This is a genomic window from Gordonia phosphorivorans, from assembly GCF_042432625.1.
Classification (GTDB): domain Bacteria; phylum Actinomycetota; class Actinomycetes; order Mycobacteriales; family Mycobacteriaceae; genus Gordonia; species Gordonia phosphorivorans.
Window position 1 is genome coordinate 1 of record NZ_JBHLWV010000027.1, and the last position, 57,671, is coordinate 57,671.

Consider the following 57,671-nt stretch of genomic DNA (forward strand, 5'->3'; position numbering starts at 1 on the left):
TCAACGGCTGGAACGACCGCAAACACCCCTTCGTCTGGACCAAGACCGCCGAGGACATTCTGAAGAAAGCTCAACCGAAAACTAATTAATGACACGAGACACTAGAGCTCGATGGGCTTCTCAGGAGGCCGGCCCCGGACCTCGGGAGAAGCGAGCACATGCATTTCGCCGAACAAGGGACCGGCGACGGTTGCAGCCACCGTGATTCAGGCGCGTTTGAGATTCGGGATACCCAAACCCCGCGCTGCTCGGCCCCATCATGCTTCTCGACCTTGCGTCCGGACGCGCCGAGTCTAGACACTGTACGGTCGCGCAAACCGGGTCCGCGCGAGCATTCATTCGTTTGACCGATGGCGACCGGCGCGCCCAAGTACCTATGGTGAGCGATGCTGCCATCTGCCGCCGGGCAACGAGGGTCCGGTCAGGCTCCGAGGACCCTCCCGTACAGCTGGAATCCTTAACGTCAGCGAGGCCCCGATGTGATGTGGCAGACTGCCGACAGTGAAGGACCGTATGACCGCATACAAGAAGGGCGCAGAGTAAGTGGCTGCCAAAGACGACGAGGGCAAGTCGAGCTGGAAGGAGGTGCCTCCCGGCGACAAGGAGTCCGGAACCCCCGACGATGCGTTCGACGATTTCACCTTCTGGGTCCCCAGCGACGGCCTAGAGAAGGAAATTTTCGAGGACGCCCGCGATGCGGGACGTAAGGGCCTCCCAAATGTCGAGGGCCCCAATCCTCTCGATGAGCCCGATGCCCTAACGCGGCTCCGGAGTGTCGTGACTGATCTGTGCTACGGGAGAACGAAGGTCGCCGTTAATATCTTTACGCCTTCCCGGCGGAAAATTGCGGAGTACTCGGAGACGGTAGTGCTCGGCGCGGCGAGTTCGGCGAATGACCGCCGCGCTGCGGCACAGCTGAAGGCAATTCGCGTTTCCCTCGCTGGATTAGAGGCGGAAGTCGAACGACTCGAAGACGCCCTCAACGCACGGTTGCAGCTGCTAGAGACTCACTTCGACCGGCTTGCCAGCCACTACACCCACGAGTTAAAGCAGCATCACCCCTTCCCCGATATTCTGGAGTTGAGGTGGAATCCCGAAAAGTTCCAGTTGGAGGACGACATGTTTGATTTTGGCCAGGACACAGCCCGGAAGGACCTGCGCCGGGCTCGAGAGAAGGATCAGTGATAAGCCGGCGAAATCTACGGCGGGCGCCTCTGGCCGTCGCCATCGGCCTCGCGATCACCACGATAGCCGCCTGCGGGAGTGACAATGAGCCTCCTGAGAACGGCACCGTCGTGCTCGCGGATGCCTCGGCCAGTGCAGAGCAATCCGAGATGAAGAATAAGGCGGCCGAGGAGTTCGCGAGCGCTGTCGGTCGGCTTACGGCGCCTGGCAAGGTCACACTGATGGCCTTCAACACGCAGGTCGGTTCCTCGCCGTGCGAGCCGGTGGTGGCCAGCCTTCCGTGGGATCCCAACTCAACCACGGTTGATGACAAGAAAAAGGAGCTTGTCGCCCAGGCACCTGCGGCAGTGGCCCCGTACTTCGAGTGTGTCGAGACCCATACGAGCGTTCAAGGCACCGACATCATCGGTGGCATCGCCGAGGCCGCCGACGTGCTGCGCAGTACGCCCGGCGACAAGGCAATCAGCCTGGTGACCGACGGGTGCAACAACAGCTACGGCGCGAACACTTGTGCGATCGAGGTCACCGACCCGGCCTGGCGGTCCGCGCGAATCGAAGCCCTGCCGACCGAAATGAAACCCGACCTGACCGGAGTCACGCTGACGATTACCGGCCTAGGCCGCGGCGCGGATATCAACAGTGCACAAGTTCAAGGCCTGAAGGCCTTCTTCAGAGAGTACGCAGAGGCAACCCATGCAACCTACGCAGGATAAGACCGCAGCGCAGTCCGCTGGGGGAGTGACCGAGCGCCCTTTGGGAGAGCTGGTGGCAGCAACCGCCGCACTAGTGAGTGTTGATAATCAGAACAACCCAGTGATCGACGAGACGACCGCCGCACAGGCGGTCGGCATCGCGCAGAAGATCGGGCAGATCGACGGCGGCCAGCCGGGCTGCGATGTTCATTCGACACAACACGTCCTGCCGAGCGAAAAATTCATGGCGGCGGCTGTCAAGGCGGAGTTCCCGGAGATCGGGCGACGGGTCGACATGGCAATTAGCGAATCCCGCAGCGGGGTTGCGCTCTCCAGAGAGACCGCGAAAACAAAGGGCAGTTCGTTCCGCGACTCGGTCCGGAGCGTCCTGTCGCGCCATCGCCTGTTAATCCTGGCGGTCATTGTCGTTGGCTTCATCGAGTGGATGATCGGTACGGGGTGGACGCAGCGTGTCTTCGACCTCACTTCCGATCAAGCGCACATCTTCGCACTGGCCCTGCCGGTCCTCTTCGCCCTTGTCGGCCTGGCTGTCGCACAGGGAGTGATGGCAAGCGCAGAAAACCGCGCGCCTCGGATCATCAAGTCCGCAACGGCGCTGCTAGTTCTTCTGATTCTGATTGTGATCGTGTGTGCTGGCCTCATCATCTCCGAAACCGTTGTTAAAGGCAGCAACAGTGGCGGGGGAATCTCCGGAGGTGGGATTTCTGGTGGAGTGGCGACCTCTGACGGTTCCGGTGATACCGGGTACCATCTCGTAAAGCTTGGGGTTTACGTATCCCTCCTATTGATGGTCACCGCACTCGTCATGCTTCTTCACCTCTTGGACCTGTGGCGCGAACGCAAGAAGGAAGTCGCTGCCAACGCACTGGCTGCGATGTCGGCAACGACACCGGCCCAGATCGCTGCCGCCAATATGCAGTACCTCGAGTCGTTCCTCGACGTATACGACTCCCTTATCGCCACTCGTGAGGCCATCGTCACCAGCTACATTGCGGGCGTGCGCGCCGCCCTCAAGCCTGACCTTGGCGACGTTTGGTCTGGCGAACACCTTCTGGATCCGTTGGCGGAACCCAAATGGGTCGAGGAGCTCAAAGCAGAAATCGCCACGCTACGTGCAACTGCGTAGTCGGCCGATCCACTCCAGCGAAAAGGCGATGCGGCCCGCCCGTGTCGCTTTTTCGTCTCTCCGGGTTGTGCTGGCTCGACCCGAGTGCCGACGGTAAGTCCGATCAGACAGATCAGATCCCAACTGTAGGCGGCGGATCGTCGAACGAACAGTTGATGAGGTCGCACTCGGGTCCGAGGCGAACACCGAAGGCTTCCTCCACCCCGTCCCGGATGTGCGCAGCGAATGCCATGACGTCGGAAGTCGTGGCACCGCCGCGATTGGTAACTGCCAGCGTGTGGCGACTCGAGAGCTGGACACGCCCGTTGCCCCAGTCCGCTCCGTAGCCGCGGGGGAACCCCGCGTTCTCGATCAGCCACGCAGCGGGAAGCTTGGTCCCCGCAACATCGGGGTACTTGGGGCATTCGCTCGCCCGCGCCGGGACCTCATGGAGCACCGGGTTCACAAAAAACGAGCCGACGCTCCAGGTGTCGTGGTCCGCCGGATTGAGCACCATCGCCCGCTCGGTGCGCATCGCGACGACGGCCTCACGAAGAGCTGCGACGCTGACTGTGTCTCCAACTTCGACGTCCAACCTCTGGGCGAGCCCTGCGTAAGCGATCGGCTGCGACTCTCCGGTGCGAGGCAGCTCGAATCCCACTGACAGCACTACGTACCGCGGGTTTCGCTTGAACAACGACTTCCGGTGGCTTCCGAACCCACAATCGTTGAGTGGAATCTCGAGAACGACGCCGTCGTGCCGATCGTAGGCGGTCACATGGGTCAGGAAGGTTGAGACCAGAGCTCCGTACGCACCGACGTTCTGGACCGGGGTCGCCCCAGTCGATCCGGGGATCCCAGACAGCGGCTCAAGCCCCCCGAGTCCGCTCTCGATAGTCGCGACCACGACTGAGTCCCAGAGTGCGCCGGCGTCCGCGAGAACCCGCCCGCCATCGATAACGACTCCGGACGTCCGAACCTGAACGGCCGCTCCTCGGAAACCAGCATCGCCAACAACAAGATTCGAGCCATCGCCCATGATGAGGACCGGCACCTTCTTGGCGTCGAAGTGCTTGACGACCTCGACCAGTTCTGCAGTCTCTCGTACCGCTACGAACTCGTCGGCGGGACCTCCGACGCGCATCGTGGTCAACTCGGCGAAGGTAGTAGTCACGGCGTCATTATACAAGCGGCCCGACATGGACGATCCGTCACCAACCGAAACCCACCGGTCCGGCGCCGGTCACCCTCGGGCCTACCAGCCGCTCACAGATCAATTCGATCGGGTTATTGATAAATTGGACGTTCTCAATGCGCCTGATCCGCAGTTCTTCGGCTATCGCAACTCTATTAAAGTAAGCGTACGAGCCGACGATGACAAGTTCATCGGTGTCCATCTGGCCGTCGATATGAGTTGCCAAAAACAGTTGGATGTTTCGCCGATGAAACGGTTCGAACAATTCGGAATCCAATACTTTGGCAAGGTTCGCCGTTTCATATTTCTTGGTCAACTGTTCTTTACGCGAGACCGTCTGTATATCTACCGTTGAAGCCAGGTCTTCGACCTGCTTTTCAGTGAGTTGTTGCGCAGAATAGGCCGCCAGCACGAGCTTCCCAAAGTAGTAAGCGCTACCTTCGTCGCCGAGCAGGTGCCCTCGACCACCGACCTGCCGACGTATCGAGCCGCGGTGCACCTCGACGAGAACGGAACCCGTTCCCATCACGGCTATCACACCACTCTTCATGTCGAGAGCGTGAACTACCCCCTGAATGTCAGTAAATATCGCCACTGACGAGAAGTGAGTGCGGAACAGGCCGTGTAAGACCTGCCTGTTCCCTAGCTTCCCCATACCGGCGCCGAAGAAATACAGCGGAACCTTGGTAGTTATGTACGATTCCAGGAACTGTTTGCTGTCGCCGAAGAACGCTTCGCAGAAGTTGACTGGATGGTAGCTCTTGGTGTCGAAAAACACCCTCGAATTATCGAGGTAGACAAACGCCCAAGACGTCTTCGTTCCGCCCGAATCAGCGATGACACACGCCAGCTTTTTGCCGGTCATGATGTCCGTGCAGAGGCGATGTTCACGACATCTCCATGGGAGGGTCGGTCACCGGAACGTCGAGCAAGACCTCGGCCGCATCCACCAAGAGGCGCCGCGCCGAGCGCATCGCCGACAGCGTCTCTTGGAGGAGGTACTCGGCCGTGAGGGGCCGATCACCCCAACCCGCTCCGAAACCGACGGCGTCGACGTCGAGTCCGTGGGCCAAGTACAGCCGACGCACGCCGTCGAACGCCTGGAAGGGCACGAACACCTGGGTGGTGACGATCAACGCCCGCTGCCCCAGCTGGGGCTCAGACACTCTGGCCCAGAGCGCGAAGGTGTCTGAGGTGTCAGGCCGGAACGGCGGCCGACTCGTGTGCGCCGACAGCACCTGCCCACGCGGACCGCCGCCGTCGCGCAAATCGGCTACACGCTCATGGGTGTAGGCCAGCGGGGTCTCCCCGGGCTCACCGAATGCTTCCCGCCATTCCTCGCACAGGACATCTGTCGCCACGCACCCGCAGACCAGGATCGGAGCCGCCGATATCAGTGAGAACTCGCGCTCCGCCGCCCCAATCATCAGGTCGAACTCATCGCTTGCACCGCGGGCGTAGTACTCCACCGCAGGCGCCTCGGGTGGTTCGGCGATGAGGAAGCGGGGGCTGCCGAGGAAATACAGTCGGCCAAGTTCGTAGTTCCTGCCAATTTGGCTGGCGTATTTGGCACGCAGCTGGGGTGACGAATAGCCGCCACCGAGGATCAGCGTCTCGTCGTACTCCGGGTATCTGGGGGCGGCCTCATTGACCAGGCCCAGCTGAGCGGCGAGCCGGAAAATCCGCTCCCGGCGGTCATCGGAGAAGTCGGCAGCGACGGCCTGATGGCGCTCGCGATACCCCGTCGCGCCGCGGCCGCGGAAATCGAAATGCTCGGCGGCGATCTGCTCCACCGCGATCGTCCGCCGGAGGACGTCGACCTGATCCGCCGTAAGCCTTCCGTCTTCGGCCGTTCCGCGCAGCAGGTCCGGAATCCAAGCAGGCAGCGCTTCACCGGAATGCAGCCAATCGTCGTCGGGCGGCGGCGACGGCATTGATCCGCTCGGCGGCAGGTGCTCACCGAACTCGACGAGCAGCTCGCGCATCGGTTCGCTGAACAGCCAGCCGGAGACGAAGCCGAATGCGTGTCGGGAACGTTCTCGGGGATCGTCGCTGACCGGCAGGGCACTGCCCAGCAATTCACTCAGCATGAAGCGCTCGCGTCGCTAGATTCGCCAACGTCAAACTGCACTGCAGTGTCTCCTGGTTTCCACGCCGTTACCCCGTACGTACGCTACCAGCCGGCCCCATTCCCCCGGGCCCAGTCCATCAGCGATGGCGGCGCACTGTGCAGCCCTGAGCAGCTCCGGTAGCGTCTGGTCTGTTCCCTCCCGTACAGCCGTGACGATCCTGCTCGACAGGTAACCCGCTCCACGATCGTCAACCCCGCCGATACCGGCGACGACTGACGTCGCGCCGCCCAGCATCAGAGCGACAGACAGCGCCAGCGGCTCACTGTCTTCGCCGATCTCCCCGGAGTGGCATGTCGCCAGCAGGACCGACCGAGGCCATTTCAGGGAGAACGCCTGCGCGACAGTCAACTCCTTCGCCAACTGAATCTTCTGCCGGAGGCCACTGCCCGCGCAGTGCGCCGCAACATGCAGGAATCCCGTGCTTTCGGCGTGCTCTGCAAGGAGCTCCGCCAGATCTGTCGATCCTGCGGCGCGGCTTTTCCAGCCTCTCTCGTCAAGCAGGACATGAACCTGCTCCCCCGGCCCCGGCCGGTACTCCCAGCTCGCCAACTCGGCCGTCAGATCCAAAGGCGAGCCGACCGCACGACCATTGCGGACGACGTCTCCGGCAAGGTAGGCCATGTTCGGCCCCGACACCGCCTCGATTACCTCATCGGACAAGTTCGGGAGACTCGGTACCAGCGCGATCGTGTACCGCTCCGCGAGGAACTGGTCGCCTAACTGCAACGCCGGCCATGGGACCTGGTCATGCTTCTGATGCGGTGAGATCAACAGCATCGACGCATCCCCTTCACCGAGGTCAGCCGGCAGCAAAGCTTTCGGCAGGCCCTGCAGCCATTCGGCGGCCAACTGGTCCTTGCCTTGCTCCGCGTTGAAGGACCCGTAAGGTCCGGTGAAGGTGAACTTCCCTGTCGGGGAGATGTGCGTCTTGAACCACGACTCGTCGGACGGGTTAACGGTTCTCGCCAACCAGACGAAGTCCAGCGCCTCCGCACCGTGCAACCGGTCGCGGATGTCATCGGGCTCGGCCTGCATCTCTCCAGTCATGTCGATAGACAGGGGCCCGAGCCTTTGCAGCACCCTGGTCTCGTTGCGGCTGATATTCAGTTGAGCGTTGCGTATCTTCTCGAGCGCGGCCTCCTGGTCGGCACGAACCGATTCGCTGAACTCGGATTCGAGGTTCCCATTCCAGAGGATTTCCTCCTGCTCGGCGATCTGGGTGAGGTAAGTGCGAACCACCCGCGGTAGGTCAACGGCCGGATCTCGCAGGAGAAGCCCGAGAGTCGACTGTTTCACAATTGTGGCCAGTCGGAATCCCGCTTCACTGGCGATGGCCGGATTCCGGGCACACATGAAAGCGACGTCGCCGAGACACGCCCTCAGAACGAGCGCCAGTGAACTGCCGCTCCGCGCCAAAATCCGCCACCTGGTCATGATCCGCTCGACGGCGGCAATCGCGTCCAGTGCGCGCTCCACCACCTTAGTGGCCACCGGACCATCGAGTCGGTTGGTCACATCCATCGCGCAGAGCGTGGCGTTCAGTTGGTGGATGACATATTCGGCCGAGTCAGTTCGGCCTGCGCTCAGCGCATCTGGCACATGCACTGTCAGGGCATACACGAGATCATCCGCGGAGCTGCGACCACACAGATACTCAGCCAACGCCCGCGCGAACAGCACCTTGCCCCGCCACCAGTGCTGACTGATCGCAAGCAATTCCGGACGCTCCGCGGGGTCGGAACCATCGAGGTATGCGGCGATATCCTCGACAGACCCACTACCGCACAGTGCGGCAATCCTCTCGTACTCGAAGTTCCACCGGTAGTACTCCAGGCTCGTACCCGGGATCAGGTCCTCCTCGATGCGGTCGTGCAAAGAGTCCGACCACCGAGTTCCGGGCGAGTCTCCGATCCGGGACGACCTGATCCAGCCGAGAACGATCTTCACCCGCAACTCCAGGTAGTCGACCTCGCCCGCGACGCCACCGCTCTCGTCGAAGTGGCCGATCAAGCCCAACGCAAACTCCAACAGGTGCGCTGCCGTCGGAGCTTCCAATTTGTGTGCATCCCGCCTCTGCCGAAGCCAGCCGAGGTCCAATTCCTTCGTTCTCGCCAGGTGCCCGACCACATCGTCCTCGTCGAACCATTTGCGACGAGAATCACCCATCTGATCGGTGAAGAGTGCGATCGATGCCGCGTGGGCCAGATTCTGCACTCGGTTCGGTGTCGCGTACGGATCGGCCGCTTCACTCGCCCGGGCCAAGTGCGCGGACGCGGCCTGCCGGAGCGGTTCCCGATCGACGACGGGCCGCGCTTTGCGGCTATGGTTAATCCGGATCGCTGTTTCCGCTTTGTGCGCCGTGATGAGCATGTCGTAGCGACTGAGGCAGTTGCGCACGAGACGCGCGCGAGCCCTATCTGGTCTGGTCACTCCGGTCTCGTCACTGCGGCGCTCGCTTCAGAGCGGCCAGCACCCTCTCACGTCGACCAGGCTCGCTCTTCGCGAAGCGGTCGATGTTCAGCCAGCGCGCTCTCCATGTCAGATAGCCCGCGGTACCCCGCAGTTCGGCGATTCCGGTCAGGTACTCCGGCATGATGACACTCCCGATGACGTTGGCATCGTCGCCCCGGCGGTCCAGCCATGCCGCGAGGCTGTCGACATCGTTAAGGTCACACTCCTCGCCCACCTCGGTCGGCGCGAGCAGGGTGTCCAGGGTGCGGTCGGGAAACAACAACAGGAAGTTCAGCCGAAGCTGGACCAACGATCGGAGGTGGCTGTCCTTCAACGACCGAGAGACCTCGGGAGACGGATGCTCCTGCTCGATCTGCCTATAGGCGTCGATGAAACCGCTGACGAGATCTGCGATGAAACCATCCCAGGTGTCAGCGTCACCCAGCGGCGGCAAGCCATAGTCGGCGAGGCGCGGACACATGGGAAGCAGCAGCAGGTACGCCCGGGCGGTCATGATCGACGGCAACTGCTTCACCGTGGGCCCGAGAAGGTGCTTCTCGTCTTTGGTGGGCTTGAGTTTGCCGGTTCCGACGAGGTCGTCGGCCAGCCTCATCGCACGCTCACCGCTCGTAATCCCCACCTGCAGTCGCTGAGCGAGCCGGATGAGCACGTCCTCCTGGTCGTCGTCGACGACGTCGCCGTTCTCAATCAACTCGGACCATCGGCACAGCATGTGCTCCGGTTCACGGCAAGCCGTGCCGGTCCACGCGAGATAGTGCTGTTCGGTGATCTCGTTCAAGACGTGTTTCAGATCCGGGAAATGCGGCGAATCGCTCCACACCCCGGAGTCGATCTCGCCGGTGCGCTGTGTGAGCTTCTCGTCGAGCCTGTCGTGGGCCGTCCATGCATCGAGGTACCCCTCCTCCGTGTCGAGCTTGGAATGCGCCAACGCCTGGCTGCGCAGGGCTCCCAGTGACCGCATGCTGAACACCGACCACGGCAGGCTCTCCGCGAGGTGTGCTAGTTCGCCGATCTGCTGAACCGACGTCAACGAGGACTCCTGCTGCTCCGGCTCGAGCTTGGTGTAAGCCCGGAGGACTCGGTCGATAGCCACCCGGGCAGCCTCGTAGATCGCCCAGCCGAGCAGCCGCAGTTCGACGACAATCTCGTCCGGCGGAACCAGCAGAGCATTCCCGACACGGGCTGCGCGGGCCTCGGAATACGCCCCACGAACGTGTTCGTAAGACTCGCGAATGATCGGGAAGGCGGCATTCAGCGCTTCATCCTGATCGTCCTGACGCTGCAAGTCCTCACACACTTGCTTGAGCCTGCCGGCCCTGGTCCCTTCGGTGCGCCCCACTCGTCGCATGCCCCAATACCCTCCGCCAGTCCGCCGACCCTCGTCTTCACTCACGGCAACTTAATGCGTAGAGTTCCTACTCCACCCGTCGGCGACTCCAAGTTCCTCCGATCGGACGAATCCGACTCGCCTTGTCAGTTCAGGCTGAAGTCTGGCCGTCCGCCTGAGTCGTCTCGTCGATTCGACTGGCCCGGATCGGATGTCCGGCGGTGGTCAGACAGCGACCCGTCTCCAGATCCCACTTCCAGGCGTGCAGGCTGCACATCATCACGCCGTCCTCGATGTCGCCGGTCAGGGTCAGATCGGCGCGCAGGTGGGGGCACCGGCGCTGGACGAGCCAGCCGTCGAGCTCGACATCCTCGGTCTGGTCAGCCTGCTCGGCGTACCAATTCTCCACATACTCGATCCGATCCCGCGACAGGCACTTGAAGAAGGTGTAGATGAACTCGTTGAACTTCCCCACTCGTCCGGCTTCGAACTGCATCGAGAGGAAGATCGAGTTCGACCAGTCGATCTCGCGCTCCTTGATGTTCGTCGAGACGATATCGGCCGGAATCGTGAACCAGTAGCTCGTCTCTTCGCCGTCGTACTCGCGCACTTCTGCGTTGGGAAAGTCGACCACCATGTCGAGCTCACCGATCTGAAACCGGACGGGGCCGCCGACTCCGGCGCGGATCGTGTCCGCACGGCGCAGCAGCGGCTCGAACCATCGCTTCAGTCGCGCCAGCATCTTGTCCGGGGGCAAGACCGCGGCACGCGATCCCTCTTCCTCGGCAACTTCGTCCTGCCGAGTGCTTCGCTGTTCCTCGAAGTATTCCCACTTTCTCTCAAACAGCTCGGTCACCTCGTCATCAGTGAACAGCGTCTGCTCCACCGAGACCTCGCCGTCGTTCATCGTCACGACCGTCCCAGGAATGAAGACGTACCCGCGGTAGTCGGGCGCCTCGGCTTCCATTCGGCCGATGAACTCGGCCTGGTCCGTGAAGATCGAGTCGTTCTCGACGCCGTCGCCGTTGTAGCGGAACAGCTCGTCGCGCAGGAACATCGGCGGGCCGGCCATCGGGAAGACGTGCGGCGCGTCAACCTTGTTGATGTAGTACATCGCCCGGGTGTGTTGCGCCTCCCGCTTGAGGCGCGCGAAATTCTGCTTCGCGTCCTCCGGCAGGTCGTAAACCATCGGCCACCAGATGGCACCAGAGAACTGAGTGAAATACGCATCCGGCTTCGCGAACGTCAGTATCGCCTCCAGGTCGAGCGGATGCGAGTCGTTCTGGTTCAAGATGCTGGCCGTGCCGTCGTCGACAGACAGGCTTGAGTCTCCGATCGGACCGTCGGACGGTGCACGCAGCGGCGTGATCATGATGCGGAGCGGCCCATCTTCGATTACCTTGCCCGCTTCGGTATAGATGATGTTCTCGTAGCCGAGGTACCGAATGTCCTTCTCGAGGTCATTCGTCGGGTACTCCGGCAGCAAGACCTTGATGTCCTTGGGCACATACTTCTCCAGCAGCCAAGGATCGAAGTGGTCGCGGTGCCGATGCGAGATGTAGAGGTAGTCGGCCTTGCCGTAATACTCCCAGTCGAGACTCCGGTTGTCGGGGAATGGGAACCACGAACCATAGAAGGCTGACTTAACCCACGGGTCGCAGAGGATCGTTCCCCCGGCCGTCTCGATGAACATTCCGGCATGGCCTAAGCCTGTGATTCGCATGTACACTCCTGAGCGCTTACTGCGAAGTATACAGAAGCGCCGGGCGGGCCGTTGGTCCCTGCCAGGCGCTTCACGACGTCAACGGCCGCGAGCCAGGCCGCACTGCTCTGCAAGACTTCGCACGTTCGAACGACATATAAGGGCGTCGCCAGCCCGCGGAACCGGTGTAACCTCAGGCCCCTAACGTGCGGGGGACGAAGGGAAGTCACATGGAGATGCTGCAGCTGGGAGACCACGGACCCGAGGTCTCCAAGATCCGGGAGCTGCTCGTGCGTCTCGGACTGCTGCCCGATCCGGGCTCCAGCGTCGAGCCGCACGATCGCTTTGATCACGAGTGCGAACGGGCCGTCCGCGAGTTCCAGGAACAACGTGGGCTAGTGATCGACGGACTCGTCGGCCCCTCGACTCTCGCCGCCCTTCACCGGGCCGTTACTCGCGAGAGCGACCGACGAGGCCCAGCCGAAGCAACTTCGCCCGCAGACCGGACACGACCCCACACACCGATCAGTGACCTCAAAGCAATGGCCGGCGTCGCCACTGACGACGGGGACGACGTCGAGGTGACAGTCTTTGCTCCGCCATCCGCGGTACCGGGCAACGACTTCCTGGTCCAAGCTCTCCTGCACGCTCCCGATGAGGATGACCTCGCACATGCCCTCGCCCTCGAAGCCGATCACGAGGCCACCCGCCGAGGCCACAGCGCCCTCAGCCTGCCGCTACCGGACCGCGCGCCGCTCACCCTCACCCTTTCCATGCCCGGAATGGAGATCGACGATCCCGCCCCAGAGCTGATCTGGAAGGAAGGCAAGGCGGCCGCAGTCCAGTTTGGGGTCGACGTTCCTATTGATTTCCCATCGAACTCGGTGCGCGGCACCGTCACTGTCTTCTGGGCGGGCATCCCAATAGGTACCGTCAAGTGGAAACAGTCCGTCACTCAGACTCCGACCAATTCGTCGGTGGTCCCAGTCGACGGCGTGGCGCACCGGTACCGGCGCGCCTTCATCTCATACGAGAGCACCGACCGCGACCGTGTGCTCCATCGGGTCCAAATGCTGCGCCTCATCACCGATATGAAGTACTTCCAGGACGTGCTCGTCTTGAAGCCGGGAGAACGCTGGCAGAACCGGCTCTACGAGGAGATCCCACAATGCGATCTCTTCCTGATCTTCTGGTCACAGGCGGCGAAGGACTCCGAGTGGGTGAAGAAGGAAGCCGAGGAAGCCCTCCGGGTCGCCGACGACGACACCGTGGAGAACGCGCCGGTTATCATCCCGGTGATCATCGAGAAGCCCGTACCGGCCCCGTGGCCGGAGCTATCCCACCTGCACTTCTACGACGACCTCGTCGCACACATGGAGTCCTGAGCACTCCTGGGCATGTTCGCTGGTCCGAGTAACGGTCGGGGGAACATCTCCGGCGGAAACACTGCTTGATCGACTGTGTTCGCACACATGCACGTTCCCGCGCCGCACAGTTCACGTGCCACCGAGGATCGAGTCTCGACTGGCGACGATATCGCGTTTGAGCTCGTCCACCAACCGCGCGACGGTTTCCCGACGCCCAAACATTGATCCGCAACCCGAAAGACGACGAGGCCGACTCCTCTGTGAGCGGACCTCGTCGTCTTCTCCGCGACGGCAGCGCGACGCTCTTGCAGCCGATCTGCGGATTGTGGTTACGGCGAACTAGCCTCCGTGCTTGGGGATCTGCCAACACGGATGTTCTGAACGGTTGTTAACCCGCGCTTCTGTGCAGTACGCGCAGTTGCAAGTGCATTTAGCCATCGGACTCTCTCCTCGCTTGGTTAGACGGCGGTCAGGCTCTAGGCGATCGCATGCCGATGGTATCGGCGCACAGCCAGCATCGTTGTAGATCGTCGTGTGTTCACATGGACGGACGATGAAGTCACCATCGAGGTCTGCGGCGGGGTCAAGGTCGCGTTAGCGTGGGACGCGAAGGCCTCCTGGTTTGTGAAGCGAAGAACTAGACAGCTCCACTTCACAACCGGAGGCCTTCACCTGTCAGCCGAACTCACCAACGCGAGTCGGGACAACCTCCCTGGACATCACAGCTAGTCGGTCCGTCACCAAGAAGGCGCCGTTGCTGTTGCAGTTGGTGGCAGACGGATGGATTCGTATGTCTGAGTGCGGCCCCGAGTCAGCCGAGGGGTCTGACGCGGGAGCGGCGTGGTCAGCGGCTTAAGTCGCTGATCGTGCCGCCAGAACTATCGTGACGGAGTGGGCCTCGGTGCGGGGAAACGGTTGTCTACTGAACGCCGGACGACTCAGAACCGGCCCATTCAGAAAGTGATTCGCCGATGAACACCTCCGCCAAACCCCGGCGTTACCTCCGCGCACTGCTGACCGGTGTGCTTGCCTCAACACTGGCCGCGGGACTCGTCGCGTGCGGCGACGCCGCAGAAGCCCGACGTGACGGGACCCTCTTCGTCGTCGCCACCGCGACCGCCAACGAACCGTTGCCGGTACTTCCGGATTCGCTCAGTGGCGTGCTTAAGACCGCTGTGGAAGCCGGTGAAGGTTTGCTGACAGTCTTGATCCCGCAGGATGACGGCTCCGTTGCGGCTGCCGGTAGTCCGATCGACATCGTCGTTAAGCGTGGCGACGACGTCGAAAACGATGCCGGCGAGATCGCAAAGGGGCTTGCTCCGATCCGTGCGGCCGTCGATGAGCGGCTCGCCTCCGCGGCGTCAAACAGCACATCGCTGGATCTCCTGTCGGGATTGAACGACGCCGCTCGTCGTTCGAGTGACAGCACAATCGTCGCTATCTCTAGCGGTCTGCAAACCGAAGGTCTGGCCGATTTCGCCGGTCTCGGATGGGAGTTCGACAACGCTGATGTCATCGGACAGCTGTCGGAGGCAGGCTTCTTGCCGGACCTGAGTGGCCGTCGCGTCTACTTCAGCGGACTGGGTGAGGTGGCAGGCAAGCAGGAAGTGCTGCCCGAGCCGATGATTCGGAAGGTCACCTCTTTCTGGCTCGACCTCTGCAATGCGGCCAAGGCCAACAGTTGCGACGTGGTCGCGGGACCGGCCAACGCCGGTGCCACCGGGTCAACAACCCCGGCCAAGCTGGTTCCGGTTCCGGTTTTCGCGCTCCCGCCACTGAACAACGGGATTGACGAGCTGCGGCTCGACTCGCAGGCCCTATTCGGGCCGGACTCGGCAGACCTGCGTCCGGAAGCGACCGCCCAGATGGGAACGCTCGCGGCGCACCTGAACAACCAGGGCAAGGCGATCACCATCACCGGACATGCCTGGAAGTGGGGGCCTGCCGACTCGGCGCGCGACCTCTCGCAGCGTCGCGCGCAGGCCGTCGCCCATGCGCTGACATCGTCGGGCCTGCGGCCGGAACTCATCACGCAGGTTCGCGGTGTCGGGTACGACCAGCTGATCACCCCGGCCGGTGCCGACGAAGACGCCACCGCTGCAGCGAACCGCGTCGTCGTCGTCGACCTGGCGCGTTGAGGCGGTGTTCGTCATGAGTATAGAGATCCAGCAGCCTACACTCATCGCGGAAGAGGAGACACACATGGCACGCTTGTCACCACCGTTCGTACCGGACGCTGCGCACCGTCGCGTCGATGTGACGCTCGATGTTCCACGAGAGGGGCTTCGGCGGAACCAGATTCTGGCTGCGTACTACCTGGCGATGCCCGAGCCCCTACCCGAACGCGGGACGGTCCCCAGGCACCTGAAATCTTGGTCGGGACATCTCGGGGGCACGCAATGGTATCGAACTGAGTTCCCGCAGACCGCCATCCTGTTTGCCGACCCTGCCGTGAATGCTCTCCCGGAGGAGGCGGCGGCGGCCGTAACCGCATGCAACACCTACGTCGATCCGCTGACCAGGTATACGGCGGGCTGGGTGGGCAGCCTGGCGGTTCTCATCCCTCCGGACGTTCGCGGGCCAGCGAGGACGGGGCTTCGGGAGGTCGGCCGATTCGCCGCCGGGCAAGTCGTGCGAGCGATGGCCGCCGCGTCGGGTGTCCTGGAGTCGAGGGGTGTCCTAGAGGGTTTCATAGCCGATCCGTCCCCCCGGCATGAGACTGACGAACGCACGGCGCTCGACGCGTACTTGACCCGGATTGCGCAGTGGGTCAGGGACATCGAGGGGGGCCTCGTCGCGCCACTCACCCCGGAGGGAGTCACTGCCCTCAACGGCTTTGCAAAGGCACTCGAACGTCTTGGAGCAATGGACACCTCGATCGATGCTGCGCTCGTCGCCGCGTACCGCGAGAAGGCTCGAGCGGCACTGACGCAGATCATCCGTGAGAATCCGGACCTGCTGGCCGACGACTATCTGGCTCGAGCGTTCCAATCGGTGATAACAACCTACGTTAACAAGCTCGTCAAAGGTGAGCCGGTGGACCAGATCGGCGCCAGCTACGTCCGGAAGCGAATCGAATCCAAGCGGCTAGACGACGAGAGGAGCACCCGAAGACAGGGTGACTCGATAGATGAGGAACGTCCCACGTCGGCCCCCAATCTCCTCGCGGATCCGGGTGATCCGACACGGGAAATCATCACCGATGATCGGGTGTTGGAGGTGGCGATTAGGTTCCTCGACGCCGACCCTAAACTTCGGACGGAAGCGGGAGGCCTGTGCTGGGAAGCGGAGCAGGTCCGCGCCGAGTTCGCATCGGAACTCATCGAGGTCGATCGCGACAACAGCAACAAGCGAAAGTTCACCCCGCGTGTCCGCGAAGCATGGAAGCAGCAGCGGCCGAGTAATGCTAGGTCGACGTCCGCCATCGCCGCGTCCATGGACTGCGAGATACTCCTTCGCACGACGCTAAAACGAGCGCAACTCGATCTGGAGAATACCTACGGAGGAGATCTGTGATGTGGGGAACCGTTGAAGCCGCCGCGGACGGCAGCATTTCCTGGCACGCCGATGCTGGCGTAGCGCTCGGCCCAATCCTGTTCGAGGTGGACGGGGTGCAGTTAATCGTTGACGCCGCGGCACCCGAGAACATCGTTGCGCTCGCGGCTGTCGATGCCGATAAGTTGCGCAGCGTCGCGCATTGGTTCACTGATCCGGCAGTCATCGCGACGATCGCGGCCGCTGACGACGGTACCGAGACCGAGGGACCGGTGGCAGGCGACGCAGTCCGGCGGGTTGCCACCGTCGAAGCTGTCGACTCGCTCGTGCTGAGCGACCTCGACGAGGGCGTTTTGCTCCTGGACCATGCGTTTGCTGCCACCACTGCGGGCAACCTCGGCCGTGGCGCCGAACATTTCATGCTGGCGAGCGTGGTGGCCGACAGGATGGTTACTGAGATTGCCGACCACGACTACCTGGGGCCGCTAAACAGCCGACTGCTGGAAGCTGTCCTTGCGGCACCCGAGGGTACTTTCCCAGACGGCGACCGCACCGAGTACATATCGATTCTGCGCGGCCGCTTGGATCGGACCGACGGACCGTGGCGAACCTTTGTCGAGGCGAGTGCTTCCGGCGAGCTCGCCCTGACGTTGGGCGAGGCCCAGTCGGTGAGCGCACAGATCGCTGACCTCCGCCTGGTGCCGCGGCGATTGCTGACCTTTGGCGGTCCCGACGTTCCCGAAGTCACCATTACAAATGGTGACGACGAGGTCACCCTGTCCGCACAGCTGCGCCCCTCCGTCGACGTCGATGGTGCCGAAGCCAACGAGGTCTTTGCCGTCGTCGCCGACGAGGAGACCGGTGAGTTGCTTTCCCATGCTCCCGCTCGCGTCGTGGGGGATCGGGTCGAGGCGACGGTGGCACTGCACGGCATCGATCCAGACACTGTGCGCTGTGCTCTGGTGGGCTCGGAAGTTAATATCGATTCGGTCCGCCTGGACGAGATCGGTACCCGAATTGCGGGGATCGACCGGCAGTGTCGGTTCGCCTGGTCCGAGCATCGCCGGGCTGGCGCGCTGCTCGCCTCGGTGAGCGCCTCGTCGACAGAGGCCGAAGTCGAGAAGGTCGCGCGCGCTGCGTCGCGCGCCCGCAAGAGCGCCGAGAGAGAAGTGAAGTCTGCAGCCAAGCGCGCATCCAGACTGTCTGGGACGGCCGGGCTGAACCAGTACGCAGCAGCGGTGACGTGGCTTTCCGATCGGCTCGCTGAGGCGCCAGCGACCGACGGTCCGACGGGACCGACGATTGCCGAGCTATACGCGGTCGCTTATTGAGCCCGCATGACTGACGTTGTTCTCCTCTTGCGAGCGTTCGATGCAGACTCGACGTTCCTCTCGTTCCGCTGGCTGGACGACCCAGACAATCCGGTGGTCCACGCTGTCGAGGCTGCCAAACGTAATGCTCTACTGGCGGAACTCGACGCGGGATTGGTTGGTGGGTCGGAGGCGCGTTTGGAGGAACAGATTCGCGCTGCCGTGACGGGGCCGCTGACCGATCCGACTGCCGAGGCTGCCATCAGCAAAAATCTCGGGGAGTGGCTGCTGCCCGGCCCGATCCGTTCGGCGTTGGCCTCGCGAGCGGCCAGCGGGCGTGTCACGGTCAGGGTCACACCGAGTCGCGCGCTCGCCCGGGTCCCGTGGGAGCTGCTGCTGATAGACGGCTATCAGCGGTTGCTCGAACTCGCCGACGTCGTCTACGAACCGCCGGCAGCGATACATGTGGGGCGGAGCAGACTGCCTGCCTCGTGGCACGACGTCGTCGATCAGCCGGTCTGCTACCTCGTTGATCCGCGGCTGCCAGCGGGCTCGGGGCTCGGGGCCGTGCTTGTTCAACGAGGCGGATCGCCCGCCGAGGACCTCTTCGACGCCCGCATGAACCGCTATCGGCTGACCGTGAACTCGGGAATCGGGGTGGATCTGGATCGCTGGGATCTGCGAGATGACCTGGCCGAGCGACCGCGACGGCTCTTCTACTTTGGGCACGTCTCCTCGACCCTGGACCAACCCGGGTCGGCATCACTGCATCTCGGTGATGACGCCGGAGTCTGGGGTCTGGCGGCAACGATGAACGACGCCCATCGGCCGCTTTCGGCACTCGATCTCCTGCTCGGGACCGCATCGCCGGAACTGGGCCCCTGCGAGGGGGTGCGCCCGGAGTCACGGGAGGCCGGTGCCAACTTGTGGCCGATGCCGCCGCGGGTGGCGCTGATCGCCTGCGAAGGCGGGGCTGATTACCGGAGTTCGGAGACGTTCGGTCTCGTGACGGTGATGTTCTCGGCCGGGGCCGAAGTGATCACGACGACGCGGTGGACGCTTCCGTCGGATCATGCGTTCGCGACATTCGCCGGGGTAGACCAGGTGCCCGGGCCGACACTGGAACTCGCGCTGGCCGTCGACTTCAGCCAGGAAGCCGCGGACCCTGCGGCCGAACTCGCTCGGTGGCAGCGGTTCAAGCTCACCCAATGGCTCGCCGACCCGGGGCCCGCGACCTCGCCGCTCACCTGGGCAGCGGTCGGCTGCCATGTGTGCCCGCCGAGGGCGGTCCTTCCGCCGGAGCCGAAATGACTGCCGCGGGCGAATCCGACGACGTCGAGTTCGAAGAGTGGAGTCGTCGTCTGGATGAGCTTGACGCGGCGGTGGAGGCCGCCGACGAGGGTTGGAGACCCCACGAGAGTGGTCGGACCGCCTACCTTGCGCTTGTTGAGCATTTCGCCGGCCAAGTAGGCCCCGACGATTTGATCGGTCTCCTGGTGTAGAAGCTGGGCCACCGGATTACGATGACTTCCTTCTTGTCTACGCTGTCGGCGCGCCGAAACTGATGGCCGATCTCATCGAGGTGGCGCTCAGCGGTGGTGTGTATGGGTTGGCTGCAGGTGCCACTGACGTCGCTCGACCCCGCCCTGGCAAACATCCTGAACACAGAGCCGCGCGTGCAGGTCTGGTGAGGTCGAACACTACCAGGCCTGCGCGGATCAGACCGGCCGGGCGGCCGTTGGAAGGCAGGCAGTGCATCCGCCTTCCAACGCGCTCCCCCGGTAGGTCAGGCCGCCTGCTCGATGGCGTGCGGGCCGGCCGGCTCTTCGTCGGCCGTGCGGACCCGGGGGCGGTACGTCAGGCGCAGACGCTCCAGCCCGGCCCAGGTGATTGCCGCGGGACGCTCGGTCAACTCCGGGAGGAGTATCGGGGCATACACTTCACCGGCGTGGCCGAAGTCGGTGCGCAGACGCAGAATCAACTGGGTGGCCGGGAGCATCGCATCCTGAAGGGCGCGTTCGGCGTTGTGCAGGGTGCGCTCGGCCTTCTCGTCGACCTCGGCGATCTGCAATTGCAATCCGATGATCCGCTTGGCGAGCTGCTCGTCCTCCCGCTTCCGTTGAGCGATCTGTCGGCTCAGCGCATCGCGGAAGGTGACCTCCGGGGACGCCTCCATTGCGGTGATCCAGGCGACGATCAGCGGAGCCATGGTCGCGCAGAGCGCAATCGCCAGGCCGACCGTGCCAACCAGCGGCTTTGCGCTGGACTCGCCCGCAGCCAGCCCGATGCGCTTGTACATCGACCAGCCGACCACGATGGCGATCGTGGTGATGATGACGGCCGCTGCTATTAGGGCGCCAAGGCTGTCGGCAATCAGCCGCTGGCGGTCGACGCTGTCGCCCAGCCGGTGGAAGCGCCGGTAGACAGCTTGACCGAGCGTGTGCGCCGCGATGGCGAGCACCGCTGCGGCGAGCAGGCTGAAGCCCAGGGCGGTGACAATCGGGGCGATCTGCTCGCCCGGCTTTTTGGCGAGCTTCGCGAAGCTCGTGTTCTCGATGGTCATCATCAGCACGAATAGCGCCGCGACATCGATTACCAGCAGGCTGACGGCCGCCGCACGCCAGAAGCGGGACACGTGGTGGCGATGCCGGGTGGCGCCAGCGGCGGTCTCCTCGTCGATCTGGGTGGTGAGGTCGTCGGCACGTTCGGTCATTTCCGAGACTCGCATCGAGCGACTGGCGGCCTTGATCCGCTTGGATTCGCTCACCAGGTGCGACCGAGTGGCCGACTGGTCCAGCTCGGCTTGCGTGGTTGCGAGGGACTGGCCGAGGCCGGACCGCTGCTCGGCGAGCGAGTTGAGCTTGCGGCCGTAACCGTCTTCGGTGGCCGAGACAGCCATCGAGGTGAGCGACAACAGCTCGGCTTCGCCATACAGGAGGTCGCCGTCGGTGGTACCGAAGGCGCCCTGCTCGATCACGCGGCCGATCTGCTGGGCGGCGCGCGCGTAAACCGCCTCGCCGGCGTTTTCTGCCTTGCGGCGGTGCCATCGGGAACGGAGGGTTGCGAACATGTGCTTCTCCTTGTCGGGTCGTCCAGCCCGGTGGCTGGTTCACCGACTGACCGTTTCCCCAAGGCCGGGAACCTCGAGTGGGCAGTTTCTCCGTGGAGTCACCAACCGCAGTGCGCAGTGAGCGTTGGTCTGTCTAAAATCACATCCGAGAAGAGGGGATTCCGGTAGATGGAACTGATCGAACCGCCGATCATCCCGTCGCGCACCGAGGCCGGGATGGTGAGCCGCCCGGTGGATAGGCCGACGATGATCGGATGACCTCATTCGAGCGTTCTGCAGTGCGCAACTGGTTTGAAGGTCTGCGAGTAGATCCCTTTCTAGTGTTCCCCGGCACCGAGGACGCCGAGATTGTGAACGGCAACCTCGATGGAGCACTGGACAGGTTGGTGGCGGCCGCTGCGGCGTGTGCAACGACGGGTGATCGTGAACGGTGGGCGGCTGCGGTCACCGACCTGGCGGGCGTCGCAGTACAACTTGGCGAGTACGTCCTCGCCGAGGACACGCTGAAAGAGATTCTCGACGCGCATACCAACCTGCCGATAGACGACGAGGTCATCGGCGAAGCATTGATGACGCGGGCGAATCTGTTCTGCGCTACCGGGCGGCACGATGTGGCCGAACACGAGTTAACCGGCCGCCTGAACCACTACCCGGCGGGCTCGTTCCGCGGAGCGACCAATCGCGAATCCCTAGCGGTCCTGTACGCGGAGACTCATCGTCCGGAACTAGCGATTGTGCCGTTGACCGAGGCGATCGCAATTTATGCGAACTTGGGCAAGAAGATCCGCCAGTTGGAAGCCCGAGCGAGCCTGGCCTGGGTTCTGCTGGCGACAGGTTCGCACGACGGCGGTCGGGCGGAGTGGGCGCAGGTGCGGGCCGCCTTCGTCGCCATGAAACGTCCGGAGCGTGTCGCCGCTTGCGATTACAACTGGGCGAACTACCTGGTTGATGAGGGGATGTTTGCCGAGGCTGATCGCTACTTCGACGCTGCTGCGCGAGGACTGGCTGGCGCTGGTCAGCACCACCAGTTGGCGAATCTTCAGTGGAATCGGGTGCGCAGGCTTAAGGCGGAAGCGGAATCCATGTCTGGCGTCGATCGCCAGCGCGAACTGGAGCTACGCCAGCGTGCTGCGGACATAGCTGTGTCTGCAGTCATCGCGTCTGACTACGAACGCTTTCAGTTCAACGACTCCGCCCGCCGGACACAGTGGAGCCAGCACATTGGTCCTCGCATCAGGAAGGCATTTCGGCTCGCGTACCACTACGGATCGCCGGAGCTAGTCGCCGACCTGATCGAATCGGCGCTCAGTGCGGGTGTCTATGTCCCCGGGCCGGAAGATCCGGTGCATGTGGCCGAGGTGGCGAGTGCTCAAGGTGGTCCGCCCGTAGCGGAGTCGGCTGTTGAGGACGACGACCCGCCGGCGCTGGCGGTGATGCACGGTGTCGCGGCGCTCCTGGCTACTCCGGTGCTCCCGGTCTCACCGCCGCCGGCGCTGACCTCGGCGACCGGACGGACGCTGCTTGGCCGGCATCGGACAATGGCGGCTGAGTTTGATCCGGACCTCAAGGCGATCTTGGCACGCGTGCCTCGCGTCGCTGCTTGGTAAGTTCAGCATCATCGGGCCACGATTTCCTCGTCGGATCTCCCACACGCTGCGCTGCTCCATGACGTGCGCGAGTCTTCGGTGGAACGGATCGAGGTAGTCGCCGGATCTCATCGCCCTAATCTGCACACGGGGCAGCTCTGAGCCGTCGACGAACGAGAGTCCACCGACAGTCGGAGCCTGGGCTAATCTGCTGTTGTCGAATGCTGAACTGCGAGGTTGGAATGGTCGACCAAGACGGCGAGGCCAGCCAGAGTCTCGACGAGAACCTCTACCGGAGGACTGGCGAGGTGATCGCTGAGCAACTGCGAGAGCCGTGGGATTGGGGTGCTGGGCAACGCGCGAACGCCGGTGACTGGCGCGTGTACACAGTTGAGGGCTGGCATGCACGGAGCGAGGCGGAGAAGCGTGACGTGCCGGGTGGTTTGCCGCAGGACAGGCCATGGGCCATCGCGGCGAGCATGTTTCCGAGTCGCTATGAGTTCGTTGCGGACGTTGAACCGGACCCGACATCCGTAGTATCCCCGGCCGCCGAACCCGACTTTTACAGATTTCGGCGGACTGGCACGGTGCGTGCACGACCGCGAAGATCGGATGAACCGCAGGTAACCCCGGATGGTCTCGTGCCGACAACACCCGACGACAACGGCCCGCAGAAGGTTGCGAAGTGGGTCGTCACCGACCTGGAAACCGACGACAGCTGGAATGTCAGCGAAGATCATTTCCACCGCACCTACCGCAAGGTGACGCCGCCGAGCAGGTGGACACAGTTCCGGACCGGGATTGAAGCTACGGGCACTGTCGCTGCAGTGGCGGTGCAGACTGTCTGGGCAACTGGCGCCGCTACCGCTCGCCGCAAAGTCGGAGCCTTGGCCCGGCTGATCCGAGTCGCCACGCCGACTGTGGTGCCAACAATCCTGACGTTGTGGGCTTTCGGGGCTTTTTTCTGGGGATACTCGGTGGTGTCAACGACATACGAGGATGCGTCCAGTTCGTTTTGGCAGCGGGCGTTCGCAACACTTTTGATGTTCGGCGGCGGTTACGCCCCGCTCATCGGTGGAGAAGAGTTCGACCCGGTGCCCACCCCGAAGGTAGCGATGGCATCGGTGATCGCTTTCTCGGTGACAATCGCTGCGGCGAGCGGAATCGCCCTGAAGCTGTCGGCGTTGGCGTGGCGACGTCTCTGGGACTGGCTTAGACGGCCGCGGCTGGTGGTGATCGGTTCCGATGAGGCTGCCGCCGCGATCACTCGCTCGTGCATCGATCACGGCCTGAAGGCCCTGCTTATCACCGAGGACGGAGCTGGCGAAGCGGCGAAAGCGTGCGGGCATGTGATTCCCAAGGTAGAGATTGGGACATTTGCCGAGTGCGGTCGATTCGGAGTGCCGCGTCGGGTCCTGCAGTTGTCCGACAACGTGGTTATCGCCACGGACTCGGATTCGAGGAATCTGACTCTTCAGCCGCTGGTCCTTGCGGTTGCCCAGCGAAAGCACCGCGGTGAGGCAGACAGTTGGGGAGCCAAGTGGCGAACGCTGTGGCACGGCCGACGCAGGGATCGCTTCTCGGTCGTTGCCGTTGTCGAGGATGCCGGGTTCGTCGATGCGATGCGGCCGATCCGCCTCGCTGAGTTGTCTGAAGAGGGGATCACCTGCCCGGCTGACAACATCGCGGAACATGTGTGTCACATCATCGACTCAATCTCCACCGGGCCGTCGGCGGTCGTGAAGCCCGCTGATTCTGAGTCGGCAGCTGAGTTGCTCATCGAGACCGTCGTCGTTGAGATCGTCGATGCCACCGAGGGCGCCGCGGAAACAGCGAGTGGAGAGGCCCTTGCCGTCACCCTACGGCGCTGGGTACGCAGGCAACAGTGGGGGCGTGCCTTCCTGCGGGGCGACAGGTCTGTGGCCACAGACATACCGAATGAGATCGTTGGAATCAGGCTGCGTGAAGGTCCCCACGACGCCGACCCCGGGGAGAATGACCTGCTCGTTCGCGTTTACGTTGGTCGGCCGGATTCTGCAGTGATGACTCGGGTGCTGGCAGACCGCAGCTCGGATCTGCCTCCCCCGGTACTCACAGTCGTGGTCGCAGAAGGCGATTTGGTGGCAACCGCAATGCAGAGTTTCGATCGGTCTGCGAAGGTGGTTTCCGGTCGGGACTGGCTGACTACGGAGGCCGGGAAGTTCGACCCTCGAACGGACAACGTGATCACCTACATTGATCCGGACCAGACGGGCCTCGACGCGCATTTGGTGACCGACGACGTTCGGCTGCAGTCTGCGCGGCTGTTCCATCAGACCTACGAGTTCATGTTCGCATCCGGTGAGCCCGTCGGGAGCTGGCTCCCCGGAGAGCCGCTCGCCAGTCAGACTAAAGCTGAAGAACGGGCTGCTGCTCGGAGGGCGCTCACCGAGTGGTGGGCGACTCGTGATCGAACCGGCATTCGAGCTGCTGCGAGTAGCATCGAAACGGCGCGACAGAAAGTGCGAAAGCGGATCAATAACTGGTACTCGAGTGAGCGTGCGGCGCGGAACATGCTCGAATTCCTCAAGGCGGCGGGATGGGAACTGCGCCGATTTGAACGGGAGGGCGCCCCGGCACAACCGGCCTTCCCCGGCGCGACCGTCAATGACATCGCGGAGCGTGAGCATGACAACTGGCGGGAGCGTTGCTGGCACGACACCAGCCGGCGGCGGCGGTTTCGTGTTCAACGGACGGTCGGGTCGGAAGCGACCTCGGGTGCCTCGAGTCTGCAGTTCGACCACAAGCTACACCGGTGCGCCGACTACAGCAGCTCCGGGGCAGACGCGCTGACGTTCAAGCTTCTTAATCGGTTGACCGGGGACTATATGAAAGCGGCACCGAAAGCGGCAGAGAATCGGCGTACTGTCGAATACAATCGGCGCATTGTCACTGAGACCTATCCTGCGATAGCGGCGTACTTCGGCTACGTGATCGTTCCTCGGGACCCTGGGCCCCTTGCGGAAACCTGCGGAGGTGGTGCCATTGAATGCAGACCGGATGTCCACTGACTCGCTGGCAGATCGACTCACGCTCCAGCTAGCGGGACGCGATGCGTGTAACGCCGCCCTCGGCACAGGTGGGGCGTCGATGCTCGCCGCGCTGGAAACTGCGGGATTCGAACTGACACGTTACGACGTCGAACGTGAGCGGCCCGCAGTTCCTCCCCGACTAACCGACAATCAGGTCTCTAGTATCGCCGAGCGGTGGCTGGCGACAGAGCAGGGACACGTCGAGCCGGGAGTGCAGGCGGACCGTGCCGAATCCGAGTCGGTTCGACAGTTCGTCACCGAGGCCTTCCCCGAGGTCGCCGCGGCCCTTGGCTACGCCATCGTGCGTCGTGGCATGCCTGCATTCCCCGAGGGCACCGGCGACGACCCGGCGCAGTGGTGGGTGTTCACCCGGAGACCGAGTGAAGTCACCGCCGAACGGCAGGCCGAGAGCTGGGAGTGGTCGACGACGGCAGGCGACGTCTTGATGGGTTCCGCCGGGGATTGGCTTGTGACCGATGAGCGCGGTGATCAGCGTTCGGTGGCCGCCGACAAGTTCAACGGGCTATACGCGCCGTCGCCGGGTACAGCTGGCCGCTTCCACCGGATCGGCCACGTACGCGCCAGGCCGGCACGGATCGGTGAAGTCGTCGAATCGCTCGAAGGTGCCACCACAGCTGTCGCGGGAGACTGGCTCGTACAGGGCGACCAGGGCGAGCGTTGGCTGGTGCCAGGTAGCGCCTTCGCGGCGGGATATCTGTCGAATGGGCCACACCCGGAGGCAGCTGAGTAGTAGGCTAAGCCAAGACGGCGGGCGCGGCGGCTATCCCATCCCCGCCGGATGCGGAGACTTTCGGAGCTCATAGCACCCAGGTGAGATTCAGAGAGTCGCAAAATGACGGTCGCTTGGGCAATAAGAGTTCTAGCCCGGCTGGAGCGCCGCCCCCTGTCCGCGGATGCGGTTGAGGTCGGCCCCGTGACCTCTCTGGGCAGGGTTCGGAGTTCTCACCAGTGCCGAACAGCAAAGCGATGTTCGGACTATCGACGAAGCTCAAACAGCAGTGCAAGTGGTATTGGTGCCCACCCGGCGGCGAATCGCTCGCCACCGGTGTCCGACTCCGGTTCGAGGACATTCTCGGCACAGGGATCGCGAACTCGGCTACCCGATGTTCTCCGACGACGGCCTCCGGCTGCCGAGCGGCCGAACCTGCTCGATGGGTGATCCCCGCTCCAGTTCGTCACCTGCATCTTCTTAACAACGAACCCCGGCCACCTACTCAGGTGACCGGGGTTTGTTTGCTGAAACTCAAGAGCTAGTCGGTGCCGAACTCCATGGCGGCCCGGTCGAGAGCGATCTCGGCCGGATCCTCCGTGCCTTCGCCGCCGGCGATCGCCTCGGCGCCGCCCACGGTCAGTTCGCCGATCAGTTCCGCGGTCGCGCCGCCGACGATGCCGATGGCCGCGTACTGCTCCAGGCGGCTGCGCGAGTCGGCGATGTCCAGGTTGCGCATGGTGAGCTGACCGATGCGGTCGGCGGGGCCGAACGCCGAGTCGCCGACGCGCTCCATCGACAGCTTATCCGGGTGGTAGCTGAACGACGGTCCGTCGGTCTTGACGATCTGGTAGTCGTCGCCGCGGCGCAGACGCACGGTGACCTCACCGGTGATGGCCGAGGCCACCCAGCGCACCAGCGCCTCGCGCTGCATGAGCGCCTGCGAGTCCATCCACCGGCCCTCGTACATCAGCCGGCCCAGTCGACGACCCTCGTTGTGGTAGGTCGCGACGGTGTCCTCGTTGTGGATCGCGTTCACCAGGCGCTCGTAGGTGATGTGCAGCAGCGCCATGCCGGGGGCCTCGTAGATGCCGCGGGACTTGGCCTCGATGATGCGGTTCTCGATCTGGTCGGAGACACCGAGTCCGTGGCGGCCGCCGATCTCGTTGGCCTTCATCACCAGGTCGACGGCCGAGGCGAAGCGCTCACCGTTGATGGCGACGGGACGGCCCTGCTCGTAGGTGACGGTGACTTCTTCGGTGATCACCTCGACGTCCTCGCGCCACGCGGGCACGCCCATGATCGGCTCGACGATGTCGATACCCTGGTCCAGGTGCTCGAGCACCTTGGCCTCGTGGGTGGCGCCCCAGATGTTGGCGTCGGTCGAGTACGCCTTCTCGGCGGAGTCGCGGTACGGCAGGTCGCGCGCCTGCAGCCACTCGCTCATCTCGGTGCGGCCGCCGAGCTCCTCGACGAAGTCGGCGTCGAGCCACGGCTTGTAGATCTGCAGGTTCGGGTTCGCCATCAGGCCGTAGCGGTAGAACCGCTCGATGTCGTTGCCCTTGTACGTGGAACCGTCGCCCCAGATGTTGACGCCGTCGTCCTTCATGGCGCGCACCAGCAGCATGCCGGTCACCACGCGCCCGAGCGGGGTGGTGTTGAAGTAGGTCTTGCCACCGCTGCGGATGTGGAAGGCGCCGCACTGCAGGGCGGCGATGCCCTCCTCGACCAGCGCCTCGCGGCAGTCCACCAGGCGGGACAGTTCCGCGCCGTACTCCAGCGCGCGGTCGGGCACCGAGTCGATGTCCGGCTCGTCGTACTGACCGAGGTTGGCGGTGTAGGTGCAGGGAATCGCACCCTTTTCACGCATCCACGCGACGGCGACGGAGGTGTCAAGGCCGCCGGAGAAGGCGATACCGACACGCTCACCAATGGGCAGCGAGCTCAGGACTTTCGACATAGGACCAGGATAGATGCCGATGCGGCCGCATCCGAAACCGAGTCTGGTAGGCCACACTCGAACGTCCGACTTTCGATGGATGGACGTGCCGGTCGCAGCCACTAGAGTCCCAATAATGACCAATGTCCAGAATTCTGCGCCGGCGCAGCCAGAGCACTTGCAGGGATCCCGCCGCTGGTGGGCCCTCGGCGTCCTCTCGCTGGGCCTGGCGATGATCGTGATGGACGGCACCATCGTCGCCGTCTCGTTGCCGACCATCATCGACGACCTGCACCTCGACCTCACCGACGGCCAGTGGATCAACTCCCTGTACTCGATCGTGCTCGCCGCGCTGCTGCTGACCGCGGCCGCGCTCGGCGACCGGTTCGGCCGGCGCAACATCTTCATCATCGGTATCGCGCTGTTCATCGGCGGTAGTGCGTGGGCCGCGTTGTCCGGCAGCGCCGAACTGCTGATCAGCGCCCGCGTTCTGCAGGGCATCGGCGGCGCGTGCATCCTGCCGTCGACCCTGGCGACGGTCAGCGACACCTTCCGCGGCAAGGCCCGCGCCGCGGCCTTCGGCGTGTGGGGCGCGGTGATCTCCGGCGCCGCCGCCCTGGGCCCGTTGCTCGGTGGCTGGCTCACCAGCTCCTTCTCCTGGGAGTGGATCTTCTGGGTCAACGTCCCGATCGGCCTCGCGCTCATCGTCGCCGCCGCCATCGTGGTGCCGGAGACCCGTTCCCCGGTGCGCCGTCGCGGCTTCGACGTCGACGGCCTGCTGCTCAGCGCCATCGGCTTCGGTCTTCTCGTGTTCGCCATCATCGAATCCACCACGCTCGGCTGGTGGAAACCGATCGGCGACCTGCGCATTCTGGGGATGACCTGGTCGCGGGACATGCCGATCTCCATCATCCCGGTGGTGCTGGCGATCTCCCTGGTCACGCTCGGGCTGTTCATGGTCTGGGAGCGGCACCGCGCCAAGAACCAGCGCGCCGCCCTGCTGGACCTGCACCTGTTCTTCATCCCCACCTTCAGCTGGGGCAACGTCGCCGCGATGATGATCGCGATCGGCGAGTTCGGCCTGATCTTCGTGCTGCCGCTGTACCTGATCAACGCGGTGGGCCTGGGCACGATGACCGCCGGCTACGTCCTGGCGGCGATGGCCGCAGGCGCCTTCCTTTCCGGCGCGATGGCCCGCCACGTGGCCGCCCTGATCGGTGCCGCGGGCACCGTGCTGGTGGGCGTCGGACTGGAGTTCATCGGCGTGATCACGCTCGGCTTGAGCATTCACGCGAACTCGTCGGTGTGGATGATCGCCGGCATTCTGCTGATCTACGGCACCGGACTGGGCCTGGCCTCGGCACAGCTGACCAGCACCGTGCTGCGCGACATCCCGCTGGACGCCTCTGGGCAGGGTTCGGCCACGCAGAGCACCGTGCGGCAGATCGGTTCGGCGTTCGGCGCCGCGATCATGGGCTCGGTCCTGTCGATTGGCCTGGGTCACTTCCTCACGTCGCTGTCCGGTCCCGCCGGCGCGATGGCCGAGGCCACCCGTAGCTCGGCCGGCGGCGTGATCACCGCCCTGCGTGAGCACGGCGGCGAGGAAGCCGTCGTGCGGGCGCTGTCGGACGGTTTCGCCGACGCCACCCGGTGGACGCTGTACGCGACGTCGATCTTCCTGTTCCTCGGCTTCGTGGCCTCGATCGCGGTGTGGATCGCCTCCCGCAAGTCGCCGGTGGATCCGATCGCCGTCGAGGACGCCCCCGAGCCGGACGCGGTACCCGCGGGCGCTTCCTAGCCTGCACCACGCCCGATCCGGGGCACCCGCCCCGATGCATTCGACCCCCGACCGTTCGCGGTCGGGGGTCGAATGCTGTGCGGGCTCGGACGGTCAGAAGCCGCCGTCGAGGAAGTCCGCGTAGGCCGGCAGGTCCAGCTGCCCGTGGCCGGACAGACCGATAACGACGACCTCTTCCTTGTCGCTGTCGGCCACGTGCGCCGCGCAGGCGGCGATGGCGTGGGTCGACTCGGGGGCCGGGACGATGCCCTGGGTCCGCGCGAACTGCACGCCGGCGGAGAAGGCGTCATGCTGATCGATGGCGATGCCCTCGACCAGACCCAGCTCCACCGTGTGGCTCAGCGCCGGGGCCATGCCGTGGTACCGCAGGCCGCCCGCGTGGATCGGGTCCGGCACGAAGTCCATGCCGAGGGTGTGCATCTTCAGCAGCGGCGTCAGGCCGGCCACGTCGCCGTGGTCGTAGCGGTACTCGCCCTGGGTGATCGACGGGCAGGCGCTCGGCTCGGCGGCGACGATGCGCGGGTTGCTGCGACCGTGGATCTTCTCCCGCAGGAACGGGAACGCCAGGCCGGCCAGGTTGGAACCGCCGCCGGCGCAACCGAAGACGACGTCGGCGCCGCCGGGTTCCACCGCGTACAGCTGGTCCACGGCCTCCTGGCCGATCACACTCTGGTGCAGCACCACGTGGTTGAGCACGCTGCCCAGCGCGTACCGCGTGTCCGGGTTCTTCGCGGCCACCTCGACGGCCTCACTGACGGCCATGCCGAGGCTGCCGGTGGTGTTCGGATCCTTCGCGAGCATGGCGCGACCGGCCTCGGTCAGGTCCGAGGGGCTCGGGTGCAGGGTGCCGCCGTAGGTGCGGATCAGGAAGCCGCGGTACGGCTTGGAGTCGTAGGAGGCGCGCACCTGCCACACCTCCACGTCGACGCCGAACTGCGCGCCGGCGAAGGCCAGCGCACTGCCCCACTGGCCGGCGCCGGTCTCGGTGGTGAGCTTCTTGACCCCGTCGAGGCTGTTGTAATACGCCTGGGCCACAGCCGAATTCGTCTTGTGGCTGCCCACCGGGCTCACGCCCTCGTACTTGACGTAGATGCGCGCCTTGGTGTTCAGCGCCTCTTCCAGGCGGCGGGCCCGCAGCAGCGGCGAGGGCCGCCACATCTTGTAGATCTCGCGGACCGGCTCGGGGATCTTGACGTAGACCTCGTCGGTCACTTCCTGGGCGATGAGGCCCGAGGCGAACAGCGGCGCCAGGTCTTCCGGTCCGACCGGCTCCTTGGTGCCCGGGTGCAGGTGCGGGGGAATCGGCGAATCCAGTTCGGCGGCCAGGTTGTACCAGTGCGTCGGTACTTCCGCCGTCACCAGATCGGGGTTGGAGGCATCAACGTTGCTTGTCATGGCAGTCACTGTAATCGGCGTGTGATCGGCCACACTTGGTGCCATGACCACTGCGGCCGCCTGGATGGCGCACGGCTTCACCGGACTCGACGACTTCGTCTTCGGCCGACGGGACGTGCCCCCGCCCGGCCCCGGCGAGATCACGGTGGCGATCTCCGCCGCCGGGGTCAATCCGGCGGACCTGAAACACGTGCTGCGCGCCGACGATCCGGCCCTGCTGCCGATACCGATCGGCTACGAGATCGCCGGGGTGGTGACGGCCGTTGGGCCCGACGTCCGGTTGGGCTGCGGCACCGCAGGCGCCGCGGCGCTGGGACGTCGGATCGCGGCCTTCCGGGTGCACGGCGGCTATGCCGAGGCCCTGACGCTGCCCGCCGCGAAGGCCTTCGTGCTGCCCGATGCCGTCGACGACGCGGCCGCCGCCGGGCTGCTGCTGGCCGGGTGCACGGCCGCCGAGCTCCTGCACCGCTCCGGGGCGCGGCCCGGCGAGACCGTGGTGCTGCACGGCGCCTCGGGCGCGGTCGGGGCCGTGCTGCTGCAGTTGGCCCGGCAGGCCGGCGTCGTCGTGGTCGGCACCGCCGGTGCGCGGCGGCAGGAGAGCGTGCGCCGGTTCGGCGGCATCCCGGTGACCTACGGCCCGGGACTGACCGCTCGCCTGCGTGCGGCCGCTCCCGGACCGATCGTGGCGGCGCTGGACTGCGCGGGCACCGACGAGGCCGTCGCCGCGAGCCTGGAACTCGTGGCCGACCGCGATCGGATCATCACCGTGGCCGCGGCGCCGGCGGCGCGCGCCCACGGCCTGCGTTTCCTCTCCGGCAGCCGCCCCGACAGCGCCGCCTACCGGGACGGCGTCCGCGGCGAACTGCTCGGGCTGCTGGCGGCCGGCCGACTTCAGGTGCCGATCGCCCGGACCTTCGAGCTGCCCGCCGCGCGCGAAGCGCTCGAGGTGGTGGCCGGCGGGCACGCCCCCGGGAAGGTGGTGCTGCGGGTCAGGCCGCGACCAGAATCGGCAACGCCGCCGGACGGATGGTCACGCTGACCGGAGGGGCGCTGAGGTAGTCGCCGTCGGTGTGCACCGGCAGGCTCTCGTCGGCGATCAACTCCACCCGCGAAGCGGAGACGATCTCGACGTACTCGCGGTCCACGTGCGCCCCGACCTTGGCCTCCTTCATCAGCGGCGCCAGCTGGAGCGAATGCACGCTGCCATGCACGATCAGGACCTGCAGGTGACCGCTGTCGACCGAGGCCGACGGCACCATGCGCAGGCCGTGCCCGTAGTCGCCGGAGTTGGCGACCACCACGAAGTGGGCGAGTTCGTCGCGGACCAGGCCGTCGATCGTCAGACGCACCTTCATCGGCTTCCAGCGCAACGCCGTCAGCACCGGGGCCACGCGATAGGCCAGCGGTCCCATCCAACGCAGGTCGTTGATCAGTTCGGTGGCCACCGAATCGAGACCGACGTAGACATTGCCGAGGGCCACGTGCGACGAGCCGTCGGGTACCGCCACATCCAGGACGTCGACCATCCGCAGCACGCCGTCGGCGATCACCGCGGCGATCGCCGCCGGATCCTCCGGCAGTCCGAGGTGGCGCGCGAGGTCGTTGCCGCGCCCGGCGGCCGCGATCCCCAGCCGGGCGCCGGGGGTGCGCAGGACGCCCTCGGCCACATCGCGGATGTGGCCGTCCCCGCCGACGGCGACGGTGATCGCACCGCTCGCGGCCGCGTCGGCGGCCGCCTCGGTGGCGTGCGCGGACGACTCCGACTCCACCTCGGCGATGTCGGTGAACCCCCGCTCGGCCAGCGCCGCCGCCACCGCGGGCCACTGCTTGTGCGCGGCGCCGCCCCCGGAGATCGGGTTGATCACCGCGACGATACGTCTCCCACCCTTATTGGTACTCATGCCAACAGAATGCCCGGATTGAGAACCCCGTCGGGGTCGATGGCGTGCTTCACGGCCCGCAGTGCCGTGACCTGAACGTCGCCGATCTCCTGCAGGTAGGTCTCCCGGTGATCGATGCCGACGGCGTGGTGATGGGTGATCGACGCGCCCGCCGCGCGGATGGCGGCGTTGGCGGCCCGCTTGGCCGCACCCCACTGCTCGAGCGGATTCTCCAGGGCCTTGGCGATGACGGTGAAGTAGAGCGAGGCACCGGTGGGATAGACGTGCGAGATGTGGCACATCACCACCGCCGGGGTGCCGGCCGCGCCGAGCGTCTCGGTGAGGGCGGCGGTGACGTCGGCCTTGAGTCGGTCGATGTTGGACCAGAAGGTGACCGTCTCCAGGGTCTCCACCAGCGCGCCCGCATCGAGCAGCGGATCGCGCAGGTACGGGCCGCGGAAGCGGCCGAGGCGCCAGTGCTCGCCGGGTTCGGTGCCGAGCGCGGTGCCGCCGAGTTCGGCGAGCCGCGCGCTCACGTACGTGTCGCGGCATTCCACGTCCGCCGCGTCGCCCTCGAAGCCGACCACCATCAGGCAGCCGCCCACCGGGCCGGACGAGGCGGCGCTCCCCGCACCGGACGGGTTCGCCAGATTCAGCCCGGTCTCGGCCTCATCGGAGAGCCGCAGCACGGTCGGTCGCACGTTCCCCTGGGCCACCGCACGCATGGCGGCGGCACCGGCGACAAAGTCCGGAAAGTGCCAGCCGTAGAACCGTCGCACCGCGGGCGTCGGGTGCACGCGCACCCGAACGGCGGTGACGACGCCGAGCGAGCCCTCGCTGCCGAGGAACAGCTGCCGCAGATCCGGGCCCGCCGCCGACTTGGGCGCGGTGCCGATCTCGGCGATGCCGGTCGGCGTGGCGACCGTGAGGCCGACGACCATCTCGTCGAATCGCCCGTACCCGATCGACGACTGGCCGGCCGAGCGGGTGACGGCGCAGCCGCCGACGGTGGCGCCCTCGTACGACTGCGGGAAGTGGCCGATCTCGAAGCCGCGCTCGCCCACCAGGCGCTCGGCGTCGGGCAGGCGGGTGCCGGCGGCGAAGGTGGCGATCTGGGAGACCTCGTCGAGGTGGAGCAGTCCGGTGAGACCGCGCAGGTCCAGGCTGATCACCGGCTTGTCGCGGGCGGGTTCCATCCCGCCGGTCACCGAGGTGCCGCCGGCGAACGGATTGAGCGTGAGGCCGCGCTCGCCGCACACCGCCAGCACCGCGGCCACCTGTTCGGCGGTGGTCGGGGTGACCACGGCGTCGGGGGCGTCGGTGCCGTCGCCTTCCCGGAACCTGAGCAGGTCGGGCGTGGAGAAGCCGCGCATCCGGGCCGTGCGTGAGGCGTCGTCGGTGGCCACGGGGGCCCCGGTGCGCGCCAGCGCGGCGGCGTCCTCGTCGCCGACCCGCGTCGCGGGCAGCACCGGCGACACAGCGGCCGGGGCCGGATCGGAGATGCCGAGCATCGTCAGGGCCCCCAGCACGGACTCGGAAAGGTGCATCGCTTCGGCCGGGTTGCCCCAGCGTCCGGGCTGGAAGTCGACGACGTCGACATCGATCTCACTGCGCGTCATGGTTCTGTCTCCCGTTTCGATTTGCTGATACAGTGTTACACATGATGTCGCAGCAAATCAACGACGACGGGCAGCCCGCCCGACGCACCGCCGCGAACGCGATCAGTGAAGACGTCATCCTCGATGCCGCCGCCAAGCTGATGTCCACGATCGGCATCCGGCGCACCACCATGGCCGACGTCGCCCGGGCCGCCGGGGTCTCCCGCGCCACCCTCTATCGCCGCTTCCCCAACGTGACCGCGCTCGCCGCGCAGGTGACCACGCGCGAGTTCCAGCGCGTCGCCGCCGCGACGCAGGTCGACGTCAACGGGCCCGAGGCGCCGACCCGCGCCACCCTGATCGCCGTCCTGGTCCACCTGGTCCGCGAGGCCCGCCGCCACCCGTTGCTGCAGCGCATCATCGAGCTCGATCCCGAGTTCCTGACGCCCTATCTGATCCAGCGCGGCGGTCGCACCTCGCACGGTCAGCTCGCCGATCTGGCCGCGCTGATCACCGCCGGGCAGAGCCGTCGACAGATCCGGGACGGCTCCCCGATGCGGATGGCCGCGACCGTCCTGCAGATGGCCTGGTCCTTCGCCCTCACCGGCCCGGTCTTCGTGACCGACGACGACGGCAATCCCGACACCGAAACGCTCGACGCCGAACTCACCGACCTGCTCGAAAGGTACTTGCGCCCATGAACGCCTCCTCCTCGCCCGCCTCCCCGGCACAGCTGCTCGCCGACCACCCCGCCGTCGACGAACGCACGCTGCTGTCGCCGGCCCGGCGCGCCGCGGACCTGCGTCGGCTCGCCGAGTCCCCGGCGGTGGACCTCGTGGTGATCGGCGGCGGCGTCACCGGCGCCGGAGTGGCCCTCGATGCGGCCGCGCGCGGCTTGTCCACGGTGCTCGTCGAACGCCGCGACCTGGCCTTCGGCACCAGCCGCTGGTCGTCCAAGCTGGTGCACGGCGGGCTGCGCTATCTCGCTTCGGGCGCGGTCGGCATCGCCTACGAGAGCGCCGTGGAACGCGACTCGCTGATCTGCCGCATCGCCCCGCACCTGGTGCATCCGCTGCCCCAGGTGGTTCCGCTGCTACCCAGCATGAAGTTCTTCGACACCGCCCTCACCCGGACCGGATTCCTCGCCGGCGATGCCCTCCGCATCGCCGCGCGCACCCCGTCGCGCACGCTGAATCGATCGCGACGCATCCCCGCGGACAAGGTCACCGCGCTGGCGCCCACCGTCGCCCGCGACGGCCTCCGCGGCGGACTGCTGAACTGGGACGGACAGCTCAACGACGACGCCCGCCTGGTGGTCGGACTGGCCCGCACGGCCGCCGGCCTGGGCGCGACGATCCTCACCCACGCCGCCGCCTCCGACGTGACCGGCACGTCGGTGACCGTGACCGACGAACTCACCGGCGACACCTTCACGGTGCGCGCGGCCGCGGTGGTCAACGCGACCGGCGTCTGGTCCGGGCACATCGACCCGGAGATCTCGCTGCGCCCGAGCCGCGGCACCCACCTGGTCTTCTCGCAGAAGAGCTTCGGCGGTCTGCGCGCCGGCCTCACGGTGCCGGTGCCCGGGCACTTCGGCCGCTACGTCTTCGCGCTGCCGCAGCCCGACGGCCTGGTGTACGTCGGCCTCACCGACGAGGAGACGCCCGGCGAGATCCCGGACGTGCCGCAGGCCGACGAATCCGAGATCGACTTCCTGCTCGACACCATCAACCTGGCGCTGGCCGCCCCGCTGTCCCGCGACGACATCCTCGGCACCTTCTCCGGTCTGCGGCCGCTGCTCGACTCGGGGTCCGGCGAGACCTCCGACGTCTCGCGCAAGCACGCCGTGCTGACCCGCGCGGACGGCCTGGTCACCGTGGTCGGCGGCAAGCTGACCACCTACCGCCGGATGGCCGAGGACGCGGTCGACGCGGCCCTGGCCACCTCCGGCCTGACCGCCGAAGCCTGCCGCACCCGCACGTTGCCGCTGGTGGGGGCCCCGACCGGTGCCAACATCCCGGGCACGCTGGCACAGGTGGCCGCGCCCGAGCGCCTGGTGGCCAAGTACGGGCTGGAGGCCCCGGCGATCCTCGCGCTGGCCGACGCCGATCCGCGGTGGGCCGCGCCCGTCGCCGAGGGCACCGAGATCACCGGCGCCGAACTGCTCTTCGGGGCCCTCGCCGAGGGTGCCGTCGACGCCGACGATCTGCTCGAACGCCGCACCCGTCTCGCGCTGACGCCGGCGGTGGCCGCCGCGGCGGCCCCCACGGCCGAGCAGGTCCTCGCCGCGCTCTCCTAACAACCGCCCCGCCCCGCTCGCGCCGCCCCGCCACGTTCGCGCCGCTCAGACGCGCGCGCGTCGGCCGGGGGCGTCGCGAACGTAGTCCCAACGATGCGAACGCAGCTGGATCCCGAGGCGCGGGCGACTAGCCGCGCTTGCGCGCCTTGAGCACCACATCGTGCATGTGCCGCGGACCGGTCGGCCCACCGGCCGGTCGGCCGCGCTCCACGGTCTCCAGGATCTCGACGTCGAGATCGTCGGCGAACTGCTCGGCCACATCCTTCGGCTGGAAGTAGGCGTCCGGATCGAAGCCGTGGGCGCGGATGCCCTCCGGATCGTGCGCCACCACCAGCAGGGTGCCGCCGGGTGCGACGGCGCCGACCAGCTTCGCGATCACGTCGCGCTGTGCGATGTCGACCGGAAAATAGTGCAGCGCAACAAGATCGAACGGCGCTCCGGGCACGTCGTCGACGGTCAGGTCGGCTCGCTGCCAGGTGATGGTTTCACGTGAATCCACCTCGGCGGCACGATCGAGGGCCACCTGCGAGATGTCGACGGCCACCACCTGCCAGCCCTGATCGGCCAACCAGCGGGCATCGGCGCCCTCCCCGCTGCCCACGTCGAGCGCGCGCCCCGGACTCAGATCGGCGGCCTCCCGCACCAGCGCGGGATTGGCCTGCGCGGTCCACAGTCGGTCCGCGCTGCTGTAGCGCTCATCCCACTCGGCGGCGCTGTGCGGGTGATCGGCGTGGTCGGGAGAATGCTGTCCGTGCTCGGTCATACCCTCCACGGTATCCCCATCGCGGCGGCAAACAGCGCAGACTGGGAGCCATGACACCTCCCTTGCGCATCGGCGTCCAACTGCAGCCTCAGCACGCACCCGACTACGGCCTCATTCGCGACGCGGTCCTGCGCGCCGAGGACCTCGGAGTGGACATCGCCTTCAACTGGGACCACTTCTATCCGCTGTACGGCGATCCCGAGGGCGCGCACTTCGAGTGCTGGACGATGCTGGGCGCCTGGGCCGAGCAGACCGAGCGCATCGAGATCGGTCCGCTGGTCACGTGCAACTCCTATCGCAACCCCGAGCTGTTGGCCGACATGGCCCGCACCGTCGACCACATCAGCGGCGGACGCCTGATCCTCGGCCTCGGCAGCGGTTGGTTCCAGCGCGACTACACCGAATACGGCTACGACTTTGGCACCAAGGGGTCCCGACTCGACGCCCTCGCCGAGTCCCTGCCGCGCCTCGCCGACCGGATGGGCAAGCTCAATCCCCCTCCCCTGCGCCACATTCCGGTGATGATCGGCGGCAGCGGCCCACGCAAGACGCTGCCCCTGGTGGCCCGCTACTCCGACATCTGGCACGCCTTCGTGGGCGTCGACAGCTACCGGGAGAAATCGGCCCTGCTCGCCGGCTACTGCGCCGAGATCGGCCGCGATCCGGCAGAGATCGAACGTTCGGCGGAGATCCGGTACGACGGCGACGACACGGCCACCCTGAAGTTCGCCGAGGCGATCACCGCCGAGGGCGTCTCCCTGCTCACCGTCGCCACCGACGGTCCGGACTACGACCTGTCGGCCGCCAAACTCCTCTGCGACTGGCGCGACCGCAACCGCTGATCCCGGCCCGGGCGCCCGGGTCTACGGGCGGTCTGCGGCCAGCGCGTGAAGGGCGGCGCGGTAGCCGCTCATGCCGTGCACGCCGCCGCCCGGTGCGGTCGCCGCCGAGCACAGGTACACCCCCGGCACCGGAGTGGCCTGCGGGACCGCCGACACCACCGGCCGCCGCATCAGCTGGGTCAGGGAGGTGGCGCCGCAGCCGATGTCGCCACCGATGTTGTTCGCGTTGTACCGCTCCTGCTCGGCGGCGGTGGTGACGATCTGCCCCACGATCACGTCCCGGAAGCCGGGTGCGCATCGCTCGATCTCGGCGGTGATCGCCGCGGACATGTCTTCGGTGCAGCCGGCCGGCACGTGGCAGTAGGCCCACGCCAGGTGCGCCCCGGCGGGCGCCCGGCTCGGGTCGATCCGGGTGGGCTCGCCGCCGAGTACCCAGGGCCGCACCGGAATTCGTCCATCGGCCACCTCGGCTTCGGTGACGACGACCTGCCGCACGTCCCGCGCCAGGTGGAAGGTCGCGGTCGCCGCATAGCGCGCGTCGCGCCACGGGATGGGCTCGCTGAGCAGGAAGTCCACCTTGCAGGTGCCCGGTCCGTAGGCGAAGCCGTCGAGCCGGCGCCGGTACCACGCGGGCAATCGCTCCCCCATCACCGCGCGCAGCACGCGCGGAGAGGTGTCGAAGAACAGGCGCGCTCCGCGCGACAACTGCTCGAATCCGCTTATCGGACAATCGGTTTCGATGGTCCCGCCGTGGGCGCGCACGACGCTGGCGAGCGCCTCGGTGATCGCCTGCGAGCCGCCCCGGGCCACCGGCCACCCCGAGCCGGCGAGCGCGGCCAGCAGCAGACCGGGCGCCGCCGAGCCCGCTGCCGACAGCGGCCGCGCCGAGTGTGCGGCCACGGCGGCGAAGAGCGTCCGCACCGGCGGGGTCCGGAAGGCCCCGCGCACCAGGGCCGCGGTCGGCAGACCGGCCGCCGCCGCGAACCGCGCCGCGGCCACCGGCCGGCGCGGCAGGGCGGGCGCGTTCAGCACGTCGGCCACCAGGCCGGGCGCGTGCCCCGCCCAGCCGACGGTCCGCTCCCAGGCGCGCGCCTCCCGGCCCAGTTCGGCATCGCGGGCGCCCCGATCGCGGGCCAGACCCAGCACGTGCTCGGGACCGTAGCCGTGCACCAGCGAGTACTCGGGCAGCAGCCACCGCAGACCGTGCGCGGTCAGGTCGAGGTCGGCGAAGGCCGGCGAGACGAACCCGGTGGGGTGCACCGCCGAACAGACGTCCCGCCGAGTCCCCGCGCCGAACGCCGAGTCCGTCCGCGCGCCGCCCCCGATCGTCGGTGCGGCGTCCACCACCAGGACCCGTCGGCCCGCGCGGGCCAGGACGGCCGCCGCGGTCAGTCCGTTGGGACCGGCCCCCACCACCGCATCGTCGTAGTCCATCACCGGTCAGCCTCCCACAGCCGGGTCCTCCGCACCCCGAACGGCTAGATTGGAGCCATGACCTTCGTCCGCCGACGCCTGGCCGTTCTCCCGACGCTGAGTCTGTTTCTGGCCGCCCTGCTGACCGGCGGGGTGCTGGCCGCCCCCGCCGCGGCCGATCAGCCCACCCAGATGCCGGCCACGCTCGTCGACGCCGCCGGTGTCCTGTCCGCCGAGCAGGAGACCAAGATCGGCGTCGCCTTGGACAAGCTGATGGCCGACCGCAACCTGCAGTTGTCGGTGATCTACGTGCGGAATTTCGACGGCATGGCGCCGCAGGACTGGGCTCGGCAGACGCAGCAGCTGAGCGAACTGAGCTACCGCGACGTACTGCTGGCCGTGGCGGTGGACGACCGGACGTTCTCCTTCGGCAGCGCGGAAGCCATCGAGGACTACCCCGCCGAAGACCTGCGGAAGATCGCCGAGGAGACCATCGCTCCGGACGTCGCCGACGCCCGGTGGGCCGACGCCGCCCTCGACACCGCGGCCGAGCTCGACGGCGATCGGTCCCGCATGTGGCTCTACCTGGCGGTGACCGGGCTCATCGCCCTCGCGCTGATCGGCGCCGGCCTGCTGTTCCTGCGCAATCGACGCAGCACGTCGGACACCGACGCCGGGCCGGACGACGACGCGGTCTCGGTCAGCGAACTGACCACCCGTCCCCTGGCCACCCTCAATCCCTGGGCGGCCGAGCTGCTGACCGACACCGACAATGCCGTCTCGATCAGCGACGAGGAGCTCGCCCTGGCCGTCGCCGAGTACGGCGACGCCGCCACCGCCGGGTTCCAGGCCGCTCTGGCCACCGCGGAGAGCGCGGTGGCCACCTCGTTCCGCCTCCGCCGCACCTTCGATCACCAGCCCGAGCTGAGCAACGGTGAACGACGCGCGCTGCTCGTGCAGATCATCAGCATGTGCTCGGACGCCAACGAGGCCCTCGACGAGCAGGTCCCGGCGTTCGACGCCCTCCGCGACCTCCTGACCGATGCGAGCGCGCGCCTCGACACGCTCGATGCGCGTGCCCGGACCGTGACCGAACGCCTCGGCCCGGCCGAGGCCACCGAGATCTACCTGGCCAAGACCTTCAGCGGCCCGGTCGCCGACTCGGTGATCGGCAACGCCGGACTCGCCCGCGAACTGATCCGGTTCGCCCGGGACAGCATCGCGCAGGGACGCGAGGCCGTCGCCGACGAGGCCGAGCTGCGCCAGCCCACGGTCGCGGCCATCCGGTCCGCCGAGTGCGGACTCGACACCGCCGCACGACTGCTCGACGCCCTCACCGATGTGAGCCAGAACGTGGTGCTGATCGCGGAGAAGACCACACCCCTGGCCCATGCCACCGCGCACGTCGGCGCAGCGGAGAGCCTGATCGACACCCGCCGCGGCGCGGTGGGCACCGCGGCCCGCACCGGGGTGTCCGAGGCCGAACGTCTCCTCGACGAGGCCCAGGCCGCGCACGAGGCCGCACGGGTGGAGGCGCTGGCCGATCAGGCCACCGCGCTCGCCGACGAGGCCCTCACCCTGGCCTGCCAGGACATCACGCTGTGGAAGCAGCAGCACGAGCACGAGGGCGCACCGGTGCTCACCGGTGTCCTGGTGGATGCGGTGATCGCCGACGACGTGAACGACGGTGATTTCGGCGGCGGTGGATTCGGCAGCGGCGGCCGCAGCCCCGGATCGTTCGGCGGCTCGGACACCTCCGGACGTATCGGCACGGGCGGACGCGGATGAGCGGCGTGCGCACCGCCCTGATCACCGGCGCGAGTCGCGGCGTCGGCGCGCACGTCGCGCGCGCCCTGGCCCCGACGCATCGTCTGATCCTCGGCGGACGCGGCTCGGCCGAACTCGATGCCATGGCCCTCGAGTTCGACGGCGCCGTGACGATGGCGCTGGATCTGACCGACTACGACGCCGTGGCGGCCGCCGTCGAGACCGTCACCGAGCTGAATGTGCTGGTGCACTGTGCCGGGCTGGCCAGCAGCCTGGAGGCGGTGGCCGACACCCCGGTCGACGAGTGGCGCGCACTCATGGAGATCAACGTGATCGCGGTCGCCGAACTCACCCGACTGCTCCTGCCCGCGCTGCGCGCCACCGGTCGCGGCCACATCGTCGTGCTCAACTCCGGGGCCGGTCAGAACGTCCGCGCCCGGTGGACCCCGTACGCGGCCAGCAAGTTCGCCCTCCGGGCCCTGGCCGACGGGGTGCGCGCCGAGGAGCCGACGGTGCGGGTCACCTCGATCTTCCCCGGGCGCATCGACACCGACATGCAGCGCGACATCGTCGCCCGCGAGGGCGGCGAGTATCAGCCGTCGCGCTACCTGAAGGCCGAGACGGTGGCGGCCGCGGTGGCGCAGGCGATCGCGGCGCCGGGTGACGCGCACCCCACCGAGATCACGCTGCGCCCCCGCGGCTGACGCACCTCCCCCGGCGGAACGCCGGGGCGTAGCAGCCGGCGGTCGGCCGTCAGATCTGCTTCAGGTCCGACTGCTGCCACACCGCGCGCATGGAGACCACCTTGCCCTCTTCGTTGAAGACCATGATGTCCACCGGAGTGATCTCGAAAGCCATTCCGGCGGCACCGGTGACCAGGGTGAACTCGAAGACCGCGGTGTCGCCGGCGACCTTGACCCACTTGAGGGTGGCCTCGCGCTTCTCCAGGCTGGTGATGATCGAGTAGAACTCGATCAGGTCCTCGCGGGTGTTGCGAATCGGCGCACCGATCGGGTCCTCCACGGTCGCACCGTCGGCGTAGAGATCGACGATCTCCTCGGCGGTGCCGGTGGAAATCCGGTCGATGTAGGCGTCGACGACGTCGGCGATCTTCACAGCGAGCACGAGCAGCTCCTCGGTAAGTAGAACGTGTTCTAGTCCGTCGAACGATAGCAGCCCGATCGCTCCCATGCGCTGTGTCACGATGTGCGCATGACGGGCGACCGGAACGCATCCCTTGTCCACCTGGGCGACACCTCGTTTCGACGCAAGGATGCGATCGCCGGCTACCGGGAGATGCTGGAGGTGCTGGCCGGATTCCGGTCCGATGACCGCCCCTGGGATGCCCTCACGCAGTGGGAGTTCTACGGGGCGTTGCGGAGCGCGGCTCCGGACATCTTCGGCAGCGGCGGCCGCGTGTCGGCCGACGACGCCGCCAAGCGGGCCCGCACGTACACCAGCGCCCTGGTCAAGCTCGGCTTCGCCGACGAGCAACGTCGCCTCACGCCGTTGGGCGCGGTGTTCATCGGCACCGACCCCGCGGCCCTCGACGGCTTCGACGCCCGCTGCTCGATCACCGCGGAGAACTCCGCGGTGCTGCGCGGCGCCCTCACCTACACCGAGACGGCCCACGGTGACGCCTACTTCCCCGTGCGTCTGCTGCTGCGGGTGCTGCACCGCCTCGGCAGCGTGAGCATCGACGAGTTCGCGCTCGTCTTCATCGCCGGGGCCCGCGTCTTCGGGCCCGACGTGGACGCGGCGGTCGATGGCGTGCTCGCCATGCGGGCGAGCCGCAGCACCCTGACCGCGGCCCTCGGCGCCGCGGAACGGACCCTCGAGCAGGATCGCTTCATCGTGACCGGGCGATTCAGCCCGGAGGCCTTCCCCAACGGCAAGGGACCGAGCTTCACCGAGCGCTACCGCGTCTTCCTCGAGGCCTTGGAAGCGTTTCGCCTGCGCCCCGACGCGGCGAGCCTCGCGCGGCTGCGGCGCGCGGTCGACGAGGGCGGCACCACGGTCAAGAACCGCTTCGACCCCGGGCAGCTGCTGCCCGGCCTGCGCAAGAAGACCAGCGATCCGCGCACCGTCCACGAGGGCGCCCGGTACCCGCAGTGGCACGACGAGCCGCCCGCCTTCCGGCACGCCCTGGTGGATCTGTTCAACGGTGGCCGCACCACCGCCCTGGTGCGCGAGTACCTCGACAACAATCTGCGCATCCTGACCGCGACCGGCGTGCTGTCGGCCGCCGAGAACCAGGTGCGCCTCAGCTCCGCCTACGCCCGCTACTTCTTCGGCACCGTCGACGACGAGATGCCGGTCGCGGCGACCGGCGAACCGTCGGCGGCCGAGCGCGTGCGCGGCATCGCCGCCATGTTCGGCGCCGATGCGCTGGCGCGGACGGACGCACGCATCACCGCGACCGAAGCCATCGCCCCGACGGCCCTCCAAGAATTCCTCGAGGCCCGGGACCGCGAGCGTTTCGATCAGCTCATCGCGGCCGCCTTCGGCCCGGACACCGTGCGTGCCTACCTGGCCCTGATCGCCGACGACTATCGCTCCGACGCGGTGAAGGCGGTGCGGGAGAAGGCTTTCCGCGGCAAACCGACGGTGCCGTGCATGTACGAGTACCTGATCGGGCTCTCGCTCTACTACGCCTCGGGCAAGGCCTTCGATCCGCGCGCCGCATTCGGGCTGTCCCTGGACGGCGACTTCCTCCCGATCAGCCATGCCCCCGGGCTCCGCGGCGACATCGAGTTCACGCTCGACGGCCGGCGCGTCCTGGTGGAGGTGACCCTGATGGATCCGAGCACTCAGCGCCGCGGCGAGCTCGAGCCGGTGCTCCGGCACGCCACCAACCTGGCCTGCGAGCCGCCCGGCGGCGAGACGCTCACCCTGTTCATCGCGAACGAGATCGACCAGAACGTGGCACGGATCTTCGGCTTCGCGCGGGTGATGGAGATGCGCCCCACCGACGGCGGCGCCGGGACCGCGAGCCCGCTGATCGTCTCGTTGCGCACCGCCGACTGGGTGCAGATCGCGCACGCGCCCCTGTCCCGGGTGCTCGATCTGGTCGCCGCCGAGGCCCGCCGCGACAGCCTCGAGCATCTGAACTCCGACTGGAACGACCAGCTGGTCGTCGCGCTGCGCGCCCTCGCGTGACTCTCAGCCTTCGGTCCAGTTGGTGATGAGCACCTCCCGCGAGGCGTTGCGGTCCTTGCGCTGGTACGACGAGTTCGCGTAGCTGTAGTCCAGGGTGTGCACCACGAAGCCGTGCTCAGCCGCCCAGTCGGAGAGCTGGTCGTGCTCGGATCCCTTGTGCGTCAAGACATTCGAGAGTCCGAACACTCCCCCGCGATCGGCGAACGCGGCCAGGCCGTCGAGCAGGTCGGTCTCGTCGTCCACCGTCCACGCGTTCTGTTCGTTGTACGGCGCGGTGCCGAGCAGATACGGCGGATCGCAGTAGACCAGGTCGGTGGTGGCCAGCTTGCCGAAGACGTCACGGAAGTCCAACGTCCACAGCTCCGCCTGCAACCGGTGCATGCGAGCGACCGTGTCGAAGAGGTTCTTCCGCACCCGACTGTTGAAGTCACGCTTACCGACCGGCATGTTGAACTCGCCGCTGCGGTTGTAGCGGATCTGGTTGTTGAAGCCGAAGACCACGAGTGTGAAGAAGTAGTACGGACGCGCACGGTCCGCCGAATCCATCCGGTTGAAGTCGGTGCGCAGCCGCAGGTAGGCGTCCTTGTTGACCCGGCCGAGCCCGTTGGACGAGTTCGCACCGTAGGCGTCGTAGCCGTGGCGCTGACTGTCGGACAGGCCGTAGCGCTCGATGATCGCCTCCACCTCGGCGATGATCGTCGGGTACGGCACGTGCGAGAAGAGTTCGCCGAGACCCATCACGTCCACCTGGACGTCGTTGAACGCCACCTGGGCATAGCCCGAGTTCATGCCCACGGTCATCGACCCGCTGAACACGTCGACGAAGCGTTCGTGCCCTACCCCGGGAGCGGGCAGGAGCGGGATGATCTCGCTGACCAGGCGCTTCTTGTTGCCGGTGTAGTTCAACGGACTGCGCACCACGGCGGGCTGCACGGTAGCGGACGGCACTGTGGCGGACCGTGAGGCGGCGGACCGGGCGGCGGACCGGGCGCCGGCGGATTGGGCGGCGGATGCGGTGGCCGGCAGCGCCTCCGCCGCCCCCGACCTGCTCCCCGCGAACGGCGGCGTCTGCACATGGCAGACGAACAGGCGCTCCACGATGTCGCCGATAGCGGACTTGCCGGTGGTGAACTCGCGGTGCGGGACGTCGACCACCTCTACCCTGCCCCGACGTTCCAGGACGCCGAGGATGTCGGTGTCCGACAGGCGGGCGGCCGAGCGGGCGTTGCCGCGGGCGCCGGTGTCGTTGTACGACATGATGATCGTCGACGTGTCCACCGCATCGATCAGATCGGTGAACGCCGGTACCGCCGCGGTGGTGCAGTAGTCGCTCTTGAGGTGGCGCCGATCCATCTTGCGCGCCTTGAACTGCACCGGGCCCTGCTGCCAGTCAGTCACGTTGTCGAGCACGTGATAGAGGTCGCCGTACTGCCGCGAGTTGTACGGCGGATCCATGTAGATCAGGTCCCAATGATGTTCGCGCACAAGTTGATTCGCGTCGCGCCTGGTCACCGTGTGCTCGACGTCGTACTGCTCCAGCTCCGGCAGTCCGAAGACGAGCCGGGCGTCCGCGGCGGCCCCTTCCCGAAAGGCGTCGTAATGCCCGACGGTCGCCGCGGCCTTGTCCATCCCGTACAGGAGGCTGGCGATCAGGACCGCGCGCTCACGGTCGTTGAGCACGCCGTCGGCGTGCCACTTCTCGATCTGCGTGCGGTAGTGCCCGATCAGCCGGGAGTTGTCCTCGTTGTAGTAGGTGCCGCTGAACGTGGTGGAGAAATAGTTCGGTGGCAGGGTCGCGATCGGCGCGTCGTTGATCTGACCGACCAACTCGGCGAGGCGGTCCGATCGCACCGGCTCGGCGCCGAAGAACGCCCGATACACGGTCGTGTTGGACGAAAGCAGATCGTTCACCGTCACCGCGAGACCGGCACGGGCCAGCGACTGCCCCACCACGCCGGTGCCGGCGAAGACGTCGGCGGCGGTCTTCGGCGCGACGGGCAGCGCGGCCACTACCTGCTCGATCACCGGCAACACCGCACGCTTGGATCCCAGATAGCGCCGGTTACGGAGTTCGAATGTCTTCACAACCTGCATCTTTCCATTTCTGCATCTCTCGCAGAAACGGTAGCACCGCCCTGTGACAACCCCGGCGACGCCCGACTCGCGGGCTATGTCAGGCGGGTCACTTCAGATCAGCGCTGGACCGGCCGAGGATACGGCGCGCGATGATCAGCTGCTGAATCTGCTGGGTGCCCTCGAAGATGTCCAGGATCTTGGAGTCGCGCGCCCACTTCTCCAGCAGCTCGCTCTCCGCGTACGCCCCGGTGCCGCCGATCTCGACCGCCTTGTTGGTCACGTCGGTCACCGTGCGACCGGCCTTGGCCTTGCTCATCGAAGCCTCCAGCGAGTTGGGCTCCTTGTTGTCGGCCATCCAGGCGGCGCGCAGCGTCAACAGCCACGAGGCCTCCCAGTCCGACTCGAGGCGGATGAACTCGGCGACGGCCACGTGCTGCGCCGCGGCCGGCTTGTCGTAGTCCACCTCGTGGCCGGCTTCGCTGAGCATCCGACGCATCTCCTCCAACGCGGCCCGTCCGACGCCGACCGCCATCGCGGCCACCATCGGGCGCGTGTTGTCGAAGGTCTGCATCACGCCGCCGAAGCCCTTTTTCACGTCGATCTCGGGGCTGCCCAGCAGGTTGCCCGCCGGTACGCGCACGTCCTCGAAGCGGACCACGGCGGTGTCCGAGGACTTGATGCCGAGCTTGTGCTCCAGGCGGACCACCGCGACGCCCGCGGCATCCAGCGGCACCACGAAACTCTTGATCGCCGCGCGGCCCAGGCTCTTGTCCAGCGTGGCCCACACCACGACGTGGTCCGCGCGCGAACCCGCGGTCACGAAGATCTTCTCGCCGTTGATCACGTACTCGTCACCGTCGAGCACCGCCGCGGTGGTGACCGCGGCCGAGTCGCTGCCGAAACCGGGTTCGGTGATGGCCATGGCGGCCCAGACGTCGGCGAAGCGTTCGAGCTGTTCCTCGTTCGCGACGGCGGCGATGGCCGCGTTGCCGAGGCCCTGGCCGGGGATGGACAGCATCAGGCCCACATCGCCCCAGCTCAGTTCCCGCGCGTTGAGCACCGACCGCAGATTGGCGCCGTTGACGGTCCCCTCGTCGGAGGCGGCCGCGTCGCCGGACCGCTCCTGCCCGCGCGACTGCTTGGCCAGCTTCCCCAGCTCGTCGAGTTCGACGGGGTACTCGTGTTCGGCCAGGTCGTACTTGCGGCTGATCGGCCGGAAGATGTGCTCGGCCGCCAGGTGCGCGCGCTCGATGGTCGAGTTCAGCTTCTCGGGGAGCTCCAGATTGATCGCCATGACCGGTTACCTTACTACCCGGTAAGGTACTTGCCAAGGATCTCTCCTTCCGGGCATTGGGCCACACTGGGGTTCGTGCATTCTGGTCTCTCGCTCTGGCGTCGACGGCTCGTGGCGACCGATCCGGCGCGCACACGCCTCATCGAGGCCGCCGCCATCGCCCTCGCGGTGGCCGTCACCGGTCTCGTCGCCTGGTCCCTGGTGCACGTCGGACACGAGGATCACGCCCTCCTGGCGATGGGTCCCTTCCTGGCCCTGTACGCGGGCATGGTGGTCAAGGACTCCACCCGGCGCGCGCGCCTGATCACCACGGCGCTGCTGACGGTGCCCCTGCTCGCCACCCTGAGCCTGGGCGCACTGCTGGATCGTTGGCGCCCGGTGGAGATCGGCGTGTTCATCGCGGTGGCCGGCGGCGCCACCTGGCTGCGCCGCTTCGGCCCGCGCGCCAACGCCCTGGGGATGATGGCCTTCTTCGGCCTGTTCTTCGCGGTCTTCCTGCGACCCTCGCTGGCACACCTGTTCCAGTTCTGGTTGGTCGCGGTGTGTGCGGTCGGCTCCGTGCTGCTGATCCGACTCGTGCTGCTGCGGGCGGTACCGCGCCGCCAGATCGTCGCCCTGCTGGGCGAGTTCCGCGGTGCGGGCAGCTACGCCCTGGAGTACACCCTGGCGGCCGAGCCCGAGGTGCAGGCCACCGGGCTGCAGGCCACCGGGCTGCGGCGCAACCAACTCGCGCGCATCGACGACGTGAGCCGCGCGATCGACCGCTGGCAGTCGCAGTTCGCCACCGCGCGGGTGATCGACGCCGACCCCACCGAGTTCGCCGCCGCGGTCCTGGATGCCCGGATCGGCCTGGAACACACCTGCCTGGAACTCGTCGCGCTCGATCGCTCCGCCCGGGATCCGGCGGCGGGCGGTCTGCTGGCCGACGCCGTGGCCGACCTGCGGGCCGTGCTGGCCCCCGGCGCGACCACCGTCGAGCGGGACGCCGCCGCCGCACGGGCACACGCCCACCTGCAGCTCACCGACGCGGACAGCCCCGACGAACTGGCGGTGGTGATCACCAACCGGGCCGTCGTGGCGCACGCGCGGCTGCGCGCCGTCGACCTGACGCGGCCGCGGGAGGAGCGCGCGCGGGGTCCTCGGACGCAGCCGACGTCCCCGAAAACCCTGACAGCCCCGAAAACCACGACACCCCCGACACCACCGACGGCACCGGCTCCCCCCGCGCCGACTCCCCCGACCGCGCACTCGCGGTGGCGTCCGTGGCGGGGTTGGCGGCCCACCACGCGGATGGCCGTGCAGGTGATGGTGGCCGCGGCGCTGTCGACCGTGGTCGGCGAGCTGATCTCCGCCGATCGCTGGTACTGGGCCGTCGTGACCTCGTTCATGATCTTCGCCGGCACCACCACGCGCAGCGGCATCCTGACCAAGGCCTGGCGCCGCGTGGTCGGCACCCTCGCCGGCCTGGCCGTCGGGTTCGCCCTCGCCTTCCTGCTCGCCGGCAGCCCGCCCGCGCTGATCGTGATGTGCGTGGCCAGCGTCTTCTGCATGCTGTACTTCGGACCGCTCAACTACGTGTGGCAGTCGTTCTTCATCACGGTGCTGCTGGCCGCCATGTTCGGCCTGCTGGGCATCCTCGACCACGAGCTTCTCGAGCTGCGTCTGGCCGAGACCGCGGTCGGCGCCGTGATCGGTGTGGCCTGCGCCTACCTGGTCTTCTCCACCAGCTCCCGGCCCGCACTGCTGCACCAGATGGACGTCTACTTCGACGCCCTGGACGACCTGCTGCGGCAGGTCCGCACGGCCGCGACCCGGCCCGGCCTCGCCGAGCCGGTCCTCGCCGGCGTCCGCCGCCTCGACACCGCTCACGTGGAGCTGCGCGACTTCGCGAGCGGCATGTCGGTGGGTTTCGTCACCGGCAAGCGCACCCTCGCCGCCGATCTGGGCCACCTGCTGCTGGTCACCACACAGCTCGCCAACCAGCTCGCCCGCTTGACCGTCGTCTCCACCACCGCGCCCCGCACGCCGCACCCGAGCGAACTGGACGCCGCCCTGACCGACTCCGTCGACCACCTGCTGCAGTCATCGGCACGGGCCCGGGCCGCGCTGGTGCACGGCAGCCCCTCGCCCGGCAGCACGCTGGAGACGACGATCGCCGATCGGTTCGCCCGGCTGCCCCCGAGAACCCGGCTCGACCAGCTGGACATCTCGCTGACGATGTCCCACTTGAACTGGGCGTTGCTGCGCTCGGTCGAGGTACGCGCACACTCCTGAGCGACGACCGGCTAGGTTCGTATCCGATGTCCATTCCCGTGTATCCCCCGCTGCCCGTCGCGCCGCCGCCCGCCCTCGTGGTGGACGGCGACTACCAGTTCGGCACCTACGACGGCCCCATTCCGACCATCAACCCGCTCGACGTCGGTGCCGGTCGCCGACGTTTCTCCGGGCTGCGCACGGCCGGCCGCAACCTGCGGCTCAAGGAGTGGGAGGCCTTCCAACTCGGCGACGACGACTGGTTCGTGCTGGGGGCGGTCTACAACGCCAAGGCGGTGGGCTTGATCCAGGTGCTCGCCGTGCACAAGCACTCGGCGACGATCACCCGCTGGGAGACCAAGATGCCGCCGCCGACGCTGTCGGTGGCGCGCGGCCTGCTGCGCTCGTCCTCGCGCGGTCGGGTGGCCGACTTCCGCGTGGAGGTGGTCAATCATCTCGAGCGCGGCCGCCTCGCGGTGGACGCGCACCACCCCGGCGACCGGCACCGGCCGTCGATGGGCCTGCACGTGACCGGTCGCTGCGGACCCGAGGAGGCCGCCCACCTCGTGGTGGTCCACCCGTTCAGCGCCGACCGCGCGCTGTACTCGCACAAGGTCATGATGCCGATGACCGGCAACCTGGTGATCGGCGGCGACCACGTCGGTTTCGCCGAGGACCGGGGGTTCGCGATCCTCGACGACCACCACGGTGACTACCCGCGGCCGCTCCGATACGACTGGGTGACCGCGGCCCGCCGCACCGCCTCCGGGCAGGTGGAGGGCTTCAATCTGACCCACAACCAGGTCCTCGATCCCGCCCAGTTCAACGAGAACGCGATCTGGATCGGCAACCGGTTGCATCGGCTGCCGCCGGTGACCGTCGAACGGCCGCAGGGCCCGTGGGGCAAGTGGCTGATCCGGGATGCCTCCGGCGCCGTCGACGTCACCTTCACCCCGACCGTGCGGTCGACGATGCACGTCGGCCCGGCCAAGGCACTCGCCGAGTACTACGCGCCCTACGGCTGGTACGAGGGCGCCATCGAGGCCGAGGGCGCCCGCCTGAACGTCGACGGGATGTTCGGCGTCGGCGAGCAGAAGCGCATCACCGTCTGACCCCCGGACACCCCGAAACCCCCAGAGCCCCGAATCTGCAGAGCCCCCCGCGGACCGTTCGGGCCCGCGGGGTTCCAGCAGGTTCTACGGAACGATGTTGACCATCCGGCCGGGCACGTAGATCACCTTCCGGGGCTCACCGTCCAGCAGGGCAGCGATCTTCTCGTCCGCGAGCGCCGCCGCCACCACGGTGGCTTCGTCGGCGTCGGCGGCCACCTGAATGCGGCTGCGAACCTTGCCCTTCACCTGCACCGGCACCTCCACGGTGTCCTCGACGAGGTACGCCTCGTCGACCTCCGGGAAGGGGCCGTAAGCCAGAGAAGTGTTGTGGCCCAAGCGATTCCACATTTCCTCGGCCAAGTGCGGGGCCAGCGGAGCGAGCATGAGGATCAACCCCTCCACGGCCTCGCGCGGCGCCCCGTCCGGGTAGCTCTTGGTCAGGTGATTGGTGAACTCGATCAGCTTGGCGCCCGCGGTGTTCATCCGCAGCGCGGCCAGGTCGGCCCGCACACCGCCGATCGTCTTGTGCATCACGCGCAGCGTCTCGTCACCGGCCGGCGTGTCCTGGACACGCACCGACCCGGACTCCTCGTCCACCACCAGGCGCCACACGCGCTGCAGGAACCGCTGGGCACCGACCACGTCCTTGGTGGCCCACGGCCGGGACTGGTCCAACGGACCCATCGACATCTCGTACACCCGCAGGGTGTCCGCGCCGTAGTCGCGGCAGATGTCGTCGGGCGCCACGGAATTCTTGAGCGACTTGCCCATCTTTCCGTATTCCTGGGTCACTTCCTCGTCGCCGTAGAAGAACGTGCCGTCGCGCTCGACGACCTCCTCGGCGGGCACGTAGACACCGCGCGCGTCCGTGTAGGCGTAGGCCTGGATCATGCCCTGGTTGTAGAGCCGACGGTACGGCTCCCGGCTGGTCACGAAGCCGAGGTCGAACAGGACCTTGTGCCAGAAACGCGAGTACAGCAGGTGCAGCACCGCGTGCTCGACGCCGCCGATGTACAGGTCCAGTCCGCCCGGATCGTTCGCCCCGTGCAGCTCGGGTCGCGGACCCATCCAGTACGCCTCGTTCTCCTTGGCGCACAACGTTTCCTGGTTGGTCGGGTCGATGTACCGCAGCTGGTACCACGAGCTGCCGGCCCACTGCGGCATCACGTTGGTGTCCCGCGAGTAGGTCTTCAGACCGTCGCCCAGGTCGAGGTCGACGGTGACCCATTCGGTGGCCTTGGCCAGCGGGGGAGACGGACGGCTCTCGGCGTCGTCGGGGTCGAAGGAGACCGGCGCGTAGTCGGCCACCTCGGGCAGTTCCACCGGCAGCATCGACTCGGGCAGGGCCACCGGCGCGCCGTCGTCGCCGTAGACGATGGGGAAGGGCTCGCCCCAGTACCGCTGGCGGGCGAACAGCCAGTCGCGCAGCTTGAACTGCACGGTGCCCTGGCCGGCGCCCTCGGACTCCAGCCGTTCCACGATCGCGGCCTTGGCCTCCTCGACCGCCATGCCGTCCAGGAAACCCGAGTTGACCAGCGGTCCGTCGCCGGTGAACGCGGCCTCGGCGATGCCGACGTCGCTGCCGATCACCTCGCGGATGGGCAGGCCGAAGGCGGTCGCGAACTCGTAGTCGCGCTCGTCGTGACCGGGCACCGCCATGATGGCGCCGGTGCCGTAGCCGATCAGGACGTAGTCGGCGATGAACACCGGGAGCTGCTCGCCGTTGACCGGGTTGGTGGCGTAGCTGCCGGTGAAGACACCGGTCTTCTCCTTGTTCTCCTGGCGCTCCAGATCGCTCTTGGCCGCGATCGATGCGCGGTAGGCGGCCACCGCCGCCCGCGGATCGGCGGCACCGGCGGTCCAGCGCGCATCGGTGCCCTCCGGCCACGCGTCGAGCACCAGCCGGTCGACGAGGTCGTGTTCCGGGGCGAGCACCATGTAGCTGGCGCCGAACAGGGTGTCCGGGCGCGTGGTGAAGACCTCGATCGACGCTTCGCCGGGCACCGGGAACTGCACCCGGGCGCCGTGCGATCGGCCGATCCAGTTGCGCTGCATGGACTTGACCTTCTCCGGCCAGTCCAGCAGCTCCAGGTCGTCGAGCAGCCGGTCCGAGTACGCGGTGATCCGCATCATCCACTGGCGCAGGTTCTTGCGGAACACCGGGAAGTTGCCGCGCTCGCTGCGACCATCCGCGGTGACCTCTTCGTTGGCCAGGACGGTGCCCAGGCCCGGGCACCAGTTGACCAGCGAATTGCTCAGGTACACCAGGCGGTACGAGTCCAGCACCTCGCGGCGATCGGCCTCGGCCAGCTCCGACCAGACCCGGCCGTCGTCGAGAGCCCTTGTGCCGGAATCGAATTCGGCGATCAGCTCGGACATGGGGCGGGCCTTGGCCTGCTCGACGTCGAACCAGGAGTTGTAGATCTGCAGGAAGATCCACTGCGTCCAGCGGTAGAAGTCGACGTCGGTGGTGGCCACCCGGCGGCGCTCGTCGTGACCCAGGCCCAGGCGCCGGATCTGCTGCAGGTAGCGCTCGATGTTGGCCTCGGTGGTGGTCCGCGGGTGCGTGCCGGTCTGCACCGCGTACTGCTCGGCCGGCAGACCGAACGAGTCGAAGCCCATCGTGTGCAGCACATTGCGCCCGGTCATCCGCGCGAAGCGCGCGTAGACGTCGGAGGCGATGAAGCCGAGCGGATGCCCGACGTGCAGCCCCGCGCCGGAGGGGTAGGGGAACATGTCCTGCACGAACAACTTGTCCGGCGCCTGCGGGTCGGGCCCGGAGAAGCCGGCGAAGTCGCCGGCGAGCGGCCCCACCGGGTTCGGGGCCGCGAAGGTCTGCTCGGTGGTCCAGTACTCCTGCCAGCGGGATTCGATGTCACCGGCCGTCTGTGCGGTGTAACGATGTCCCGGGGTGCTGTCGGCGATGCTCACCCGACCAGGGTAAATCCTCACCGATGTCGCCCGCACAGCGCCTCGGTCGTACAGTTGATGGCGTGTATGCCGCCTCGCTGATCGTCGCCGTCCTTGCTTTCGCGCTCGCCGCGTTGTGGGCCGTCGTCGGCGTAGCCGGATTGCTGCAGAAGTTCCCCGGCAATCGCTGGGTCGGCGTGCGCACCCCGGAGACCATCCGTTCGGAGCAGGCCTGGATCCTGGCACACCGCGTCGCGGCCCCCGGTTTCCTCGGCGGCGCTGTCGCCGCCGCCCTCGGTGGAGCGCTGGCGCTGGTCAACTCGTGGGGCTTCCTCTACGCGCTCGGCGGACTGATCCTGGGTCTGCTCGCGATCTCGGTGGTCAGCGGAGTGGCCGTGCGCGCCGCCGAAGCCGTCGCCGAGCCGGTCGAGTCCGGCGGCTGCAGCAGCGGATGCTGCTCGCCCGCCGCCGAGACCGACGAGACCGGCCTCGACGACGAGGGTGCGGCCGCAGCGGCCGCCGACTGCGGTCAGTCCAGTTGCGGATCCTGCGCGCTGAGCGGCATGTGCCTGCCGGAGTCGCAGGCGGGCAGCAGTAGCGCTCCCTGATGCTCGGCAAGATCCTGTCGAAGTCACCGCTGGACGGCTTCGTACTCTCGATCATGCTCGCGGTGGTCGTCGCCGCGTTCCTCCCGGCCACCGGCGCCTTCGCCGACGTGCTCGACTACGTCGTCATCGCCGCGATCGCGCTGCTGTTCTTCCTCTACGGCACCCGGCTGCATCCCAAGGAGGCGCTGGAGGGCCTGACGCACTGGCGCCTGCACCTGACCATTCTCGGCTTCACGTTCGTCCTGTTCCCGATCATCGGCGTGGTGCTCGCACCGCTGCTCAAGCACCTGATCGGCGACGACCTGTCGATGGGCATGCTGTACCTCACGCTGGTGCCGTCGACGGTGCAGTCGTCGATCGCGTTCACCTCGATCGCCCGCGGCAACGTGCCCGGCGCCATCGTGAGCGCCTCGGTGTCCAACCTGCTCGGCGTGTTCCTGACGCCACTGCTGGTGGTGTGGCTGATGAGCACCGACTCCGGCGTGCAGTTCTCCGGCGCCTCCATCACCAAGCTGATGTTGGAGATCCTGCTCCCGTTCATCGTGGGCCAGCTGCTGCGGCCGTGGGTGGCGCCGTGGCTCGCGCGCTACGCCGAGCCCACCAAATACGTCGACCGCGGTTCCATCGTGCTGGTGGTCTACGTGGCCTTCAGCGAGGGCGTCCGCGAAGGTCTCTGGTCGCTGGTGAGCGCCTGGCAGGTGGTGCTCATGACGATCATCGCGACGGTGCTGGTGATCGTCATGCTGCTGCTGTCCGGCTGGCTGCCCAAACGCCTGGGCTTCTCCCGCGCGGACACCATCGCGATCCAGTTCTGCGGCACCAAGAAGTCCCTGGCCACCGGCCTGCCGATGGCCACGGTGCTGTTCGCGGGCTCGTCGGTGGGTCTGATCGTGCTGCCGCTGATGATCTTCCACCAGGTGCAGTTGATCCTGTGCTCCTGGCTCGCCACCCGCTACGGGCGCCAGGCCGAACCGGTACCCGCCGCCTGACTCGCAACCGACGGGGCCTGTGCCAGGCTGTGACGATGGGACAGCACCAGTTGAACGGCCGTGTCGTCGCGGTGACCGGCGGCGCCGCCGGGATCGGGCGGGAGATCGCCGCCGCCGCACACGCCGCCGGGGCACGCGTCGCCATCGGCGACCTGGACCGCGAGCGCACCGAACGCGCCGCCGACGAGCTGGGCGTGCGCGGCTACCCGTTGAACGTGACCGACGAGGCGTCGTTCCGGGAGTTCCTCGACGCCGTCGATACCGATCTGGGCCCCGTCGACGTGCTGGTGAACAACGCCGGCGTGATGTGGGTGGGACCGTTCGACGCCGAACCGGAGACCGCCACGGCCGCCATGTTCGACGTCAACGTCCTCGGCGTGATCCGCGGCGTCCGTCTGACCGCCCCGCGCATGGCCGCTCGCGGCCGCGGCCACATCGTCACCATCGCGTCCGCCGCCGCGAAGCTGTCGCCGCCGGGGGAGTCGACGTACGCCGCGACCAAACACGCCGTCCTCGGCTATCTGACCGGTGTCCGGGAGGAGCTGCGCGGGAGCGGCGTGCAGATCTCGGCGATCCTGCCCGGCGTGGTCGACACCGAACTGGCCTCGGGAACCGCGACCGGTGCCGCGGCGCTGCTCACGCCCGAGAAGATCGCGGCCACCGTCCTCGACGTGATCGTCGCGCCGCGGTTCGTGACCACCGTGCCCGGTTACATCGGCCCGTTGGTGGCGATCACCGGTCTGCTGCCGCAGCGGCTGCGCGATGCGTTCCTGCGCCGCGCGGTGCCGAACCAGCTGACCACCGCGGGTGCCTCCCGCGCCGACTATCAGAAGCGGATGTTCGGCTGACGCCGTCGAGGCCCCCCGAGATCTACGAGGCGCCGGGGGGAGGCGGCACGGCGCAGCTTGATGCGGTGCACCAGCCAGCGCACCAGGACCAGCACCGCCGCTGTGCCGATCAGCCCGATCACCATCACGCCCATCAACTGCACGCCGGCGGTGGCGCCGAGCAGGTAGGACAGCAGCAGCACGGTGGTGGCCCAGGTGGTGCCGCCGAGGAACGTGGCCAATGCGTAGCGGTGCGCGGGAACCTCGGACATCCCGGCCGCGATGGGCA

General features: G+C 67.1%; 42 protein-coding genes (1 of these 42 running past the window's edge). 24 read left to right on the forward strand and 18 right to left on the reverse strand.

All coding sequences use genetic code 11. The annotated features are described in order from the left end of the window. Nucleotides 1–543: 543 nt before the first annotated feature. The 3 genes from ACFFJD_RS14410 (at nucleotide 544) to ACFFJD_RS14420 (ending at nucleotide 3,024) form a co-directional block, all read left to right on the forward strand. Nucleotides 544–1,185: a hypothetical protein gene (locus tag ACFFJD_RS14410; protein WP_382365350.1), complete on the forward strand. Its 642-nt coding sequence runs from the start codon at nucleotides 544–546 to the stop codon at nucleotides 1,183–1,185. A gap of 110 nt (nucleotides 1,186–1,295) precedes the next feature. Then, nucleotides 1,296–1,898, forward strand: coding sequence for a hypothetical protein (locus ACFFJD_RS14415; RefSeq protein ID WP_382365352.1), 603 nt, complete (start codon nucleotides 1,296–1,298; stop codon nucleotides 1,896–1,898). Nucleotides 1,899–1,923: 25 nt separating this feature from the next. Then, a complete protein-coding gene (locus ACFFJD_RS14420) occupies nucleotides 1,924–3,024 on the forward strand; it encodes a hypothetical protein (RefSeq protein ID WP_382365354.1) in 1,101 nt (366 codons plus the stop codon). A 112-nt stretch (nucleotides 3,025–3,136) separates the two neighbouring features. Here ACFFJD_RS14420 and ACFFJD_RS14425 read toward each other — a convergent pair whose 3' ends face one another. The 6 genes from ACFFJD_RS14425 to ACFFJD_RS14450 all read right to left on the reverse strand — a co-directional run bounded on the left by ACFFJD_RS14425 (nucleotide 3,137) and on the right by ACFFJD_RS14450 (nucleotide 11,852). Next, nucleotides 3,137–4,177: a UDP-N-acetylmuramate dehydrogenase gene (locus ACFFJD_RS14425; RefSeq protein WP_382365355.1), complete on the reverse strand. Its 1,041-nt coding sequence runs from the start codon at nucleotides 4,175–4,177 to the stop codon at nucleotides 3,137–3,139. Nucleotides 4,178–4,214: 37 nt separating this feature from the next. Then, on the reverse strand, nucleotides 4,215–5,063 hold the full coding sequence (locus ACFFJD_RS14430) for a hypothetical protein (RefSeq protein ID WP_382365357.1): 849 nt from the start codon (nucleotides 5,061–5,063) through the stop codon (nucleotides 4,215–4,217). A gap of 22 nt (nucleotides 5,064–5,085) precedes the next feature. After that, nucleotides 5,086–6,288 (reverse strand): hypothetical protein, encoded by a 1,203-nt coding sequence (locus ACFFJD_RS14435; protein ID WP_382365359.1) that lies wholly within the window; start codon nucleotides 6,286–6,288, stop codon nucleotides 5,086–5,088. Nucleotides 6,289–6,318: 30 nt separating this feature from the next. Then, complete coding sequence (locus ACFFJD_RS14440) at nucleotides 6,319–8,700, reverse strand: CHAT domain-containing protein (RefSeq protein ID WP_382365361.1); 2,382 nt, start codon at nucleotides 8,698–8,700, stop codon at nucleotides 6,319–6,321. 70 nt (nucleotides 8,701–8,770) lie between these two features. Further along, entirely contained in the window at nucleotides 8,771–10,087 is a 1,317-nt protein-coding gene (locus tag ACFFJD_RS14445) for a hypothetical protein (protein ID WP_382365363.1), read from the reverse strand. Between the two features lie 193 nt (nucleotides 10,088–10,280). Beyond that, on the reverse strand, nucleotides 10,281–11,852 hold the full coding sequence (locus ACFFJD_RS14450) for a Rieske 2Fe-2S domain-containing protein (RefSeq protein WP_382365365.1): 1,572 nt from the start codon (nucleotides 11,850–11,852) through the stop codon (nucleotides 10,281–10,283). 209 nt (nucleotides 11,853–12,061) lie between these two features. Here ACFFJD_RS14450 and ACFFJD_RS14455 point away from each other — a divergent pair, with 209 nt between their 5' ends. The 5 genes from ACFFJD_RS14455 (at nucleotide 12,062) to ACFFJD_RS14475 (ending at nucleotide 19,314) form a co-directional block, all read left to right on the forward strand. Next, nucleotides 12,062–13,216 carry a TIR domain-containing protein gene (locus ACFFJD_RS14455; RefSeq protein WP_382365367.1) on the forward strand — a complete coding sequence of 385 codons (1,155 nt, stop codon included), beginning with the start codon at nucleotides 12,062–12,064 and terminating at the stop codon, nucleotides 13,214–13,216. 953 nt (nucleotides 13,217–14,169) lie between these two features. Further along, nucleotides 14,170–15,336, forward strand: a complete 1,167-nt coding sequence (locus tag ACFFJD_RS14460) for an OmpA family protein (protein WP_382365369.1) — start codon at nucleotides 14,170–14,172, stop codon at nucleotides 15,334–15,336. A 13-nt stretch (nucleotides 15,337–15,349) separates the two neighbouring features. Next, entirely contained in the window at nucleotides 15,350–16,714 is a 1,365-nt protein-coding gene (locus ACFFJD_RS14465) for a hypothetical protein (protein ID WP_382365371.1), read from the forward strand. Then, nucleotides 16,714–18,024 carry a hypothetical protein gene (locus tag ACFFJD_RS14470; protein WP_382365373.1) on the forward strand — a complete coding sequence of 437 codons (1,311 nt, stop codon included), beginning with the start codon at nucleotides 16,714–16,716 and terminating at the stop codon, nucleotides 18,022–18,024. Before ACFFJD_RS14465 ends, ACFFJD_RS14470 begins: the two co-directional genes overlap by 1 nt. 6 nt (nucleotides 18,025–18,030) lie before the next feature. Continuing rightward, the gene (locus ACFFJD_RS14475) at nucleotides 18,031–19,314 is read left to right on the forward strand and encodes a CHAT domain-containing protein (protein ID WP_382365375.1); all 1,284 of its coding nucleotides are present in this window, start codon (nucleotides 18,031–18,033) and stop codon (nucleotides 19,312–19,314) included. 475 nt (nucleotides 19,315–19,789) lie between these two features. On the opposite strand, the gene ACFFJD_RS14480 is transcribed toward ACFFJD_RS14475, so the two are convergent. Beyond that, nucleotides 19,790–21,073: a hypothetical protein gene (locus ACFFJD_RS14480; RefSeq protein WP_382365377.1), complete on the reverse strand. Its 1,284-nt coding sequence runs from the start codon at nucleotides 21,071–21,073 to the stop codon at nucleotides 19,790–19,792. 254 nt (nucleotides 21,074–21,327) lie between these two features. Here ACFFJD_RS14480 and ACFFJD_RS14485 point away from each other — a divergent pair, with 254 nt between their 5' ends. The 3 genes from ACFFJD_RS14485 (at nucleotide 21,328) to ACFFJD_RS14495 (ending at nucleotide 26,481) form a co-directional block, all read left to right on the forward strand. After that, complete coding sequence (locus ACFFJD_RS14485; protein ID WP_382365379.1) at nucleotides 21,328–22,680, forward strand: tetratricopeptide repeat protein; 1,353 nt, start codon at nucleotides 21,328–21,330, stop codon at nucleotides 22,678–22,680. Between the two features lie 221 nt (nucleotides 22,681–22,901). Further along, entirely contained in the window at nucleotides 22,902–25,709 is a 2,808-nt protein-coding gene (locus ACFFJD_RS14490; RefSeq protein ID WP_382365381.1) for a hypothetical protein, read from the forward strand. Nucleotides 25,710–25,788: 79 nt separating this feature from the next. Then, on the forward strand, nucleotides 25,789–26,481 hold the full coding sequence (locus tag ACFFJD_RS14495) for a hypothetical protein (protein ID WP_382365383.1): 693 nt from the start codon (nucleotides 25,789–25,791) through the stop codon (nucleotides 26,479–26,481). 520 nt (nucleotides 26,482–27,001) lie between these two features. Here the strand turns inward: ACFFJD_RS14495 and argG are convergent. Further along, nucleotides 27,002–28,420: an argininosuccinate synthase gene (gene argG / locus ACFFJD_RS14500; protein ID WP_382365385.1), complete on the reverse strand. Its 1,419-nt coding sequence runs from the start codon at nucleotides 28,418–28,420 to the stop codon at nucleotides 27,002–27,004. 115 nt (nucleotides 28,421–28,535) lie between these two features. Between argG and ACFFJD_RS14505 the strand changes: the two genes are divergently transcribed. Beyond that, the gene (locus tag ACFFJD_RS14505; RefSeq protein ID WP_382365387.1) at nucleotides 28,536–30,197 is read left to right on the forward strand and encodes an MFS transporter; all 1,662 of its coding nucleotides are present in this window, start codon (nucleotides 28,536–28,538) and stop codon (nucleotides 30,195–30,197) included. Between the two features lie 93 nt (nucleotides 30,198–30,290). Here the strand turns inward: ACFFJD_RS14505 and ACFFJD_RS14510 are convergent, their stop codons facing one another. Next, complete coding sequence (locus tag ACFFJD_RS14510; RefSeq protein WP_382365389.1) at nucleotides 30,291–31,592, reverse strand: TrpB-like pyridoxal phosphate-dependent enzyme; 1,302 nt, start codon at nucleotides 31,590–31,592, stop codon at nucleotides 30,291–30,293. A 43-nt stretch (nucleotides 31,593–31,635) separates the two neighbouring features. Between ACFFJD_RS14510 and ACFFJD_RS14515 the strand changes: the two genes are divergently transcribed. Continuing rightward, the gene (locus ACFFJD_RS14515) at nucleotides 31,636–32,631 is read left to right on the forward strand and encodes a quinone oxidoreductase family protein (protein ID WP_382365391.1); all 996 of its coding nucleotides are present in this window, start codon (nucleotides 31,636–31,638) and stop codon (nucleotides 32,629–32,631) included. Here ACFFJD_RS14515 and ACFFJD_RS14520 read toward each other — a convergent pair. Continuing rightward, entirely contained in the window at nucleotides 32,582–33,493 is a 912-nt protein-coding gene (locus ACFFJD_RS14520) for a diacylglycerol/lipid kinase family protein (protein ID WP_382365393.1), read from the reverse strand. The genes ACFFJD_RS14515 and ACFFJD_RS14520 overlap by 50 nt on opposite strands. Continuing rightward, entirely contained in the window at nucleotides 33,490–35,091 is a 1,602-nt protein-coding gene (locus ACFFJD_RS14525) for an FAD-binding oxidoreductase (RefSeq protein WP_382365395.1), read from the reverse strand. Before ACFFJD_RS14525 ends, ACFFJD_RS14520 begins: the two co-directional genes overlap by 4 nt. A gap of 41 nt (nucleotides 35,092–35,132) precedes the next feature. Here ACFFJD_RS14525 and ACFFJD_RS14530 point away from each other — a divergent pair, with 41 nt between their 5' ends. Together ACFFJD_RS14530 and ACFFJD_RS14535 are read left to right on the forward strand one after the other, a co-directional pair. Next, complete coding sequence (locus ACFFJD_RS14530) at nucleotides 35,133–35,771, forward strand: TetR/AcrR family transcriptional regulator (protein ID WP_382365397.1); 639 nt, start codon at nucleotides 35,133–35,135, stop codon at nucleotides 35,769–35,771. Continuing rightward, the gene (locus tag ACFFJD_RS14535) at nucleotides 35,768–37,369 is read left to right on the forward strand and encodes a glycerol-3-phosphate dehydrogenase/oxidase (RefSeq protein ID WP_382365399.1); all 1,602 of its coding nucleotides are present in this window, start codon (nucleotides 35,768–35,770) and stop codon (nucleotides 37,367–37,369) included. The genes ACFFJD_RS14530 and ACFFJD_RS14535 overlap by 4 nt, the downstream gene beginning before the upstream one ends. Before the next feature lie 127 nt (nucleotides 37,370–37,496). Here ACFFJD_RS14535 and ACFFJD_RS14540 read toward each other — a convergent pair whose 3' ends face one another. Continuing rightward, complete coding sequence (locus tag ACFFJD_RS14540; protein WP_382365401.1) at nucleotides 37,497–38,132, reverse strand: class I SAM-dependent methyltransferase; 636 nt, start codon at nucleotides 38,130–38,132, stop codon at nucleotides 37,497–37,499. A 50-nt stretch (nucleotides 38,133–38,182) separates the two neighbouring features. Between ACFFJD_RS14540 and ACFFJD_RS14545 the strand changes: the two genes are divergently transcribed. Next, nucleotides 38,183–38,974 carry an LLM class F420-dependent oxidoreductase gene (locus ACFFJD_RS14545; protein ID WP_382365403.1) on the forward strand — a complete coding sequence of 264 codons (792 nt, stop codon included), beginning with the start codon at nucleotides 38,183–38,185 and terminating at the stop codon, nucleotides 38,972–38,974. Between the two features lie 21 nt (nucleotides 38,975–38,995). On the opposite strand, the gene ACFFJD_RS14550 is transcribed toward ACFFJD_RS14545, so the two are convergent. Then, nucleotides 38,996–40,408: a phytoene desaturase family protein gene (locus ACFFJD_RS14550; RefSeq protein ID WP_382365405.1), complete on the reverse strand. Its 1,413-nt coding sequence runs from the start codon at nucleotides 40,406–40,408 to the stop codon at nucleotides 38,996–38,998. Nucleotides 40,409–40,465: 57 nt separating this feature from the next. On the opposite strand from ACFFJD_RS14550, the gene ACFFJD_RS14555 reads away from it, so the two are divergent. Both ACFFJD_RS14555 and ACFFJD_RS14560 read left to right on the forward strand, forming a co-directional pair. Further along, the gene (locus ACFFJD_RS14555) at nucleotides 40,466–42,175 is read left to right on the forward strand and encodes a TPM domain-containing protein (protein ID WP_382365407.1); all 1,710 of its coding nucleotides are present in this window, start codon (nucleotides 40,466–40,468) and stop codon (nucleotides 42,173–42,175) included. A 5-nt stretch (nucleotides 42,176–42,180) separates the two neighbouring features. Then, complete coding sequence (locus ACFFJD_RS14560; RefSeq protein ID WP_382365732.1) at nucleotides 42,181–42,858, forward strand: SDR family oxidoreductase; 678 nt, start codon at nucleotides 42,181–42,183, stop codon at nucleotides 42,856–42,858. Nucleotides 42,859–42,907: 49 nt separating this feature from the next. Here the strand turns inward: ACFFJD_RS14560 and ACFFJD_RS14565 are convergent, their stop codons facing one another. After that, nucleotides 42,908–43,345 carry a nuclear transport factor 2 family protein gene (locus tag ACFFJD_RS14565; protein WP_382365734.1) on the reverse strand — a complete coding sequence of 146 codons (438 nt, stop codon included), beginning with the start codon at nucleotides 43,343–43,345 and terminating at the stop codon, nucleotides 42,908–42,910. A gap of 21 nt (nucleotides 43,346–43,366) precedes the next feature. Between ACFFJD_RS14565 and ACFFJD_RS14570 the strand changes: the two genes are divergently transcribed. Further along, complete coding sequence (locus ACFFJD_RS14570) at nucleotides 43,367–45,313, forward strand: AlwI family type II restriction endonuclease (RefSeq protein ID WP_382365409.1); 1,947 nt, start codon at nucleotides 43,367–43,369, stop codon at nucleotides 45,311–45,313. A 3-nt stretch (nucleotides 45,314–45,316) separates the two neighbouring features. On the opposite strand, the gene ACFFJD_RS14575 is transcribed toward ACFFJD_RS14570, so the two are convergent. After that, nucleotides 45,317–47,407 (reverse strand): Dam family site-specific DNA-(adenine-N6)-methyltransferase, encoded by a 2,091-nt coding sequence (locus ACFFJD_RS14575; RefSeq protein ID WP_382365411.1) that lies wholly within the window; start codon nucleotides 47,405–47,407, stop codon nucleotides 45,317–45,319. A gap of 88 nt (nucleotides 47,408–47,495) precedes the next feature. Beyond that, nucleotides 47,496–48,683, reverse strand: a complete 1,188-nt coding sequence (locus ACFFJD_RS14580) for an acyl-CoA dehydrogenase family protein (RefSeq protein ID WP_382365413.1) — start codon at nucleotides 48,681–48,683, stop codon at nucleotides 47,496–47,498. 75 nt (nucleotides 48,684–48,758) lie between these two features. Here ACFFJD_RS14580 and ACFFJD_RS14585 point away from each other — a divergent pair, with 75 nt between their 5' ends. Both ACFFJD_RS14585 and ACFFJD_RS14590 read left to right on the forward strand, forming a co-directional pair. After that, a complete protein-coding gene (locus ACFFJD_RS14585) occupies nucleotides 48,759–50,957 on the forward strand; it encodes an FUSC family protein (protein ID WP_382365415.1) in 2,199 nt (732 codons plus the stop codon). A gap of 26 nt (nucleotides 50,958–50,983) precedes the next feature. Then, nucleotides 50,984–52,048, forward strand: coding sequence for a DUF2804 family protein (locus ACFFJD_RS14590; RefSeq protein ID WP_382365417.1), 1,065 nt, complete (start codon nucleotides 50,984–50,986; stop codon nucleotides 52,046–52,048). An 84-nt stretch (nucleotides 52,049–52,132) separates the two neighbouring features. Here the strand turns inward: ACFFJD_RS14590 and leuS are convergent, their stop codons facing one another. Next, nucleotides 52,133–54,979: a leucine--tRNA ligase gene (gene leuS, locus ACFFJD_RS14595; protein WP_382365419.1), complete on the reverse strand. Its 2,847-nt coding sequence runs from the start codon at nucleotides 54,977–54,979 to the stop codon at nucleotides 52,133–52,135. 62 nt (nucleotides 54,980–55,041) lie between these two features. Between leuS and ACFFJD_RS14600 the strand changes: the two genes are divergently transcribed. From ACFFJD_RS14600 to ACFFJD_RS14610, 3 genes are read left to right on the forward strand one after another with little or no spacing between them, the layout of a single operon-like run. Further along, nucleotides 55,042–55,566, forward strand: coding sequence for an SdpI family protein (locus tag ACFFJD_RS14600; protein WP_382365421.1), 525 nt, complete (start codon nucleotides 55,042–55,044; stop codon nucleotides 55,564–55,566). Next, nucleotides 55,566–56,555: a bile acid:sodium symporter family protein gene (locus tag ACFFJD_RS14605; RefSeq protein WP_382365423.1), complete on the forward strand. Its 990-nt coding sequence runs from the start codon at nucleotides 55,566–55,568 to the stop codon at nucleotides 56,553–56,555. The genes ACFFJD_RS14600 and ACFFJD_RS14605 overlap by 1 nt, the downstream gene beginning before the upstream one ends. Nucleotides 56,556–56,590: 35 nt before the next feature. Next, a complete protein-coding gene (locus ACFFJD_RS14610; RefSeq protein WP_382365425.1) occupies nucleotides 56,591–57,403 on the forward strand; it encodes an SDR family oxidoreductase in 813 nt (270 codons plus the stop codon). On the opposite strand, the gene ACFFJD_RS14615 is transcribed toward ACFFJD_RS14610, so the two are convergent. Beyond that, nucleotides 57,382–57,671, reverse strand: the end of a protein-coding gene (locus ACFFJD_RS14615) for a DedA family protein (protein ID WP_382365427.1). The gene runs 373 nt beyond the window's last position; only the last 290 of its 663 coding nucleotides appear in the window; its start codon lies off the right edge, out of view — the gene reads right to left on this strand; it ends in the stop codon at nucleotides 57,382–57,384. The two genes, ACFFJD_RS14610 and ACFFJD_RS14615, sit on opposite strands and share 22 nt — an antisense overlap.

Excerpts from the sequence above, each read along its gene's own strand:
- ACFFJD_RS14475 (WP_382365375.1), top strand. The coding sequence starts at position 18,031 with ATGACTGACGTTGTTCTCCTCTTGCGAGCGTTCGATGCAGACTCGACG.
- ACFFJD_RS14495 (WP_382365383.1), top strand. The coding sequence starts at position 25,789 with ATGCTCGCCGCGCTGGAAACTGCGGGATTCGAACTGACACGTTACGAC.
- ACFFJD_RS14490 (WP_382365381.1), top strand. The coding sequence starts at position 22,902 with ATGGTCGACCAAGACGGCGAGGCCAGCCAGAGTCTCGACGAGAACCTC.
- ACFFJD_RS14565 (WP_382365734.1), bottom strand. The coding sequence starts at position 43,345 with ATGGGAGCGATCGGGCTGCTATCGTTCGACGGACTAGAACACGTTCTA.
- ACFFJD_RS14575 (WP_382365411.1), bottom strand. The coding sequence starts at position 47,407 with ATGCAGGTTGTGAAGACATTCGAACTCCGTAACCGGCGCTATCTGGGA.
- ACFFJD_RS14590 (WP_382365417.1), top strand. The coding sequence starts at position 50,984 with ATGTCCATTCCCGTGTATCCCCCGCTGCCCGTCGCGCCGCCGCCCGCC.
- ACFFJD_RS14485 (WP_382365379.1), top strand. The coding sequence starts at position 21,328 with ATGACCTCATTCGAGCGTTCTGCAGTGCGCAACTGGTTTGAAGGTCTG.
- ACFFJD_RS14505 (WP_382365387.1), top strand. The coding sequence starts at position 28,536 with ATGACCAATGTCCAGAATTCTGCGCCGGCGCAGCCAGAGCACTTGCAG.
- ACFFJD_RS14430 (WP_382365357.1), bottom strand. The coding sequence starts at position 5,063 with ATGACCGGCAAAAAGCTGGCGTGTGTCATCGCTGATTCGGGCGGAACG.
- ACFFJD_RS14440 (WP_382365361.1), bottom strand. The coding sequence starts at position 8,700 with ATGCTCATCACGGCGCACAAAGCGGAAACAGCGATCCGGATTAACCAT.
- ACFFJD_RS14605 (WP_382365423.1), top strand. The coding sequence starts at position 55,566 with ATGCTCGGCAAGATCCTGTCGAAGTCACCGCTGGACGGCTTCGTACTC.
- ACFFJD_RS14480 (WP_382365377.1), bottom strand. The coding sequence starts at position 21,073 with ATGTTCGCAACCCTCCGTTCCCGATGGCACCGCCGCAAGGCAGAAAAC.
- ACFFJD_RS14510 (WP_382365389.1), bottom strand. The coding sequence starts at position 31,592 with ATGACAAGCAACGTTGATGCCTCCAACCCCGATCTGGTGACGGCGGAA.
- ACFFJD_RS14470 (WP_382365373.1), top strand. The coding sequence starts at position 16,714 with ATGTGGGGAACCGTTGAAGCCGCCGCGGACGGCAGCATTTCCTGGCAC.
- ACFFJD_RS14520 (WP_382365393.1), bottom strand. The coding sequence starts at position 33,493 with ATGAGTACCAATAAGGGTGGGAGACGTATCGTCGCGGTGATCAACCCG.
- ACFFJD_RS14545 (WP_382365403.1), top strand. The coding sequence starts at position 38,183 with ATGACACCTCCCTTGCGCATCGGCGTCCAACTGCAGCCTCAGCACGCA.
- ACFFJD_RS14555 (WP_382365407.1), top strand. The coding sequence starts at position 40,466 with ATGACCTTCGTCCGCCGACGCCTGGCCGTTCTCCCGACGCTGAGTCTG.
- ACFFJD_RS14570 (WP_382365409.1), top strand. The coding sequence starts at position 43,367 with ATGACGGGCGACCGGAACGCATCCCTTGTCCACCTGGGCGACACCTCG.
- ACFFJD_RS14455 (WP_382365367.1), top strand. The coding sequence starts at position 12,062 with ATGGAGATGCTGCAGCTGGGAGACCACGGACCCGAGGTCTCCAAGATC.
- argG (WP_382365385.1), bottom strand. The coding sequence starts at position 28,420 with ATGTCGAAAGTCCTGAGCTCGCTGCCCATTGGTGAGCGTGTCGGTATC.
- ACFFJD_RS14610 (WP_382365425.1), top strand. The coding sequence starts at position 56,591 with ATGGGACAGCACCAGTTGAACGGCCGTGTCGTCGCGGTGACCGGCGGC.
- ACFFJD_RS14530 (WP_382365397.1), top strand. The coding sequence starts at position 35,133 with ATGATGTCGCAGCAAATCAACGACGACGGGCAGCCCGCCCGACGCACC.
- ACFFJD_RS14465 (WP_382365371.1), top strand. The coding sequence starts at position 15,350 with ATGAGTATAGAGATCCAGCAGCCTACACTCATCGCGGAAGAGGAGACA.
- ACFFJD_RS14550 (WP_382365405.1), bottom strand. The coding sequence starts at position 40,408 with ATGGACTACGACGATGCGGTGGTGGGGGCCGGTCCCAACGGACTGACC.
- ACFFJD_RS14535 (WP_382365399.1), top strand. The coding sequence starts at position 35,768 with ATGAACGCCTCCTCCTCGCCCGCCTCCCCGGCACAGCTGCTCGCCGAC.
- ACFFJD_RS14450 (WP_382365365.1), bottom strand. The coding sequence starts at position 11,852 with ATGCGAATCACAGGCTTAGGCCATGCCGGAATGTTCATCGAGACGGCC.
- ACFFJD_RS14580 (WP_382365413.1), bottom strand. The coding sequence starts at position 48,683 with ATGGCGATCAATCTGGAGCTCCCCGAGAAGCTGAACTCGACCATCGAG.
- ACFFJD_RS14525 (WP_382365395.1), bottom strand. The coding sequence starts at position 35,091 with ATGACGCGCAGTGAGATCGATGTCGACGTCGTCGACTTCCAGCCCGGA.
- ACFFJD_RS14515 (WP_382365391.1), top strand. The coding sequence starts at position 31,636 with ATGACCACTGCGGCCGCCTGGATGGCGCACGGCTTCACCGGACTCGAC.
- ACFFJD_RS14435 (WP_382365359.1), bottom strand. The coding sequence starts at position 6,288 with ATGCTGAGTGAATTGCTGGGCAGTGCCCTGCCGGTCAGCGACGATCCC.
- ACFFJD_RS14540 (WP_382365401.1), bottom strand. The coding sequence starts at position 38,132 with ATGACCGAGCACGGACAGCATTCTCCCGACCACGCCGATCACCCGCAC.
- ACFFJD_RS14460 (WP_382365369.1), top strand. The coding sequence starts at position 14,170 with ATGAACACCTCCGCCAAACCCCGGCGTTACCTCCGCGCACTGCTGACC.